47 protein-coding genes (2 of these 47 cut by a window edge) are annotated in these 57671 nt (G+C 71.2%); 22 read left to right on the top strand and 25 right to left on the bottom strand.

The window, feature by feature from the left end:
* The 4 genes from ACN269_RS14095 to mce form a co-directional block, all read right to left on the bottom strand.
* A protein-coding gene (locus ACN269_RS14095; RefSeq protein WP_421472880.1) for a hypothetical protein crosses the window boundary here: on the bottom strand, positions 1 to 1602 show its 5' portion. It extends 570 nt beyond the left edge of the window; the window shows 1602 of its 2172 coding nt (coding positions 1–1602); the start codon lies at positions 1600 to 1602; the stop codon falls past the left edge of the window.
* Between the two features lie 178 nt (positions 1603 to 1780).
* Positions 1781 to 3046: a cell division protein DivIVA gene (locus ACN269_RS14090; protein WP_421472879.1), complete on the bottom strand. Its 1266-nt coding sequence runs from the start codon at positions 3044 to 3046 to the stop codon at positions 1781 to 1783.
* A gap of 286 nt (positions 3047 to 3332) precedes the next feature.
* Entirely contained in the window at positions 3333 to 4688 is a 1356-nt protein-coding gene (gene ccrA / locus ACN269_RS14085; RefSeq protein ID WP_421476333.1) for a crotonyl-CoA carboxylase/reductase, read from the bottom strand.
* Between the two features lie 310 nt (positions 4689 to 4998).
* On the bottom strand, positions 4999 to 5466 hold the full coding sequence (gene mce / locus ACN269_RS14080) for a methylmalonyl-CoA epimerase (RefSeq protein ID WP_421472878.1): 468 nt from the start codon (positions 5464 to 5466) through the stop codon (positions 4999 to 5001).
* A 62-nt stretch (positions 5467 to 5528) separates the two neighbouring features.
* Here mce and ACN269_RS14075 point away from each other — a divergent pair, with 62 nt between their 5' ends.
* The 3 genes from ACN269_RS14075 to ACN269_RS14065 all read left to right on the top strand — a co-directional run bounded on the left by ACN269_RS14075 (position 5529) and on the right by ACN269_RS14065 (position 8458).
* Positions 5529 to 6728, top strand: coding sequence for an acetyl-CoA C-acetyltransferase (locus tag ACN269_RS14075; RefSeq protein WP_421472877.1), 1200 nt, complete (start codon positions 5529 to 5531; stop codon positions 6726 to 6728).
* Positions 6725 to 7708, top strand: coding sequence for a methylmalonyl Co-A mutase-associated GTPase MeaB (gene meaB, locus ACN269_RS14070; protein ID WP_421472876.1), 984 nt, complete (start codon positions 6725 to 6727; stop codon positions 7706 to 7708). Before ACN269_RS14075 ends, meaB begins: the two co-directional genes overlap by 4 nt.
* 348 nt (positions 7709 to 8056) lie before the next feature.
* Positions 8057 to 8458, top strand: coding sequence for an Asp23/Gls24 family envelope stress response protein (locus ACN269_RS14065; protein ID WP_421472875.1), 402 nt, complete (start codon positions 8057 to 8059; stop codon positions 8456 to 8458).
* A gap of 30 nt (positions 8459 to 8488) precedes the next feature.
* Here the strand turns inward: ACN269_RS14065 and ACN269_RS14060 are convergent, their stop codons facing one another.
* Positions 8489 to 8905 carry a GntR family transcriptional regulator gene (locus tag ACN269_RS14060; RefSeq protein ID WP_421472874.1) on the bottom strand — a complete coding sequence of 139 codons (417 nt, stop codon included), beginning with the start codon at positions 8903 to 8905 and terminating at the stop codon, positions 8489 to 8491.
* Positions 8906 to 9107: 202 nt separating this feature from the next.
* On the opposite strand from ACN269_RS14060, the gene ACN269_RS14055 reads away from it, so the two are divergent.
* The 5 genes from ACN269_RS14055 to ACN269_RS14035 all read left to right on the top strand — a co-directional run bounded on the left by ACN269_RS14055 (position 9108) and on the right by ACN269_RS14035 (position 14010).
* The gene (locus ACN269_RS14055) at positions 9108 to 9383 is read left to right on the top strand and encodes a DivIVA domain-containing protein (RefSeq protein WP_421472873.1); all 276 of its coding nucleotides are present in this window, start codon (positions 9108 to 9110) and stop codon (positions 9381 to 9383) included.
* Entirely contained in the window at positions 9383 to 9640 is a 258-nt protein-coding gene (locus ACN269_RS14050) for a hypothetical protein (protein ID WP_421472872.1), read from the top strand. Before ACN269_RS14055 ends, ACN269_RS14050 begins: the two co-directional genes overlap by 1 nt.
* A gap of 93 nt (positions 9641 to 9733) precedes the next feature.
* Entirely contained in the window at positions 9734 to 11422 is a 1689-nt protein-coding gene (locus ACN269_RS14045; protein ID WP_421472871.1) for an acyl-CoA mutase large subunit family protein, read from the top strand.
* 206 nt (positions 11423 to 11628) lie between these two features.
* Positions 11629 to 12552: a tetratricopeptide repeat protein gene (locus ACN269_RS14040; RefSeq protein ID WP_421472870.1), complete on the top strand. Its 924-nt coding sequence runs from the start codon at positions 11629 to 11631 to the stop codon at positions 12550 to 12552.
* 84 nt (positions 12553 to 12636) lie between these two features.
* The gene (locus tag ACN269_RS14035) at positions 12637 to 14010 is read left to right on the top strand and encodes an arginase family protein (protein WP_421472869.1); all 1374 of its coding nucleotides are present in this window, start codon (positions 12637 to 12639) and stop codon (positions 14008 to 14010) included.
* 116 nt (positions 14011 to 14126) lie between these two features.
* Here the strand turns inward: ACN269_RS14035 and ACN269_RS14030 are convergent, their stop codons facing one another.
* A complete protein-coding gene (locus ACN269_RS14030; RefSeq protein ID WP_421472868.1) occupies positions 14127 to 16091 on the bottom strand; it encodes a penicillin-binding transpeptidase domain-containing protein in 1965 nt (654 codons plus the stop codon).
* Positions 16092 to 16377: 286 nt separating this feature from the next.
* Between ACN269_RS14030 and ACN269_RS14025 the strand changes: the two genes are divergently transcribed.
* Positions 16378 to 21459, top strand: coding sequence for an NAD-glutamate dehydrogenase (locus ACN269_RS14025; protein ID WP_421472867.1), 5082 nt, complete (start codon positions 16378 to 16380; stop codon positions 21457 to 21459).
* A 63-nt stretch (positions 21460 to 21522) separates the two neighbouring features.
* Here ACN269_RS14025 and ACN269_RS14020 read toward each other — a convergent pair whose 3' ends face one another.
* Both ACN269_RS14020 and ACN269_RS14015 read right to left on the bottom strand, forming a co-directional pair.
* Positions 21523 to 22212 carry a class F sortase gene (locus ACN269_RS14020; RefSeq protein ID WP_421472866.1) on the bottom strand — a complete coding sequence of 230 codons (690 nt, stop codon included), beginning with the start codon at positions 22210 to 22212 and terminating at the stop codon, positions 21523 to 21525.
* Position 22213: 1 nt separating this feature from the next.
* On the bottom strand, positions 22214 to 23416 hold the full coding sequence (locus ACN269_RS14015) for a hypothetical protein (protein WP_421472865.1): 1203 nt from the start codon (positions 23414 to 23416) through the stop codon (positions 22214 to 22216).
* A gap of 589 nt (positions 23417 to 24005) precedes the next feature.
* Here ACN269_RS14015 and ACN269_RS14010 point away from each other — a divergent pair.
* Entirely contained in the window at positions 24006 to 25814 is a 1809-nt protein-coding gene (locus tag ACN269_RS14010; protein ID WP_421472864.1) for a glycoside hydrolase family 6 protein, read from the top strand.
* 124 nt (positions 25815 to 25938) lie between these two features.
* Here ACN269_RS14010 and ACN269_RS14005 read toward each other — a convergent pair whose 3' ends face one another.
* From ACN269_RS14005 to ACN269_RS13985, 5 genes are all read right to left on the bottom strand, one after another.
* Entirely contained in the window at positions 25939 to 26322 is a 384-nt protein-coding gene (locus tag ACN269_RS14005; protein ID WP_421472863.1) for a hypothetical protein, read from the bottom strand.
* Positions 26323 to 26449: 127 nt separating this feature from the next.
* Positions 26450 to 26743 carry a hypothetical protein gene (locus ACN269_RS14000; RefSeq protein WP_421472862.1) on the bottom strand — a complete coding sequence of 98 codons (294 nt, stop codon included), beginning with the start codon at positions 26741 to 26743 and terminating at the stop codon, positions 26450 to 26452.
* Between the two features lie 15 nt (positions 26744 to 26758).
* Positions 26759 to 28417: a sodium:solute symporter family protein gene (locus ACN269_RS13995; protein WP_421472861.1), complete on the bottom strand. Its 1659-nt coding sequence runs from the start codon at positions 28415 to 28417 to the stop codon at positions 26759 to 26761.
* A 233-nt stretch (positions 28418 to 28650) separates the two neighbouring features.
* On the bottom strand, positions 28651 to 29697 hold the full coding sequence (locus tag ACN269_RS13990; protein WP_421472860.1) for a hypothetical protein: 1047 nt from the start codon (positions 29695 to 29697) through the stop codon (positions 28651 to 28653).
* A gap of 11 nt (positions 29698 to 29708) precedes the next feature.
* A complete protein-coding gene (locus ACN269_RS13985) occupies positions 29709 to 30308 on the bottom strand; it encodes a hypothetical protein (protein WP_421472859.1) in 600 nt (199 codons plus the stop codon).
* 409 nt (positions 30309 to 30717) lie between these two features.
* On the opposite strand from ACN269_RS13985, the gene ACN269_RS13980 reads away from it, so the two are divergent.
* The 7 genes from ACN269_RS13980 (at position 30718) to ACN269_RS13950 (ending at position 39318) form a co-directional block, all read left to right on the top strand.
* Complete coding sequence (locus tag ACN269_RS13980) at positions 30718 to 33165, top strand: nitrate- and nitrite sensing domain-containing protein (protein ID WP_421472858.1); 2448 nt, start codon at positions 30718 to 30720, stop codon at positions 33163 to 33165.
* Positions 33165 to 33587: a roadblock/LC7 domain-containing protein gene (locus ACN269_RS13975; RefSeq protein WP_421472857.1), complete on the top strand. Its 423-nt coding sequence runs from the start codon at positions 33165 to 33167 to the stop codon at positions 33585 to 33587. The genes ACN269_RS13980 and ACN269_RS13975 overlap by 1 nt, the downstream gene beginning before the upstream one ends.
* On the top strand, positions 33577 to 33966 hold the full coding sequence (locus ACN269_RS13970) for a DUF742 domain-containing protein (protein WP_421472856.1): 390 nt from the start codon (positions 33577 to 33579) through the stop codon (positions 33964 to 33966). Before ACN269_RS13975 ends, ACN269_RS13970 begins: the two co-directional genes overlap by 11 nt.
* Positions 33947 to 34549 (top strand): GTP-binding protein, encoded by a 603-nt coding sequence (locus ACN269_RS13965; protein WP_421472855.1) that lies wholly within the window; start codon positions 33947 to 33949, stop codon positions 34547 to 34549. The genes ACN269_RS13970 and ACN269_RS13965 overlap by 20 nt, the downstream gene beginning before the upstream one ends.
* A 113-nt stretch (positions 34550 to 34662) precedes the next feature.
* Positions 34663 to 35700: a lactonase family protein gene (locus ACN269_RS13960; RefSeq protein ID WP_421472854.1), complete on the top strand. Its 1038-nt coding sequence runs from the start codon at positions 34663 to 34665 to the stop codon at positions 35698 to 35700.
* Positions 35701 to 35865: 165 nt separating this feature from the next.
* Positions 35866 to 37620 carry a substrate-binding domain-containing protein gene (locus tag ACN269_RS13955; protein ID WP_421472853.1) on the top strand — a complete coding sequence of 585 codons (1755 nt, stop codon included), beginning with the start codon at positions 35866 to 35868 and terminating at the stop codon, positions 37618 to 37620.
* A 213-nt stretch (positions 37621 to 37833) separates the two neighbouring features.
* Positions 37834 to 39318, top strand: coding sequence for a sugar transferase (locus tag ACN269_RS13950; RefSeq protein ID WP_421472852.1), 1485 nt, complete (start codon positions 37834 to 37836; stop codon positions 39316 to 39318).
* 9 nt (positions 39319 to 39327) lie between these two features.
* On the opposite strand, the gene ACN269_RS13945 is transcribed toward ACN269_RS13950, so the two are convergent.
* Positions 39328 to 40458 (bottom strand): PP2C family protein-serine/threonine phosphatase, encoded by a 1131-nt coding sequence (locus tag ACN269_RS13945; protein ID WP_421472851.1) that lies wholly within the window; start codon positions 40456 to 40458, stop codon positions 39328 to 39330.
* A gap of 96 nt (positions 40459 to 40554) precedes the next feature.
* Between ACN269_RS13945 and ACN269_RS13940 the strand changes: the two genes are divergently transcribed.
* Complete coding sequence (locus tag ACN269_RS13940) at positions 40555 to 41184, top strand: MarR family winged helix-turn-helix transcriptional regulator (RefSeq protein ID WP_421472850.1); 630 nt, start codon at positions 40555 to 40557, stop codon at positions 41182 to 41184.
* Between the two features lie 10 nt (positions 41185 to 41194).
* Here ACN269_RS13940 and ACN269_RS13935 read toward each other — a convergent pair whose 3' ends face one another.
* A complete protein-coding gene (locus ACN269_RS13935) occupies positions 41195 to 42865 on the bottom strand; it encodes a SpoIIE family protein phosphatase (RefSeq protein ID WP_421472849.1) in 1671 nt (556 codons plus the stop codon).
* 127 nt (positions 42866 to 42992) lie between these two features.
* Positions 42993 to 44231: an ROK family protein gene (locus ACN269_RS13930; RefSeq protein ID WP_421472848.1), complete on the bottom strand. Its 1239-nt coding sequence runs from the start codon at positions 44229 to 44231 to the stop codon at positions 42993 to 42995.
* 78 nt (positions 44232 to 44309) lie between these two features.
* Between ACN269_RS13930 and xylA the strand changes: the two genes are divergently transcribed.
* The 3 genes from xylA to ACN269_RS13915 all read left to right on the top strand — a co-directional run bounded on the left by xylA (position 44310) and on the right by ACN269_RS13915 (position 48449).
* Positions 44310 to 45497 carry a xylose isomerase gene (gene xylA / locus ACN269_RS13925; RefSeq protein WP_421472847.1) on the top strand — a complete coding sequence of 396 codons (1188 nt, stop codon included), beginning with the start codon at positions 44310 to 44312 and terminating at the stop codon, positions 45495 to 45497.
* An 8-nt stretch (positions 45498 to 45505) separates the two neighbouring features.
* Positions 45506 to 46924 carry a xylulokinase gene (gene xylB, locus ACN269_RS13920; protein ID WP_421472846.1) on the top strand — a complete coding sequence of 473 codons (1419 nt, stop codon included), beginning with the start codon at positions 45506 to 45508 and terminating at the stop codon, positions 46922 to 46924.
* A 91-nt stretch (positions 46925 to 47015) separates the two neighbouring features.
* A complete protein-coding gene (locus tag ACN269_RS13915; RefSeq protein ID WP_421472845.1) occupies positions 47016 to 48449 on the top strand; it encodes an MFS transporter in 1434 nt (477 codons plus the stop codon).
* 292 nt (positions 48450 to 48741) lie between these two features.
* On the opposite strand, the gene ACN269_RS13910 is transcribed toward ACN269_RS13915, so the two are convergent.
* From ACN269_RS13910 to ACN269_RS13890, 5 genes are all read right to left on the bottom strand, one after another.
* Entirely contained in the window at positions 48742 to 50400 is a 1659-nt protein-coding gene (locus tag ACN269_RS13910) for a glycoside hydrolase family 13 protein (protein ID WP_421476331.1), read from the bottom strand.
* Between the two features lie 33 nt (positions 50401 to 50433).
* Positions 50434 to 51480: a LacI family DNA-binding transcriptional regulator gene (locus tag ACN269_RS13905; RefSeq protein ID WP_421472844.1), complete on the bottom strand. Its 1047-nt coding sequence runs from the start codon at positions 51478 to 51480 to the stop codon at positions 50434 to 50436.
* Positions 51481 to 51548: 68 nt separating this feature from the next.
* A complete protein-coding gene (locus ACN269_RS13900) occupies positions 51549 to 52517 on the bottom strand; it encodes a carbohydrate ABC transporter permease (RefSeq protein WP_421472843.1) in 969 nt (322 codons plus the stop codon).
* Between the two features lies 1 nt (position 52518).
* On the bottom strand, positions 52519 to 53565 hold the full coding sequence (locus ACN269_RS13895; protein ID WP_421472842.1) for a carbohydrate ABC transporter permease: 1047 nt from the start codon (positions 53563 to 53565) through the stop codon (positions 52519 to 52521).
* Positions 53566 to 53635: 70 nt separating this feature from the next.
* Positions 53636 to 54982, bottom strand: a complete 1347-nt coding sequence (locus ACN269_RS13890) for an ABC transporter substrate-binding protein (RefSeq protein WP_421472841.1) — start codon at positions 54980 to 54982, stop codon at positions 53636 to 53638.
* A gap of 250 nt (positions 54983 to 55232) precedes the next feature.
* Here ACN269_RS13890 and ACN269_RS13885 point away from each other — a divergent pair, with 250 nt between their 5' ends.
* The gene (locus ACN269_RS13885) at positions 55233 to 56006 is read left to right on the top strand and encodes a peptidoglycan DD-metalloendopeptidase family protein (RefSeq protein WP_421472840.1); all 774 of its coding nucleotides are present in this window, start codon (positions 55233 to 55235) and stop codon (positions 56004 to 56006) included.
* Between the two features lie 48 nt (positions 56007 to 56054).
* Here the strand turns inward: ACN269_RS13885 and ACN269_RS13880 are convergent, their stop codons facing one another.
* From ACN269_RS13880 to ACN269_RS13865, 4 genes are all read right to left on the bottom strand, one after another.
* Positions 56055 to 56549, bottom strand: a complete 495-nt coding sequence (locus ACN269_RS13880) for a TspO/MBR family protein (protein ID WP_421472839.1) — start codon at positions 56547 to 56549, stop codon at positions 56055 to 56057.
* 154 nt (positions 56550 to 56703) lie between these two features.
* Complete coding sequence (locus ACN269_RS13875) at positions 56704 to 56847, bottom strand: GPGG-motif small membrane protein (protein WP_007464364.1); 144 nt, start codon at positions 56845 to 56847, stop codon at positions 56704 to 56706.
* Positions 56838 to 57614: a metallophosphoesterase family protein gene (locus tag ACN269_RS13870; RefSeq protein ID WP_421472838.1), complete on the bottom strand. Its 777-nt coding sequence runs from the start codon at positions 57612 to 57614 to the stop codon at positions 56838 to 56840. The genes ACN269_RS13875 and ACN269_RS13870 overlap by 10 nt, the downstream gene beginning before the upstream one ends.
* 10 nt (positions 57615 to 57624) lie before the next feature.
* Positions 57625 to 57671 carry the final stretch of a hypothetical protein gene (locus ACN269_RS13865; protein ID WP_421472837.1) on the bottom strand. Its footprint extends 229 nt past the window's final position, so only the last 47 of its 276 coding nucleotides appear in the window; its start codon lies beyond the right edge, outside the window; it ends in the stop codon at positions 57625 to 57627.

Here is a 57671-nt window from a genome sequence, read left to right as displayed (position 1 = left end):
CTCGTCGGACTCCTGCCGGGCCTTCCAGGTCTCCTGCCGCAGGTCGGCGAGCTGCTGCTGGGCCTGCGCGATCTCCAACATCACCTGAGCGAGCTGCTGCCGACCCGCCGCCGCCTCCTGCTGCGTCGCCGCCAGGTGCTGCTGCGTGGTCGCGAGATGCTGCTGGGTGGTGGCCGCGTACTCCTCGAACTGGCGCCGCGAGGCCGCAACGTGCTCGTCGGCCTTGCGGCGCTTGTCGCCCGCCTCGGTCTCGGCGCGGCTCAGCATCTCGGTGGCCTCGGTCTCGGCGCGCTGGCGCAGGGCCGTCGCGTCCGCCTCGGCCGCCTGGCGGATGGCGTCCGCGCCCTGCTCGATCTCGTTCTTGCGGGTGGTGTACTCGGTCTCCAGCTCGTCGCGGCGTGCGGTGTACGCGGTCTCCAGCTCGTCGCGGCGTGCCGTCCAGCCCGACTCCAGCTCCTGCTGGCGGGACTCGTGCTGCTTGTCCAGCTCGCCGCGACGCTTGGCGAACTCCTGCTCGGCGGTGGCCCGTTGCTGGGCCAGCTCCCGATCGGCCGCCTCGCGTCGGGAGTTGACCTCCTGCTCCACGCCGGCCCGCCAGGCGCCGAGCTCCTGCTGCGTCTGCGCCCGGGACTGCTGCACGTACGCCTCGGTCTCGCTGCGCATGCGCTGCACGTACGCCTCGGTCTCCGCCCGGCTGCGCTTGGCCGCCTCGGACGCCTGCGTGGTGAGCCGCTCCGCCTCCTGCTGGGCCTTGGCCCGGGTGGCTCGGCCGGCCATCGACGCGTCGTCGATGATCTGCTTGGCCTCCTGCTGGGCCTTGGCGTGGGTCGCCCGGCCCGCCTCGGTCGCGGTGTCGGTGAGCCGCTTGGCCTCCTGCTGGGCCTTGACGTGCACTTCCTTGGCCGCCTCGCGCAGCTCCGCCGCCTCCTGGCGGGCGGTGGCCAGCGCTTCGCGGGCCTCCTCGCGCAGCTTGGTGGCCTCCTGCTGGGCCCGGGTGTGGATCTCCTTGGCGGCGTCCCGCAGCTGGGTGGCCTCCTGCTGGGCCTTGGCCAGCTCGTCCTGCGCCGCCTTGCGCAGCTTCGCCGACTCGTCCTTGGCCGAGCGCAGGGTCGCGTCCGCCTCCGCGCGGCGGGAGGCGCTGTGTCGCTCCTCCTCCTGGCGTCGGGCGGCGAGAGCGATCTCGAAGTCCTTCAAAGCCCGGGCGGCCTGCTCGCGGGCTTCCTCGATGATGTGCTCGGCGGCGGCCCGGCGGGCGTCGATCTCCTCGTTGGCCGCGGACAGGATCTGTTCGGCCTGCTCCTCGGCGAGGGTGAGGATCGACTCGACCCGGGGACCCAGATGCCGGAAGGAAGCCCGGTCGACCACGTTCATCTGCTTGCGGACCTGGGTCAGATCCCGCTGCAACACCTCGACCTGGCCGGCGAGCTTGTGGATCTGTGTATAGGCCTGTTCCCGTTCGGCGGCGAGAGTCGCGATCTCGTGCTCGGCACGTGCTACGTACCGGTCAACCTGCTTCTTCTCGTACCCCCGCAGAGCGGACTCGAAGCTGGGCTCCGTGGTCACGTCCCCGCCGAGGGCGAACAGTTCCTCGCCGTGCGACATGCCCCCATCCTCACACGCATCGCCCGCGGCTGGGGCGATACGGACGCCGCTTGTGGGACCTACTTCACTCCGTGGCGAGGGCACCACACCGAGGGTTGGGAAACGCACACGGCGCGAGGTCACACCGGTCACCCGGTGTCACCTCGCGCCGTCGATGCCCCGACCTGACGCCCTCGCGTCAGCCGGCGGTCTCCGCGGTGACCCGCTCCTGAGCGCCGTCGGTCTTCTTCGTCTCGGACTTCGCCGCCGCGGCGGGCGGCGACGAGGGAACGCCGGGCACGATGCCGGCGAGCCCGGAGAGCATCTGCCCGAGCTGCGAGGTGACCGCGTCCTTCTGCCGGGTGAGGTCCTCGACCTCGCGGCGGGCGGCCTGGGTGGTCAGCTCGGCCTCGGTGCGGGCCTCGGTGAGCAGACGCTGCGACTCGGCCTTGGCCTCGTTGAGCATCTTGTCGGACTGCGCCTTGGCCTTGTCGACCGTCTCGGCGGCGTTGCGCTCCGACTCGACGCGACGGGCCTCGGCGCGCTGCTCGATCTCCTTGGCCCGCTCCTGGGCGGCGCGGGCGCGCTGCTCGGCCTCGCTGACCATCTTCTGGGTCTGCGCCACCTGGGCGGCGTGCCGCTCGGACTCCTCGCGCTCGGCCTTCTCGCGCCGTTCGGCGAGTTGCAGCTCCAGCGCCTGGAGGTCCTTGTCGCGCTTGTCCCGCGCGTCGGTCAACAGCTTGGTGGCCTCGGCGCGCTTCTCCTCGGCCTCGCGGGCGGCCTTGGCCCGCTGCTGGGTGATCTCCCGCTCGGCGGTGGCGCGCAGGGTGGCCACCTCCCGCTCCACGGTCGACTTCAGCTCGGCCACCTCGTGTGCCGTGACCGTCCGCAGCTGCTTGGTCTCGCGGTCCGCGTCGGCGCGCAGCGTGTCGGCCTCACGGCGGGCCTGCACCCGGACCTCGGCGGCCTCCCGCTCGGCGGCGGTACGCAGGTTGCCCGCCTCGCGCTCGGCGGTGGCCTTCATCGCGGCGGCCTCGGCACGGGCCTTGTCCGTGATCTCCCGCGCCTCGAGGCGGGCGGCGGAGAGGATGCCCTCCGACTCGCGCTTGGCCTCGTTGCGGTGGTCGTTGGCCTGCTCCTCGGCGAGCCGGAGGATCTGCTCGACACGGGTGCCGAGCCCGGAGAGGGTGGGCCGGCTGTTCTCTTCGAGCTGCTTGTTGGTGTCGGCGAGCTTCTGCTCCAGCGCACCCATGCGCTGCTCGGCCTGGCGGAGACGACGCTGGGCGTCGTTCATCCGCTGCTCGGCCTCGGCACGAGCCTGCTCGGACTGGGTCAGCGCGGCGGTCATCCGGCCGATGAAGTCATCGACCTGGTGAGTGTTGTATCCGCGCAGGCCAACGGTGAAATCTGGCTGCGAGTTCGCGTTATCGAAGAACGCGAGAGGGGAGGACTGCTGCTGGGGCATTGGGACATACTGGCAGACGCCCCAGGGTGCTTCGCAAGAGCGGTACGAAGCTTTCGTCTCCTCTTTACATGGTCAACTGCCCTGGCCTCCGGGGCCGGACCAATCGGCGATCTTGGCAGGTCCCGGGCCGGTAGGACGCCACGCAGCGTGACGCGAAAAAGGGCCACGGGGTGTGTCCCGTGGCCCTTTGTTCGACCCGGTTGGGTTCGGGCTAATGGGGGTGGAAGAACAATGGCCGATCACCGCATTGGCCATCGGGTGCTCATCCGTCCGGCCGGTGTCCCGCTCAGTGCCCCCGGAACCGGTTGATCGCCGCCTCGTGCCGGGCCCGCAGCTCCCCGTCTCGGACGCCCAGTCCGTCCGACGGTGCGAGGCAGCGCACGCCGACCTTCCCCTGGTGCGCGTTGCGGTGTACCTCGTACGCCGCCTGACCGGTCTGCTCCAGCGAGTAGGTGCGGGACACCGTCGGATGCACCTTGCCGAGCGCGACCAGCCGGTTGGCCTGCCACGCCTCGTGGTAGTTGGCGAAGTGGCTGCCCACGATCCGCTTGAGGTGCATCCAGAGGTAGCGGTTGTCGTACTGGTGCTGGAAACCGCTCGTGGACGCGCAGGTGACAATGGTGCCACCGCGACGGGCCACGTAGACGCTCGCGCCGAACGTCTCCCGACCGGGGTGCTCGAAGACGATGTCCGGGTCCTCGCCGCCGGTGAGTTCGCGGATCCGCTCACCGAACCGCCGCCACTCGTCCGGGTCCTGGGCCTGGTCGTCCTTCCAGAACCGGAAGCCCTCGGCGGCCCGGTCGATGACCAGCTCCGCGCCCATGCTGCGGCACAGCTCGGCCTTCTCGGGCGAGGAGACGACGCAGACCGGGATCGCGCCACCGTTGAGGGCCATCTGGGTGGCGTACCCGCCGAGGCCACCGGACGCGCCCCAGATCAGCACCACGTCGCCCTGCTTCATGTTGGCGCCGTGGTGGGAGACCAACTGCCGGTACGCGGTCGAGTTGACCAACCCCGGGCTGGCGGCCTCTTCCCAGCTGAGGTGGCGCGGCTTGGGCATGAGCTGGTTGGCCTTGACCACGGCGAGCTCGGCCAGTCCGCCGAAGTTGGTCTCGAAGCCCCAGATCCGCTGCTGCGGGTCGAGCATCGTGTCGTCGTGCCCGGCGGCGTCCTCCAGCTCGACCGAGAGGCAGTGCGCGACGACCTCGTCACCGGCCACCCACCGGGTCACCCCGGGGCCGGTACGCAGCACCACGCCGGCCGCGTCCGAACCGACCACGTGGTACGGCAGGTCGTGCCGGCGGGTCAGCTCGGAGACCCGGCCGTAGCGCTCGAGGAAGCGGAAGGTGGACACCGGCTCGAAGATGCTGGTCCACACCGTGTTGTAGTTGATCGCGCTGGCCATCACGGCGATCAGCGCCTCGCCCGGTCCGAGTTCCGGTGTCGGCACCTCCTGCACGTGCAGCGCCTTGCGGGGGTCCTTGTCCCGGGTGGACATCCCGTCGAACATCCGGGACTCCTCGGCGCGGACGACCACGCCCCGGTAACTCTCCGGTACGGGAAGACCGGCGACGCCGGCCAGTTCCCGATCCGGGTCGTTCGATTCCTCCGCTGCCATGATCGCTTCGAGGATGTCCTGCACGGTGACCTCCGGTTCGTCCCGCACCCGCGCGGGCCCGGGTGCTGCCATCGTCGGCGCCGGTGGGACGCGACCACCATGTCGGCATTCGACACATCCGGCACCGGCCGCGCTCCGATGGGGCGGGACGTTACTGAACGGTAGCTAAACCCGGAAGTCCTCTGTGAAAAACTGCATCCGCCGATGCGTGAAGGTGCCCGACCAGCACGAAAACCACGCACAAACCCCCACCCGCCCCTGCCGATCAAGAGGTTCGCGTCAGATCAGGGCCTCGATCTGACGCGAACCTCTTGATCACCAAGAAGGGTGGGGGTCAGGGGGCGGGTTGGACCAGTTCGACGAGGACGCCGCCGGCATCCTTGGGGTGGACGAAGTTGATCCGGCTGTCCGCCGTGCCGCGTCGGGGCTCGTCGTAGAGCAGTCGCATTCCCCGCTCGCGCAGCGCCGCGCAGGCCACGTCGATGTCCGCCACGGTGTAGGCGACCTGCTGCACGCCCGGCCCGTTGCGATCCAGGAACTTCGCGATCGTCGACTCCGGGCTGAGTGGAGCGAGCAGCTGCACGCAGCCGCCCTCGACGGTCGGCCCGACGGCCAACATCGCTTCCCGTACGCCCTGCTCGGCGTTGGTCTCGACGTGCACACAGCGCATTCCGAAGGTCCGCTGGTAGAAGTCGATCGCGGCATCCAGGTCGGCGACGGCGATGCCGACGTGGTCGATCTTGCGAAGTCCGATGTCTGTGACGTAGTCCGCACCGGGCTCGGCGGGGGAGTTCTCAGTCATGGCGTTAGTCTGGCCGAACTATCGTTCAGGCGTACAGCACGGCACCCCCCTCGGAGGCAGGCATGGCTTCGGTGATCGTCAGCGGCGCGCGTACCCCCATGGGCCGGCTGCTGGGCAACCTCAAGGACCTCCCGGCCACCAAGCTGGGCGGGATCGCCATCAAGGCCGCCCTGGAGCGGGCGGGTGTCAGCCCCGACCAGGTCCAGTACGTGATCATGGGTCAGGTGCTCCAGGCCGGCGCCGGTCAGATCCCGGCCCGCCAGGCGGCGGTCGAGGCCGGCGTACCGATGTCCGTGCCCGCGTTGACCATCAACAAGGTCTGCCTGTCCGGCCTGGACGCGATCGCCCTCGCCGACCAGCTCATCCGGGCCGGCGAGTTCGACATCGTGGTGGCCGGCGGCATGGAGTCGATGACCAACGCCCCGCACCTGCTGATGGGTCAGCGCACCGGCTACAAGTACGGCGACGTGGTGGTCAAGGACCACATGGCGCACGACGGGCTCAGCGACGCCTGGGACTGCTGTTCGATGGGCGAGTCGACCGAGCGGCTCGGCGGCCGGCACGGCATCACCCGCGAGGAGCAGGACGCGTTCGCCGCGACCAGCCACCAGCGGGCCGCCGCCGCGCAGAAGAACGGCCACTTCGCCGAGGAGATCACCCCGGTGCTGATCCCGCAGCGCAAGGGTGACCCGTTGGTGATCAGCGACGACGAGGGCATCCGGCCGGACACCACCGCCGAGTCGCTGGCCAAGCTGCGGCCCGCGTTCACCAAGGACGGCACCATCACCGCCGGCAGCTCCTCGCCGATCTCCGACGGCGCCGCCGCGGTGGTCGTGATGAGCAAGGCCAAGGCCAAGGAGCTGGGCCTGACCTGGCTGGCCGAGGTCGGCGCGCACGGCAACGTGGCCGGCCCGGACAACTCCCTGCACTCGCAGCCGTCCAACGCGATCAACCACGCCCTCAAGAAGGGCGGCCTGAGCATCGAGGACCTGGACCTCATCGAGATCAACGAGGCCTTCGCGCAGGTCGGCATCCAGTCCACGCGTGACCTCGGCATCAGCCCGGACAAGGTCAACGTCAACGGCGGCGCGATCGCCCTGGGGCACCCGATCGGCATGTCCGGCGCGCGTCTCGTACTCACGCTCGCCCTGGAGCTCAAGCGGCGCGGCGGCGGCACCGGCGCGGCGGCGCTCTGCGGCGGCGGTGGTCAGGGCGACGCGCTGATCATCCACGTTCCGGGCAAGGCTGAGTCGAACCAGTGAATCAAGAGGTCGCCACGTCGGTGCGGCGTAGCCGGGACGTACCGCTGCTGGTCGAGCGGGCCCGCACCGGTGACCCCCGGGCGGTGGCCCGACTGATCACCCTGGTGGAGAACGGCGACACGCTGCTGCCGGCGATCGCCGCCGCGCTGGCACCGTACGCCGGTCAGGCCCAGGTGGTCGGGTTGACCGGCTCACCCGGGGTGGGCAAATCGACCACCACCAACGAGCTGGTCCGCGCGCTGCGGGCGCGGGGCCATCGGGTGGGCGTGCTGGCGGTCGATCCGTCCAGCCCGTTCACCGGCGGCGCGATCCTCGGCGACCGGGTGCGGATGCAGGACCACGCCACCGACCCGGGCGTCTACATCCGCTCGATGTCGAGTCGGGGTCACCTCGGCGGGCTGGCGGCGGCGACGCCGCAGGCGGTCCGGGTGCTGGAGGGCGCCGGCTGCGACGTGGTGCTGGTGGAGACCGTCGGCGTCGGGCAGGCCGAGGTGGAGGTCGCCTCGCTGGCCGACACCACGCTGGTGCTGCTCGCCCCGGGCATGGGCGACGCGATCCAGGCCGTCAAGGCCGGCATCCTGGAGATCGCCGACGTGTTCGTGGTCAACAAGGCCGACCGGGACGGCGTCGACGCCACCGTCCGCGACATCCAGGGCATGATCGCGCTGGGCGAGCGCGGGCCGGGGCAGTGGCGACCGCAGGTGGTCCGATCGATCGCGGCCCGGGGCGAGGGCATCGACGACATCGCCGCCGCCCTCGACAAGCACCGCGGTTGGCTGGTCGAACACGGCGAGCTGCGCCGCCGGCAGGAGGCGCGGGCCGCCGCCGAGATCGAGGCCATCGCGCTCGGCACCCTGCGCGCCCGGATCGGTTCCCTACGCGACGGTACGGAGTTGAGCACGCTCGCCACCAAGGTCGCCGAGGGCGCGATCGACCCGTACGCGGCAGCGGACGAACTGCTCGCGCAGCTGGCGAATTGAACAGGAAGGCGGCACCTTCACTGGGAGCGGTGTGCTGGGCTTCTCCCAGCCGATTTCGGCGGCGCGGCCCAGTCGCTGCATCCTGATGGCTGGCAATCTTGGACACTTTCCGTGAACTGAAGACTGAGCTGAAGACGGAAAGTGTCCAAGATCTACCCGTCGGCGTAGCGCAGGCCACCGTGGGCGTCGCCTACGCCCGCACTCATCGAGCACTTGAGATTGGTCGTGCGGGAGTTGGCCGCTCTACATGCGACCGCGGGTCCGCGTCGCTCCGCCCAGGTCGGTACGCTCGCACCCGCCCGACTGTGGTCGGGGCTGGGCGGTGATGCGGCGAGCAGGGGAGCGGGGATGGATCACGAGGCGACGCAGGATCTGGCCGGGGCGTCGGTGCCGGCCGGTGGTACGACGCACGTCTCCGACGAGGTGATCGAGAAGATCGCCGTCGCGGCGGCCCGCGCGGTGCCCGGGGTGGCGGAGTTGGGCGGGGACGTGGCCCGCTTCTTCAACTCGGTGCTCGACCGGGTCGGGCTGGACCAGGTGGGCGACGCCCGGCGAGGTTGCTCGGCCCACGTGACGGGCGACGCGGCGGTGGTCAACCTGGTGCTCGTCATCGACGCCGGTCAGCCGGTGCCGCAGATCACCAGCGAGGTGCGGGCCCGGGTCACCGAGGCGGTCGAGGCGTACGGGCTGCGGGTCGACGAGGTCAACATCCGGGTGGACGACGTGGCGATGGGCGGCCCGGCCGCCTGACCGCGCGTCGAGACAGCGACGACCCGGCCGTCAGTCCTCGACCGGCCGGGTCAACTCGACCTCGTCGCCGGGGAGCACCTTCACCTCGCCCGTCGGGTCGTGCACCTCAAGTACCGGCACCCCCTCGTCAAGCTGCATGGAGCGGCGCTCGGTGCTGGTGGGCATCCGGGCGATGACCCGCGCGCCGGCAACCAACTCGACTGGCGTTCGCTGTGGGACCGCACGGACGCGGGTTCCGGCGGGACGGCTGGTGGTGACCAATCCCTCGGAACGCAGCAGCGAGATCGCCATGCGGACAGCGTCGCGGCCGATCTGGTGTTCCTGACTCAACCGCGTCTCGCTGCCGACGTTCGACCCCGCAGGCAAGGTGCCCGTCTCGATCTTCTCCCGGAGCAGGTCCGCGAGCTGGATGTAGACCGGCGTGTGCGATCGGGGATCGATGGTCATGCCACCAGCCTTTATGCCGTCATCGCCGGTATCCATCAAGGCCTTAATGGAATGATGCATTGTTGCTACGTTGCCTCTTTGCTATATTCGTCCGTAGCGCCACGTGCTCGTGAGGTGACAGGGAGATTCGGCCCCGATCGGGTGCGTGCTCGGTGGATCCACCCCTCCACTCTCCGGCGACCATGAGAGGCAGGTGATTGTCGTGCGTTTGAGCCTTCGGTGGAGCGGGCGGCCCGCCCCTTCCGACCAGTCGACCCAACTCCCGCTTCTGCCGTGGCAGGTGCGGGAGCGGCGGTTCCGGGCGTCGCGGTTCGCCCGTCCCGGCCTCGATCCGGACGAGGTGTACGCGTTCCTCGACCGGGTCGCCGTCGACCTGTCCGCCATCCATCACGCCCTGCGGGAGAGCCGTCAGGAGGCCGCCCGGAGCAGGGAGATGCTGCGGCGGGCGCGGCCGGGCGACGCGGGTAGGTGCCGCTGATGGGGGCCCGCGAGCGGTTCGTCATCCACCTGCCGGTGGTCGCTGCCGATCTGGGCGGCGCGGTGCGCCTGGCTCGGGTGGTGGCGCGCTGGGCGGGCGTACTCGCCCACGCCGACCCGGGGGAGACCACCGTTTCGGCGGAGGACGCCCAGTGCGTACGCCATCGGGTCTTCTGTGACCTGCGGCTCGACGGCGGCCGGCGCTGCCTGCTGCGGGCCGACCACGACGGCCCGTGCTCCCGGCGGTTGGTCCGGTGACGGTTACCCGCCGGTACGGCGCTACTTAGCGATCGTTCAGGCGAGGGCTCTACACTCGAATTCCAGTCCCGGAACCGAGGAGGAGCCCTGCGCATGGACGCCGACGAGATCGCCGCCGGACGGGCACGCTGGCAGGCCCGGTACGACTCCGCGCGCAAGCGGGACGCCGACTTCACCACCCTCTCCGGGATGCCGGTCGACCCGGTCTACGGGCCGCCCGAGGGGGCCTCCTACCCGGGCTTCGAGCGCATCGGCTGGCCGGGCGAGTACCCGTACACCCGGGGTCTGTACCCCACCGGCTACCGCGGTCGGACCTGGACGATCCGGCAGTTCGCCGGCTTCGGCAACGCCCAGCAGACCAACGAGCGCTACAAGATGATCCTGGGCGCCGGCGGTGGCGGCCTCTCGGTCGCGTTCGACATGCCGACGCTGATGGGCCGCGACTCGGACGACCCGCAGTCGCTCGGCGAGGTCGGGCACTGCGGCGTCGCCATCGACACCGCCACCGACATGGAGGCGCTCTTCGACGGCATCGACCTGGCCGGCGTCACCACCTCGATGACGATCTCCGGCCCGGCCGTGCCGGTGTTCTGCATGTACCTGGTCGCCGCCGAGCGGCAGGGCGCCGACCTGTCCACGCTGGACGGCACCCTGCAGACCGACATCTTCAAGGAGTACATCGCGCAGAAGGAGTGGCTGTTCGACCCCGAGCCGCACCTGCGCCTGATCGGCGACCTGATGGAGTACTGCGCGGCCGAGATCCCGCGCTACAAGCCGCTGTCGGTCTCCGGCTACCACATCCGCGAGGCCGGCTCGACCGCCGCGCAGGAGCTGGCGTACACCCTGGCCGACGGCTTCGGCTACGTGGAGCTGGGTCTCTCGCGCGGGCTCGACGTGAACGTGTTCGCGCCCGGACTGAGCTTCTTCTTCGACTCGCACGTCGACTTCTTCGAGGAGATCGCCAAGTTCCGCGCCGCCCGCCGGATCTGGGCCCGCTGGCTCCGCGAGGTCTACGGCGCGACCAGTGAGAAGGCGCTGTGGCTGCGCTTTCACACGCAGACCGCCGGGGTGTCGCTGACCGCGCAGCAGCCGGTCAACAACGTCGTACGGACGGCCGTGGAGGCGCTCGCCGCGGTGCTCGGTGGCACGAACTCGCTGCACACAAACGCCCTGGACGAGACCCTCGCGCTGCCCACCGACGAGTCCGCCGAAATCGCCCTGCGCACGCAGCAGGTGCTGATGGAGGAGACCGGCGTGGTCAACGTGGCCGACCCGCTCGGCGGCTCCTGGTACGTCGAGACGCTGACCGACAAGATCGAGGCCGAGGCGGAGGAGATCTTCGCCCGCATCCGCCAGCTCGGCGGGGAGGGGCCGCACCAGATCGGTCCGATGACCTCGGGCATCCTGCGCGGCATCGAGGACGGCTGGTTCACCGGCCACATCGCCGAGTCGGCGTTCGTCTACCAGCAGGCCCTGGAGAAGGGCGACAAGAAGATCGTCGGGGTCAACTGCCACACCGGCACGGTCGCCAAGGAGCTGGAGATCCTGCGCATCTCGCACGAGGTGGAGCTGGAGCAGCGCCGGGTGCTCGCCGAGCGCAAGAGCGCCCGGGACGAGACCGCGGTCCGCGCGGCGGTGACCCGGATGGTCGAGGTCAGCCGCACCGATCAGAACATGATCCCGGCCATGCTCGACGCCGTCCGCGCCGAGGCCACCCTGGGCGAGATCTGCGACGCCCTGCGAGCCGAGTGGGGCACCTACCGCGAACCCGCCCGCTTCTAGCCCCCACCCCCGGCCCCCACCCCCGTCGATCTTGCGGTTTGTGTCGCGGCATAAGGCGCAAAAGTGATGTAGCGGCAACCGAAAGCGCAAGATCGGCGGGGTTGGGTGCGGGGGGTCGTTCGGGGTTGTCGGATGGGCGTGAGAGTTGCGACGTTGGAGTTGTGGGTGAGCCGGGAATGCGGGCCCACGTGCGAGACTAGGTAACCATGAGCGACCCACGGATCACCTCGTCGATCTTCACCCGCGGCGCGGTCGACCTCAGCACGCTGCGTGGCCCCGCACCTGCCAGTACCCGCCCCGGCGCACCCCCGCAGGGCGGCCCGTCCGCCGGCACGCCGGGCGCACCGACCGCCGACGGCAACGCCTCCATCGTCGACGTCACCGAAGCGACAATCCAGTCCGCGGTGCTCGAGCAGTCGATGGCCATGCCCGTCGTCGTCTTCTTCGGCGCGGCCGGCTTCCCCGAGAGCGACGAGTTCGCCCCGGTGCTCGAACGGCTGGCCGCCGAGGGCGGCGGCACCTGGCTGTTGGCCCGGGTCGACGTGCAGGAAAACCCGCGGATCGCCCAGATGTTCCGGGTCCAGGGCATCCCGACGGTCTACGCGGTCGTCGGCGGTCAGCCGATCGACGCCTTCTCCGGTGTGGTGCCCGAGGCCCAGCTCCGCCAGTGGATCCAGGCCGTGCTCAAGGCCGGCGGTGTGACCGTCGCCGAGCCGGAGGACCCGCGTCTCGACGAGGCGGACGACGCGCTCATGAGCGGCGACCTGGACGCCGCCGAGCAGGCGTACCGCAAGATCCTCGCCGACGCCCCCGCGGACGCCGCGGCTACGGCGGGTCTCGCCCAGGTCGGCGTGGCCCGCCGGGTGGCGGGCGCCGACCCGGCCACCGCGCTGGCCGCCGCCGAGAGCGCCCCCGACGACGTCGCGGCCCAACTGCTGGCCGCCGACGTCGAGGTGCTCAGCGGGCTGGCCGAGCAGGCGTACGCCCGCCTCGTCGGCCTGGTCCGACGCACCGCCGGCGAGGACCGCGAGACGGTCCGCCAGCACCTGGTGTCGCTCTTCTCCATCGCCGGCCCGGACGATCCGGCGGTCGCCTCGGCCCGTAGGGCACTGGCCAGCGCCCTGTTCTGAGTCCGCAGCACGACAGTGAGTGCGTAGTACGCCCGCGCGGGCCGGCGCTTCGCCGGCCCGCCCGACCACCGGGGACGGGAGCTCATGATGCGCCGGATCGCCGTCCTCGACGCGCCGACAAACCTCGGCCTTCGACCGCCGACGTCCACCTCCGTGCCAGGCTGCGCCAAGGCGCCCGGCGCGCTGCGCGACCACGACCTGCTGGCCCGGCTGCGGGCCCGGGACGCCGGGTGCCTCACCCCGCCGCGGTACGACCCCGGTGACTGGCGGCCCGGGGACGGCGTGTGCCACGCCCGGGAGATCGCCGACTACTCGCTCGCGCTCGCCGAGCGGATCGGCTCCATCATCGACCGGGGCGAGTTCCCGGTGGTGCTGGGTGGCGACTGTTCCGTGCTGCTCGGTTCCGCGCTCGCCATGCACCGCCTCGGTGAGGCGGTCGGCGGGCGGATCGGACTGGTCTTCGTCGACGGGCACTCCGACTTCCGGCACCCCGGCAACGCCTCCTACGTCGGCGCGGCCGCCGGGGAGGACCTGGCCCTGGTCACCGGGCGCGGGCAGGCCGACCTGGCGGCGTTGGAGGGGCGCCGGCCCTACTTCCGGGACATCGACGTGGTGGTGCTCGGTATCCGGGCGCAGGACGAGTACCGTCTCGACCTCCAGGCCGCCGGCATCACCACCCGCCCGGTCCCCGCGCTGCGTGCCGAGGGTGCCGCCCGGACCGCCCAGTGGGCACACGAGCAGCTCGCCGACTGTGCGGGCTACTGGGTGCACATCGACGTCGACGTTCTCGACCCCGCGGTGATGCCGGCCGTCGACGCCCCCGACCCGGGCGGCATCGCCTTCGCCGAGCTGGAGATCCTGCTCGCCGGCCTGGTCGACACGCCACACTGCCTCGGCGTCGAGTTGACCGTCTTCGACCCCGACTACGACCCGGACGGCTCGTACGCCGCCGAGATCGTCAACACCGTGGTCGCCGGTCTGGCTCCCGTCAGCGCCCCGGAGGCGATGCCACCGCGGCTGCTGTCGTCCCGGCCCACGCCCGCCGCGCGTCGGGCCACCGAGCGGACGACCGCCGCCCGGTCCGACCGTGCCGAGCGCCACGACGGGCCCGCCGGGCTTGATGGTGCCGCGGGCGCGCAGGGGTCTGCCGGCTTCGAGGGCGTTGTGCGCACGGTCGCAGACACCGCCCGGATCGGTGAGTTCGACGACGAGGGCCTCGGCTCCTCCCGGATTCCGGTGTCGAGGAGTGAGGTGGCCGACGAGGTCGCGGCCGAGGCCGAGCCACCCGAGATCCGCGACCGGTCCCCGTCCGAGCCGTCGGGCCTCGCGGCGCAGATCGCGGCCACGGTCGAGCGCGAACCGGTCGGTCCGCCCGCCTCGGCCGGCCCGGGTCTGCTGCGGCGTCCCTCCCCGCCGGCCCCGAACTCACCCGAAGGGCCCCAGGCCGACACCGCCTGAGCCAGTCGCGAGCGCCCCCACCGTGATCGACTCGGTATCAGCGAAACCGGGGTGTCCGGACAGCATGGACACCCCGGTTTCAGCGAAACGGAGTGGATCAAGACCGTGATCGTCGGTCAGGGGGTGGGGAGGGCGCGGAGGAAGCGTTCGGCGATCGGGACGGCCGAGGCGGTGCTGGCACCGCCGTTCTCCACGAAGACGGCGAACGCGACGTCACCCCGCCAGCCCACGAACCAGGCGTGCGTGTGGGCCGGGTTGTCGTCGAACTCGGCGGTGCCGGTCTTGCCGTACACCTCGCCGCCCGGAACGTCCTTCAGCGCGCTGGCGGTGCCCGCGGTGACCACCTCGCGCATCATCGTGCGCAGCGCCGTGACGGACTCGGGCTTGAGCTGCTCGCCAGGTGGGGCCGGCTTGGCCGGGGCCGGGTCGACAAGCAGTTTCGGCTGCTCGAAGCGGCCCCGGGCGACGGCCGCCGTGGCACCGGCCATGGCCAGCGGGCTGACCAGCGTGGTGCCCTGGCCGAACGACGCGGCGGCCTGCTCGGCCGGGCTGCCGCCGGTGGACACCTTGCCGGTGAAGACATCCACGCCGAGGTCCCACTGCCCCTCCAGCCCCACCGAGCGGCCGGCCGCGGCCAGCCCGTCGCCGCCGAGCTTCGGCGCCAGCGACGCGAAGGCCGTGTTGCAGGACTTCGCGAAGTCGGTGCGGAACGGCACCGAGCCCAACTCGAAATTGTTCGAGTTCTTGAAGGACCGGCCATCGACGGTGAAGGTCTTCTTGCACTCCACCGGGCCGTCCAGAGTGACCGCGCCCCGGTCCAGCAGGCCCAGCGCGCTCACCATCTTGAAGGTGGAGCCCGGCGGTACCTGTGCGGTGAACGCCAGGTTCTCACCGGCCGGGCCGGGACCGTTCGCGGCGGCGAGTACCGCGCCGTCGCTGACCCGTACCGCGACCAGCGCGGAGCGGCGCGGCTCCGCGCGCAGTGCCCCGTCGGCGGCGTTCTGGGCGGCCACGTCCAGGGTGGTCTTCAGCGCCTGGCCGGGCTGGGGTTCGCGGTGGAACAACTCGGTGCCGGTGGGCGCGAGTTTGCCGTCCTCGGTGGGCCGCTCGACCACGACGGTCAGCCCGGGGGCGCCGCGCAACCGCTCGTCGTACCGGCCCTGCAGGCCGCCGTGCCCGACGAGGTCGCCGGCGACGTACCTGTCGGGGTGGGCGGCGAGGTCGTCGGCCTGCGCCTGGTCGACCGTGCCGAGCAGCGCGCGAGCGAACTCCCGGGTCGGTGCGAGGTCGAGCTTGTCGGAGATGAACTTGGTGCCGGGCAGGTCGTAGATGCGAGGTTTGATCTGCTTGTACGCGTCCTCGCGCAGGGTCACCACCTCGACGAACGCGCCCGGATCAGCCTCGGCGACCCGCTTGGGGAGGTCGGCCAGGTCGACGCCGGGGACCAGCGCCGGACGGATCGCCCTGAAGGCGGCGTCGAGGTCCTTGACCAGCTTCCCGATGTCGGTGACCTGGTTGGGCTGCACGCCCACCCGCACGATCGGGCGCGGCGACACGATCGGCGTGCCCGCCGCGTCCAGCACACCGGCACGGGGGCCGGCGTCGCGGCGCAGCGCCAGCCGGTCGCCCCTGGTGAGCTGCTCGTGGAGAACCCGCGGCTCCCACATGACCCGCCACTGGTCGTCGTCGCCCCGGACGAGCCGCAGCTCCCGGTCGTACGTCCAGTGGGTCTGGCCCGGCAGCGACCAGTCCACCCGGATGGTGGTGGTCGCGATGTTCTTGGTGATCTTCGGCTCGCCCTGCCGGGTCAGAGCGGGCGGGGTGGTCGCCAGCTCGCCGGACAGCTCCTTGATCTCCTTGCTCACCTCGGCCGCCGGTGTCTTCGCGCCGGTCGAGTCGACCATGGCGACCGCGTGCAGGTCGCCGCTGCGCCAGCCGGCGAGGAAAGCGTCGGCGCTGCGCTCCGGCCCGTCGTCTGCGGAGCACGCCGCCAGCACACCGGCGGTGAGCAGGGACGCGGTGAGCGCGGCCACCCGACGCGTGCGGTTCGACCGGTTTGGGCGGGGGTAGGACAAGGTCATGAAGCGGTCCCTCCGATCTCGTGCTGCTCTGCACGGTAGTACGCGAACGCTGTCCCCAACGTCCCGCGAAGCCCTCTACGTGCGGAAAGACGGACCGGGCCGGTGTGATGAACATCGCGCGGCGGGGTATCCCGCAACCGGCCAACCTCGGACCCGCAACGGGTGAAAGGACGAAGTCCCGATCCGGACGTCCCGCCAGTGGTCCGCCGACGGAGGCGGTAAACGGCAGGCCTAGGCTGGGCGGCAGAGTGACCCACAACGCGGTGGGTCGAGGGGAGTGGCACCGATGGACCGGCGTCCGGCGATCAAACCGGAACCCGATCTCCGACCGGATGACTCCGGGCGGGATGACGACAGCTTCGATTCGGCGACCGACGGGGACGGCTACGGCCGGCTCGACACCGGCGTCACGGGGCTGACCGGGTCGAGCATCGACACCATCTACGATCTGGGTCTGCCGACCGAGGCGTTGACCGACGACGTGGAGGACGCCGAGCTCGACGAACCCGTACCCAACGCGGAGCGGCTGGTGGCCCAGGCCGTCGCGCTCGCCGGGGACGACCATGACGCGGCGACCCTGGTCGGTCGTTTCTGGCGGTTCGCCCCGGACGAGGAGCTGGTCGGCTTCACGGCGGAGGAGATGCTCGACGCGGCCCGGGCGCACCGGGACCTCGCGCAGCAGCGGGTGCCCGGCGAGTTGAAGCTGCGCATCCACGAGCCACACGCCGACCAGCACCACACCGTCGTCGAGATCGTCACCGACGACATGCCGTTCCTGGTCGACTCGGTGACCGCGCTGCTCAACTCGTACCACCTGGACGTACACCTGCTGGTGCACCCGCTGGTGGTGGTCCGGCGCGAGCCGCTGGGTCACCTCACCGAGGTTTCGGCGGACGTGGAGCCGGACGACGCGATCGCCGGTGACATCGTCGAGAGCTGGATGCGGATCGAGATCGACCCGGTCCGGGACGCGGCCGAGCGGGACCGGTTGCGGCGCGAGCTGCAACGGGTGCTCACCGACGTACGGGAGGCCGTGGAGGACTGGCCGAAGATGCGTCAGCGGGCCCTCGCGCTCGCCGACGAGCTGGCCTCGGCCCGCACCTCCGACAATCGCCCGCCCGTGCCGGAGAAGGACATCACCGACTCGGTGGAGCTGCTGCGCTGGCTCGCGCACGACCACTTCACGTTCCTCGGCTACCGCGAGTACCGCCTGGTCGACGCCCCCGACGGAAACCCCGCGGACCCGGTGGACGGCAAGGCTCTCGAAGCGGTGCTCGGCACCGGGCTGGGCATCCTGCGCTCGGACTCCCCGGACGCCCGGTCGCTGGCCTCGATGACGCCCGAGGCGCACGAGAAGGTGCTGGAGAAGCGCCTCCTCATCATCACCAAGGCCAACTCGCGGGCCACCGTGCACCGATCGGCGTACCTGGACTACATCGGCTTCAAGATCTTCAACGAGGCCGGCGAGGTCATCGGGGAGCGGCGGTTCCTGGGGCTGTTCTCCACCGCCGCGTACCGGACCAGCGTCCGGGAGTTGCCGGTGGTGCGACGCAAGGTCGCCGAGGTGCTCGACCGTTCCGGTCTGAGCCGGCGCAGCCACTCCGGCAAGGACCTGCTCCAGATCCTGGAGACCTACCCGCGCGACGAGCTGTTCCAGATCAAGACTGACGACCTGTACCACGCCGTGATCGGCGTGCTGCGGATGGCGGGTCGCCGGCAACTGCGGGTGTTCCTGCGCCGCGACGCGTACGGGCGGTTCATCTCCTGCCTGATCTACCTGCCCCGCGACCGGTTCACCACGCAGAACCGGCTGCGCATGCAGGACATCCTGCTGCGCGAGCTGAACGGCGTCGGAGTGGACTACACGACCCGGGTCACCGAGTCGATGCTCGCCCGGATCCACTTCATCGTCCGTACCGACCCGACCCGGCCGCCCGGCGAGATCGACGCCGACCTGTTGGCCGAGGAACTGGCCGACGCGACCCGTCTCTGGGACGACGACTACCGGCTGGTGCTGGAGCGCAAGCTCGGCGACGAGCAGGCCAAGCACCTGTTCACCCGGTACGCCGACGCGTTCCCGGAGGGCTACAAGGACGGACACACGCCGTACGAGGCGATGAAGGACCTGGCCAAGCTTGAGTTGCTGGAGGAGCCCGGCCAGCTCGAGATGCACCTGTTCCGCAAGCAGCTCGCGCCCCGGGCGGGCACCCGCGTGCCGGGCGCCGAGGTGCCCGACGACATGAACGTACGGTTCAAGGTCTACCGGTACGGCGAGCCGATGATGCTCTCCGCCGTGCTGCCCGTGCTGCACTCGCTCGGCGTACGGGTGGTCGACGAGCACCCGTACGAGGTGGACCGGATCGACGGTCGGGTCTACCTGTACGACTTCGGCCTGATGCTGCCCGAGGGGCACCACGAGCTGGCCGAGGTCCGCCCGCACGTGGAGAACGCGTTCGCGGCGGCCTGGCGTGGCGAGGCCGAGGTGGACCGGTTCAACGAGTTGGTGCTGCGCGCCGGACTCACCTGGCGGCAGGTGGTGGTGCTGCGGGCGTACGCGAAGTACCTGCGGCAGGCCGGCACGGTCTTCTCGCAGGACTACATGGAGCAGACCTTCATCGCGTACCCGAAGCTCGCCACCCTGTTGGTGGAGCTGTTCGAGACCCGGTTCGCGCCTGGTGAGCTGAGCGCCGAGCAGCGGCAGCAGCGCAGCGGCGAGCTGGTGGAGACGATCCGGGGCGCGCTGGACGACGTGGCCAGCCTCGACCAGGACCGGATCCTGCGCTCGTACCTGACGTTGATCGAGGCGACCCTGCGTACCAGCTTCTATCAGAAGCCGGTCGGCGGACGACCGAAGGCGTACGTGGCGTTCAAGCTGGACCCGCAGGCCATTCCGGACCTGCCGGCGCCCCGACCGAAGTTCGAGATCTTCGTGTACTCGCCCCGGTTCGAGGGCGTGCACCTGCGGTTCGGGCCGGTGGCCCGGGGCGGGTTGCGCTGGTCCGACCGTCGGGAGGACTTCCGGACCGAGGTGCTGGGCCTGGTCAAGGCGCAGATGGTGAAGAACACGGTGATCGTGCCGGTGGGCGCCAAGGGCGGCTTCGTGCTGAAGCAGAAGCCGGGGGACCGGGACGAGGCGGTCGCCTGCTACCAGGAGTTCGTCGGCGCGATGCTCGACGTCACCGACAACATCGTCAGCGGGCAGATCGTGCCGCCGGACGACGTGGTCCGGCACGACGGCGACGACCCGTACCTGGTGGTCGCGGCGGACAAGGGCACGGCGACGTTCTCGGACATCGCCAACGAGATCTCGCTGGCGCACAACTTCTGGATGGGCGACGCGTTCGCCTCCGGCGGTTCGGCCGGGTACGACCACAAGAAGATGGGCATCACCGCCCGGGGCGCCTGGGAGTCCGTGAAGCGGCACTTCCGCGAGTTGGGTGTGGACACCCAGACCCAGGACTTCACGGTGGTGGGCGTCGGCGACATGTCCGGCGACGTGTTCGGCAACGGGATGCTGCTCTCCGAGCACATCCGGCTGGTGGCCGCGTTCGACCACCGGCACATCTTCCTGGACCCGGACCCGGACGCCGCCACCTCGTACGCGGAGCGGCGGCGGCTGTTCGAGCTGCCCCGCTCCTCGTGGGAGGACTACAACCCGGAGCTGATCTCGGCCGGGGGTGGCATCTTCCCGCGTACCGCGAAGTCGATTCCGATCACGCCGCAGGTCCGGGCGGCGATCGGCCTCGACGACGACGTCACGCAGTTGTCGCCGCAGGAGCTGATGAAGGCCATCGTCACCGCCCCGGTGGACCTGTTCTGGAACGGCGGCATCGGCACGTACGTCAAGGCCTCCAGCCAGACCAACGCCGAGGTGGGCGACAAGTCCAACGACGCGATCCGGGTGGACGGGCGCAGCCTGCGCTGCCGGGTGGCGGGCGAGGGCGGCAACCTGGGCTGGACCCAGCTCGGCCGGATCGAGTACGCGTTGACCGGTGGACGGATCTACACCGACTTCATCGACAACGCGGCCGGTGTGGACACCTCCGACCACGAGGTGAACATCAAGATCCTGCTGAACACCGCGGTGGCCGACGGCGAGCTGACCACGGCCGAGCGGGACGAGCTGCTGGCCGGGATGACGGACGAGGTCGCCGAGCTGGTGCTGCGCGACAACTACGACCAGGCTCGGGCGATCAACAACGCCCAGGCGCAGGCGGCGTCGCTGCTCCCGGTGCACCGTCGGATGATCAACGAGCTGGAGCGGTCCGGCGCGTTGGACCGGTCGCTGGAGGCGCTGCCGCCGGACGAGGAACTGGCGGTCCGCAGCGAGTCCGGGCTGACCGCGCCGGAGTTCGCCGTGCTGCTCGCGTACGTGAAGATCGTCCTTGAGCGGGAGATCCTCACCGACGGGTTGGCGGACGAGGAGTGGACGAGCGACGTGCTTGTCAACTACTTCCCGACGCCGATGCGGGAGCGGTTCGCCGACCGGATGGGCCGGCACCGGCTGCGCCGCGACATCGTCACCACCGTGCTGGTCAACGAGGCGATCAACCGGGGCGGCATCTCGTTCGTCTTCCGGGTGGTCGAGGAGACCGCCGCCAGCGCCGCCGACGTGATCCGGGCGTACGTGGTGGTCCGCGAGGTGTTCGGGCTGCGTGACCTCTGGGACGCGGTGGAGGCGCTGGACAACAAGGTCTCGCCGGAGTTGCAGACCAGCGTCTACCTGGACACCCGCCGGCTGCTCGACCGGGCCGTGCGCTGGCTGGTCACCAACCGGCGCTCGCCGATCGACGTGCCCGCCGAGATCGCCCGCCTGCGGGACGGCGTGGCTCGCCTGCTGCCCGGCATGGAGGAGCTGTTCTACGGCAGCGAGCGGCAGGGCATCGTGGCGCACATCGACTCGATGACCGAGCGTGGGCTGCCCCGCGAGCTGGCCGAGCAGGCGACCCGCCTGATGTACAGCTTCGGCCTGCTGGACGTGGTGGAGACGGCGACCCGCAGCGGACGGGACGTCGGCGAGGTGGCCTCGGTCTACTTCGTGCTCTCCGACCTGTTCCGGGTGGACTCGCTACTGTCGAAGATCTCCCTGCTGCCGCGGGAGGACCGTTGGCAGACCCTCGCGCGGATGGCGTTGCGCTACGACCTGTACGCCGCGCTGGCCGCGCTCACCGCCGAGGTGCTCGACTCCACCGGAGACGAGTTGCCGCCGCACGAGCGGGTGCAGCAGTGGGAGCAGTCGAACGCCACGTCGATCCACCGTGCCCAGCGGGCGATGGGCGAATTCGACGAGTCGCGGGCGGATCTCGCCGCACTGTCGGTGCTGCTGCGCCAGATCCGCACCCTGGTGCGGACCTCCGCCGCGGCCTGAGTCCGTACGCGGTCCGGCCGGTCGGTGACCCCGACCGGCCGGACCGCTTTCGAGTACGCCCGCTCAGGTCGTCAAGCTGGCGAAGACGACGATGTTGTCGGTGTAGCTGCGTACGGTCTCGTCGAACTGCCCGCCGCACGTCACCACCCGCAGGCCGGGCCGGTCGTTCGGCCCGTACACCAGCTCGGTGGGGAAGGCCGTCTTCGGGTACGACTTCACCGAGTCGACCCGGAACGTCGCCGGCTGGCCATCCGCCCGCCGCACGGTGATCGTGTCACCGGGCACGAGTGAACCGAGGTCGAAGAAGACGGCCGGGCCGAGCTTCGCCGAGTCCACGTGCCCGACGATGACCGCGTTGCCGGTCTCACCGGGGCTGGTGCCCGGCTCGTACCAACCAGCCTGGTCGGCCTGCTCCAGCGGGGGGACCTGGACGGTGCCGTCCGGGTTGGTGCCCAGCGGCATGATCGTCGCGTCGACGCCGATCCGGGGGATCTCGATGGTGGTCGGAGCGGACCGGGTCAGCGCGGTCGGCGCGGCTTCCCGGTCGGCGGGTGGGATGTCGCTGTCGGGGACCGCCGACCCGGTGACCTCGGGGCCGGCCTGGGCCAGCGGCTGCGGGGGTCGGGGAGCGGGCGTGGTCTGCAACGAGGCGCCGATCATCCCGGCGCCGATCATGGCGAGGGTGACGACGACGGCCGCGCCGACGGCACGCCACGGTCTCCCGTGACGGCCGCCGGCCCGTGTCGCCGTCACGTCAGGCGAGCGAACCATCGGTCCGCCGACGACGCATCAGCACGATCCCGCCGAGCGCGGCAGCGCCGAGCAGGCTCGCGCCGCCGGTGGCCAGGCTACGGTCGGTGCCGGTGCTGACGCCGCCGTCACCACCGTCGACCCCGCCGTGGGGCAGGACGACCAGTTCGCCCTCGCCGCACGAGCCCTTGAGCTCGTAGCGACCCGGCTTGGCGTCCTTGTCGACCTTGGCCTCGCCGTAGTAGACGAACTCGCGCTCGTCGTCCCAGCCACGCTCGTCCCGGCCGTGGTCCGAGCCGTAGTCGCGGTCCTCGGACTCGTGGCCCTTGGACTCCCAGCCCTTGTCGGAGCCGTATTCGTCGTCGGAGCCGTAGTCGCGGCCTTCGGACTCGTGGCCCTTGGACTCCCAGCCCTTGTCGGAGCCGTATTCGTCGTCGGAGCCGTAGTCGCGGCCTTCGGACTCGTGGCCCTTGGACTCCCAGCCCTTGTCGGAGCCGTATTCGTCGTCCGAGCCGTACTCGCGGTCCTTGGACTCCCAGTCCTTCTTGTCTTCGTCCTTGGAGTCCCAGTCCTTCTTGTCTTCGTCCTTGGAGTCCCAGTCCTTCTTGTCTTCGTCCTTGGAGTCCCAGTCCTTCTTGCCTTCGTCCTGGGCGTCCTGGCCGTGCTCCTCGCCCTTCCAGTCCTTGCTGTCCTCGTCCTCGTAGGCGTCGGCGGCAGCGCCACCGCCCTGACCGCCGGGCTGGGCGTCGCCGTGCTCGCCCTTGTCCTTGCCCTCGTCGTCCTTGCCTTCGTGGTCCTTGCCCTTGTCGTCCTTGCCTTCGTGGTCCTTGCCCTTGTCGTCCTTGCCGTGCTCGTCCTTGCCCTTGTCGTCGTCCTTGCCGTGCTCGTCCTTGCCCTTATCGTCGTGGTCGTAGGAGTCCTCCTCCTCGCCCCACTCGCCGCGGTCCTCGCCCCGGTCGTCCCGCGCCGGCTTGAGCTTGACCTTGCCGGTGACCTTGGACCACACGTACGCGTGCTCCTGCCGATCCGGGCAGATCTCGAGGAGCTTGACCTCGTCGCCGGCCTTCACGACGTGCGGCTTGGCGTAGACCTTGCCGTCCTCGTCGTGGTGACCGTCAGCGAACGCGATCCCCGGCGCGAACACCAGGAGGGACGCGCCCCCGAGGGCGGCGCCCGCAACGACCTTCCCGAGCATCTTCTTAGCCATGACCTGCGTCACTCCATCCCTGTTGTCCTGAGCTCGGCGACAACCGAGCTAAGACCGACGTTAGACCTTTTCACGACTTATGAAGTGAAAGATTCGCGTTTTGACCTTTGCTGCTGGTAAGAGGCGAAGGAGTGATACGCGGCTTTCTCTGCCGGCCGTGCCGCCTCGGGCGCTCACCACCCGGCCGGGTGGCGAGCGGCATTCCGGGCCCGCCGCGCGGTACCAGCCGTGCTCGACCGGTAACGGACGGCTGGTGCCGCCCGCGTCGCTCGGGGGTATCGTCCGAGTCGAGGGCGGTCGCGCATCGAGGCATTGCCATGGAAGCGCTCCCATGCAAGAATCGGCGCACGCGGTTCGGGGGAGCCACACCGCGCAGGCAGGCGTCGAGGGCATCCGGTTCACCGGGCGACAGCCGGCCACCGATCGGTCGGCCATGTGCCGGCCAATCACCACCAACCACCACCACCGCCCGTCCGGGTCGGGCACCCCAAAAAATCCCGTGGCGCCGGAGGCCGTCTGTGCAGGACGCCCGCCGGGCCGTCTCGCCGGGCCGTACGTGGGCCCGGTCTCGCCCAAGGAGATCAGTGGCATGAATGTGTGGAGAAGGCTGTCCGGCCCCCGCCGGACCCTCGCGCTCGCCGGCGCGGGCGTTCTGGTCGCCGGCGGGCTGGTGACGATCCCGGTCACCGCGGCGCAGGCCGCGACGCAGTGCGACATCGCGTACACGACCAATGACTGGCAGGGCGGCTTCACCGCCAACATCACCATCAAGAACCTCGGCGACCCGGTCAACGGTTGGACGCTGGGCTGGACCTTCCCCAACTCCAGCCAGCGCGTTCAGCAGGGCTGGTCGGCCACGTACACCCAGTCCGGCAGCCAGGTCACGGCCCGCAGCATGTCCTACAACGGCACCCTCGCCACCGGTGCGTCGACGACCCTCGGGTTCAACGGCGCGTGGAGCGGCAGCAACCCCAAGCCGACGTCGTTCACCCTGAACGGCGTGGTCTGCAACGGTGGCACCGGTAACCCGACCACCCCGCCGCCCACCACGCCTCCGCCGACGACGCCTCCGCCCACCACGCCGCCTCCCACGACCCCGCCGCCCACCACCGGGCCGCCGCCGACCACCCCGCCCCCCGGCGTGAAGGTCGACAACCCGTACGCCGGTGTGCCCGGCTACGTGAACCCGGAGTGGAAGGCCAAGGCGGACGCCGAGCCCGGCGGCAGCCGCGTGTCGAACAACCCCACCGCCGTCTGGCTGGACCGGATCGCCGCGATCAACGGCACGCCGAACAGCAGCTCCAACGGCGCCTTCGGGGTGAAGGACCACCTGGACGAGGCGCTGCGCCAGGGTGCCGGCTACATCCAGTTCGTCATCTACAACCTGCCCGGCCGCGACTGCTCGGCGCTCGCCTCCAACGGCGAGTTGGGCCCGGACGAGCTGCCCCGCTACAAGTCCGAGTACATCGACCCGATCGCCGCGATCCAGAGCGACTCGAAGTACCGGAACATCCGGATCATCAACATCATCGAGATCGACTCGCTGCCGAACCTGGTGACCAACACCTCCGGCCAGGCCGGCGGCACGGTCATGTGTGACACGGTCAAGGCCAACGGTGCCTACGTGAACGGTGTCGGCTACGCCCTCGCCAAGCTGGGCGCGATCGGCAACGTCTACAACTACATCGACGCCGGGCACCACGGCTGGCTCGGTTGGGACAGCAACTTCGGCCCGTCCGCCGAGATCCTGAAGACCGCCGCCGTCGCCTCCGGCAGCACGGTCAACAACGTGCACGGCTTCATCACCAACACCGCGAACTACTCGGCGCTGACCGAGCCGTACTTCAAGGTCACCGACAACGTCAACGGCCAGACGGTGCGGCAGTCCAAGTGGATCGACTGGAACTACTACGTCGACGAGCTGTCCTTCGCCCAGGCGTTCCGGACCAAGCTGGTGTCGCTGGGCTTCAACTCCAACATCGGCATGCTGATCGACACGTCCCGTAACGGCTGGGGCGGCGCCAACCGGCCCACCGGCCCGGGCGCGACGACCAGCGTCGACACGTACGTCAACGGTGGTCGCGTCGACCGCCGGTACCACGCCGGCAACTGGTGCAACCAGGCCGGTGCGGGTCTCGGCGAGCGGCCGCGGGCGAACCCGGCGACGGGCATCGACGCCTACGTCTGGGTGAAGCCCCCGGGTGAGTCGGACGGCTCCAGCTCGGAGATCCCGAACAACGAGGGCAAGGGCTTCGACCGGATGTGCGACCCGACCTACGGTGGCAACGCCCGCAACGGCAACAACCCGACCGGTGCCCTGGGCAACGCTCCGATCTCCGGCGCGTGGTTCTCGGCCCAGTTCCGGGAGCTGATGCAGAACGCCTACCCGGCGCTCTGATCGGGCGGCTCACGCGCCAACCCGCCCCCGGCAGTAGGTGAGGCACTGCCGGAGGCAGGTTTCCCCGGGGTCCCCGGTCCGACCAGCACGGTCGGACCGGGGACCCCCCTTTTCGCGGCTCAGGTCAGGGCACCGTGCGTTCGATCGCCGCGCGGCCGTGTTCGGCCAGGTCGCGGCGGGCCTTCTCCAGGTTCTCCGGAGTGAGGTCCTGCCCACGGGCCATCACCAGGTCCTCCGGTTCCCAGGGCTGCTCGGCACCGGTACGGATGTTGTCGCCGCCCGCGCCGGTGCCCGTCCCGGTCGCACCGGTCCCGGCACCGTACGGGTCGCCGATCAGGTCGTCGGTGTCCGGGGCGAGATCCGGCTGCCGCCCGCGAGGCTCGGTGAAAGTCGGCGTGTCGCGGTCGGGGCCGCCCCCGGTCCGCAGCTCCGGGACGGTGCTGTCGTCGTCCACCGCAGCGGCCGTTTGCGGGCTCTCCTCCAGCGGTCGGCGGTCGCGATCGGTCATGGTGCTGCCTCCTGTGTCCGACACGGTGCCTGATCCCCCTCGCGTACCCCGTGCGCGGGTGCCCATGCGCGACGCCGGCGCCATCCGGGTGGACGGCGCCGACGGCGGACCAGGGCTCAGGGTCGGGCTACTCGTTCGCGGGGGGCGCCTCCGCCGGCCGCAGCCACTGCCAGATCAGCATGACCAGTCCGAAGGCGAGCATGGCCAGGCCGGCCCACAGGTTGATCCGGACACCCTCGGCCTTGTCGATCTCGGCCCGGCTGTCGAAGATGCCGATCAACGTCACGATGATCCCGTACGCCACGAAGAGCCCACCGATCACCCGACGGATGTCGAACAGTCGGGCGGCGGCGGAGCGCCGCTGCTCGGCCTGCGTCTCGTCGATCAGCGGGTCCTGCGCCGGCTGTCCGTCGTTGCTCATCTGCCGACTCCTTTCCTAGAAGACCGGGATGTAGAAGAGGGCGGCGAGCGCGACGGCGATCACGCCGAGCAGTACGGGGGAGCGGTACCAGACGGCGTCCCCGGCGAGCACGTCGCCCTTCAGGTCGACGCCACCCAGCCCGTAGACCAGTCCGCGCAGCTCCTCGTCGCGCTTGGGCGCGGTGAGCGGAGTGAGGACGGCGGCGACCACCGCCACGGTGACGAACGCGATGCCGGCGCCCCAGAAGCTCTCCTCCAGGTCGGAGTTGAAGTCGATCACGCCGCCCTTGTAGAGCAGGTACGTCGCCAGCGACGCCAGGGTGCCGAGCAGCAGCGACCAGAAGCCCGCGAGGGCGCTCATCCGCTTCCAGAACATGCCGATGATGAAGGTGGCGAACAGCGGTGCGTTGAACAGGGAGAAGAGCGCCTGGATGTAGTTCATGATGTTGCTGAACCCGGACGCGATGAATGCCGTTCCGATGCCGATCACCACGGCCCCGACGGTCGCCCACCGGCCGATCCGCAGGTAGTACTCGTCGGATCGGCCCCGGCGGACGTACGCCTGCCAGATGTCGTAGGTGAAGACGGTGTTGAAACCACTCACGTTGGCCGCCATGCCGGCCATGAACGACGCGAGCAGGCCGGTGACCGCCACCCCGAGCACACCGTTGGGCAGCAGGTCCCGCATCAGCAGCGGGATGGCGTTGTTGTACTGCAGGTCGCCGCTCTCCGCGCCGAGCCCCTTCACCGTCACCAGGGCCACCAGACCCGGGATGATCGTCACCAGGGGGATGAACAGCTTCGGGTACGCGGCGATGATCGGCGTCCGCCGGGCAGCGCTCATGTTCTTGGCGGACAGGGCGCGCTGCACCTCGGCGAAGTTCGTCGTCCAGTAGCCGAACGAGAGCACGAAGCCGAGACCGAAGACGATGCCGATCCACTGCGCGCCGAGCGGGTTGGCGGTGCTGCCGGTGTCCTGCCAGGTGTGCAGGCCCGCCTCGCCGAGCGGGGAGTCACGGACCGCGTCCATCAGCCCACTCACGCCGCCGACCTTGACCAGACCGATCACGGTGACCGGGATGAGGCCGGCCAGGATGACGAAGAACTGGAGCACCTCGTTGTAGATGGCCCCGGAGAGACCACCGATGGTGATGTACGCCAGCACGATCGCCGCGCCCACCACGATCGCCGTCCAGAGCGGCCAGCCGAGCAGCGCCTGCATGACCAGGGCCAGCGCGTAGAGGTTCACCCCGGCGATCAGCACCTGGGCGATTGCGAAGCTGAGCGCGTTCAGCAGGTGGGTCGGCCGGTTGAAGCGCAACCGCAGGTACTCGGGGACGCTGCGGACCTTGGAGCCGTAGTAGAAGGGCATCATCACGATGCCCAGGAAGACCATCGCCGGCACCGCGCCGATCCAGTAGTAGTGGACCGTCATGGCGCCGTACTGGGCGCCGTTGGCCGCCATTCCGATGATCTCCAGCGCCCCGAGGTTCGCCGAGACGAAGGCGAGGCCGGTCACCCAGGCGGGCAGGGAGCGACCGGAGAGGAAGAAGTCCACGCTGGTCCGGATCGCCCGGCGGGCGGCGAAGCCGACCCCGAGGACGGTGACGAAGTACAGCGCGAGGATCAGGTAGTCCAGCCCGTTCATGTTGAGCCGGAGGCCGCCGCCGTCCATCTCGTCACCCCTCGTCCGACGTTGGCACCGGATTCGATGCGCGCGCCCTATTACCCCGTGGACGGGCTTTCACGCCTGCCTGTCCGATCCGTGGAGTTCCGGCCCGCACGGGCGGTCTTCCGTGGCGTACCCGTCGCCAGTTCTTGGGAAGAGGTCCGGGGCAGCCGGGCGGGCGCGGACACGAAACGGGGCGCCCGGCCGGTGTCGGCCGAGCGCCCCTGTGGTCCGGTGGGTCAACGACCGAGGACGCGGTCCAGGAAGTCCCGGTAGTTGCGGACCGCCATCCGCAGTTGCTCGGTGTCCGCCGAGCCGGCGTCCTGCCAGCCGCCCAGCGTGTTCTTCTGCGCCGCGAGCGCCGAGGCGAGTGCCTGGATGGCCTCCTCGACCAGGGCCTGCGCCTCGCCCGCCGCGGCGTGCGGATCGTCGACGAACCGTAGTTGCACGTCCCGCCAGCGGTCCCGGAAACCCTGTGCGGTGTCCCCGTCCAGGAGCGTGGCCGCGTCGGTGGCGACGGTCGAACCGGCGGGTCGCGAGGTGCCGGCCGACTCCAGGGAGGTGCCCTCGGTGGCGACCGGCTCGCCGTCCGCGTCCGGGTCGACCAACTCCGGTGACGCGCTGCCGTAGCCGGCCGCGCCCGCCGTGGCCGCGTCCGGATCGCCGGCCCAGTCGGTCAGGTCGCTCCGGCGTTCCGGTGCGCCCTCCGTGCTCCCCGGCGCGACGACGGTTCGTGCGGTGTCGGCCCGGTCACGTCGGTCGTCGATGTCCAGGTCGGCTGCCCCTTCGGCGTCGGGTGTCGGGTCGGCATCGGTCTCCGCGACGCCGTCGCGGCGGTGCAGTTCGGCGGTGGGGTCGGCGCGCAGGCCCTCCCGCTCGCCGTCCTCGGCGCCGTCACCCGGCGCGGCGGTCCGCTCGGCCCGTGGGTCGGGCTGGTCCTGCGGGCGCGGGCTGGCCAGGGCGGACGCGGCCACCGCGTCGGCGACCGTGGTGGCGCCGAAAGTGGTCGGCAGCGGACCCGGCTCGTGGAAGCCACCCTCGTCGTCGGCCCGGTGGTGCCGGACGCCGGGATCGGTGCCGTTGGCCCGCTCGTGGTCGCCGGTCGGGGTGTCGTCGGCGCTCCGCTCGTCATCGACGGTCGGGTCGTCGAAGGTGCCCCGGTCGTCCAGGGCGTCCTCGGGTACGTCCGAGTGGGCGGCCCGGTCGCGGGTCGGCGGGACCGGCACCGGCGCGGACCGGACGGCCTCCGGGTGGTCGTTGCTCACCTGCTGCTCTTCGTGGCGCATCGGTGGCCTCCTCAGCGGCTCGTGGCGTCGTGCGGAGTGTCCGGGTGGGAACGCTGTTCGGGCGTGCGCTGACCGACGGGCTCCTCGCCGAGCAGGTCGGCGAAGAGGGCCCGGTAGTGCACGACCGCCTGACGCAGCTCCTCGGTGGTCGCCTCACCCCGCGAGTTGCGCAGGTGGATCTCGTGCGCGTCCCGGTAGTTGGTCAGGGTGCGGGCGTGCTCGACGGAGAGGTGGGCGATCTGGTCGGAGAAGTCACCGGTCGGGTAGCCCTGCTCCTCGATGAGCCGGGTGACCAGTTCGTCCGCGTCGCCCACGGTCTCACCCGGCGAGTCGATGAAGCGGATCTGGAGCTCCTCCCAGGCGGCGGCGTACCGCGCCCGCGACTCTGGGCTGAGCGGGGTGAGCGTGAGCTCGGCGTGCCGGCGCTCCCGGTCGCGTAGCTCACGCTCCGCAGCGGACCGGCTCTCCTGCTCCTGCACCACCCGGTCGTACTCCGGTCCGAACCGGCTGCGCAGCGCGCGGCGGCGACCGATCGTCCGGACGGCCACGGCGATCGCCGCGATGATCACCAGCACGACGAGCACGATGACGACTATCTGCGTGGGCGACATGGGCTCCTCCTTCGTCGTCTGGTATTCCCTCCGCGTACTGATCGCCAATCCCGATCCGGGGGACTTTCCTCGCCGATCGCGGTTCGCCGGGTCGGTAGCTGACAGAAAACTGACTCATTCCAGATAGTCCGCGTGGGTGGACTGGTCCCCGTCGTACGACATCGCCGGCATCGTCTGATCCGTTCCGGCCCTGTACCAGCGGCCGGAGGAGCACGGCGGCGGGACGCCCGGCCTGCGAGCGGAGGAGCGCTGCGCAGGAGGGACGGCGGTAGTGCAACCGGGCATGATTACGTATCCTGCCCAAGGCGCGCGCGCCGGTGCCCGGCCCGACGACCGGGTACGCGACCGGCGAGCGCGCTGCCCGGCGGTGCCGGCGCCCCTCCTGCCACCCCTTCACGGGCGAGGTCTGATGAGAACCCGCGACTGGCCCATCCGTTCGAAGCTGACCGCATTGGTCGTCGCGCCGGTGACCGCGCTCCTCGCGCTGTGGATCTTCGCGACGACGTTGACCTTCGGTCCCGCCCTGAACCTGCTCTCCGCGCGCACCCTCCTCTACGACCTGGGCCGCCCCGGCGAGACGGTGGTCACCGAGCTGCAACGCGAGCGTCGCCTCTCGGTGGTGCAGCTCGCCGGCGACACCGAACTGCCCGCGTTGGCCGAGCAGCGCCTGCGTACCGACCGGGCGGTCGCCGAGCTGCGTCGCCGCGTCGACGGGGAGGCGTTGCGCGACGCCGCCGACGACCTGCTGGAGGACCGCGTCAACCGGCTCGTCACCGCCCTGGCGGCGCTGCCGACCGGGCGGGACTTCATCGACGACGGGATGATGGACCGCGCGGGGGCGATCGGCCTCTACAGCGGCATGGTCTCGGCCGCTTTCCAGGCGTTCTCCGCCATGGCCAGCCTGAGCGACCCCGGCATCAACCGGCAGGCGCTGGCCCTCACCACGCTGGGCCGATCCCGCGAGCTGCTGGGCCAGACCGACGCGATGCTGGCCGGGGTGCTGACCGCCGGGAAGTTCGCCAATGGGGAGCACGCGCTGCTCGTACAGACCATCGGCAACCAGCGCTGGCTCACCGAGAGCGCGGTGGCCGACCTGCCCGAGGCCGGGCGCACCGCGTACCAGCGGCTCACCGAGACTCCCGATTTCACCAGCCTGCGCGCCATGCAGGACGCGCTGATCGGCGCCAACCGGTCCGGTCGGCCACCGGTCGACGCCGCCGTGTGGCAGGCCAGCCACGACGCCGTACAACAGCAGTTGCGCGACTTCGAGTTGGCCGAGGCCGACGACCTCACCGACCGTTCGGTGCCGATGGCGGTCGGGATCCTGGTCCGTCTCGCCGCCGCCGGGGTGCTCGGTCTCGTCGCCGTGGTGGTCTCGGTGCTGGTGGCGCTGCGGGTCGGCCGCACCCTGGTCCGGCGGCTCAGCGGAGTCCGTACCGCCGCCCTCGAACTGGCCGAGCACCGGCTACCCGACGTGGTGGCGCGGCTGCGTCGCGGCGAGCACGTCGACGTCGCCCGGGAGGCGCCACCCCTGGAGTACGGCCACGACGAGATCGGCGAGGTCGGGCGGGCCTTCACCGAGGTGCAGCGCACCGCCGTCCAGGCGGCCGTGGACGAGGTCACCCTGCGCCGAGGGCTCAACGAGGTGTTCCTCAACATCGCCCGCCGCAGCCAGGGCCTGGTGCACCGGCAGTTGCACCTGCTGGACCGGATGGAGCGACGCGCCGAGGACCCGGACGAGCTGGCCGAGCTGTTCCAGGTGGACCATCTGGCCACCCGACTCCGCCGGCACGCCGAGGACCTGGTCATCCTGGCCGGCTCCGCGCCGGGCCGGGGGTGGCGCAACCCGGTCGCGATGGTCGACCTGGTCCGCGGGGCGATCAGTGAGGTCGAGGCGTACGACCGGGTGGACATCACCGTCGTACAGCCGGCCGGTGTGCTGGGCCGGGCGGTGGGCGACATCATCCACCTGCTCGCCGAGCTGGTCGAGAACGCCACCGCCTTCTCCCCGCCGGACACCCGGGTGACCATCACCGGGGAGCAGTTCGCCGACGGGTACGTCCTGTCGGTCACCGATCAGGGGCTGGGCATGTCCGCCACCGCGCTGGAGAATGCCAACACCCGCCTGACCAGCTCGCCCGAGTTCGATCCGGCGCAGAGCGCCCGCCTCGGTCTGTTCGTGGTGGCCCGGCTGGCGGCGCGGCACTCCGTACGCGTAAGCCTGCGGTCCCCCGAGGACGGCGGCGTCACCGCCGTGGTGCTGATCCCCACCGACCTGGTGACCGCCGAGCCGCCGGCCGGCCCCGACCCGGCCGCGCTCGCCGCCGCGCCCGGTGACCGGCGGCTGACCCGGCCCGTACGCCGGACGACGGCACCCCGGTCGCGCGCCGGTCGTACCACCTCGGCCCCGGCCGTCACCACTGACCCGCCCACCCTCGACCTGCGCACGGGCCCGGCGCCCGATGTGCCGGCCGCGACGGACGAGCCGCCATCCAACGGGACGGCGGACGACCTGGAGGGGCTGCCCCGGCGGGTACGGCGACGGACCCCCAACGCCCTGCCCCGGCCCACCGCCGCCGACATGCCGTCGCCCCGCTCGCCGGAGGAGGTACGCCGGGTGATGGCGTCCCTGCAGGCCGGTACCGCCCGCGGCCGGGCATCCGTGGTCACCCCGCCGGCCCCGACCCGCGCATCCACGCCTCCGCCCTCCGCAGCACCGGCGATCCCGGCCGCTGCGCCGACGGCGGTCCCGGCTCAGCGACCCGCGACGGCCGCCGAGACCGGGTCCGCTGCCGATTCGGGATCCTCCGCGCCCCCGAAGGCCTTCGAACCGACAGCGACTGAGAGGGACGCCTAGTGCGGGAAACGACGAAGCAGAGCGCCAGCCTCGATTGGCTGCTCGACGACCTGGTGCAGCGGGTGCCGGCCGCCCGGGAGGCGGTCGTGCTCTCTGCCGACGGACTGCTGCTCGGTTCCTCGGCCGAGTTGGAACGCGCCGACGCCGAGCACCTCTGCGCGCTCGCCGCCGGCTTCTCCAGCCTGGCTCGGGGCGCGAGTCACCACGTGGACGGTGGTCCGGTCCGGCAGACCGTGGTGGAGATGGAGTCGGCGTACCTCTTCGTCACCACCGCCGGCCAGGGTGCCTGCCTGGCCGTGGTGAGTGACGCGGACGCGGACATCGGGCTGGTCGCGTACGAGATGGCGATGCTGGTCATCCGTGTGGGGGAGAACCTGACCGCGTCGGCCCGACCATCCGCGGACGCCGGTGATGCGGACTGAGCCGCCCGGCCCCCAGCACGAGTGGCTGGACGGCGACGCGGGCCCGGTGGTCCGCCCGTACACGCTCACCGGCGGCCGGGTGCGCTCCGCCGCCGGTGGCTTCGACCTGGTCGCGTTCGTGCTGGCCGCCGCGGACCTCGACCCGGCGGCTCAGCCGCAGTTGCCGCCGGAGCACCGGCGGCTGGTCGCCCTGGCCGGTCGCCCGGTGTCGGTGGCCGAGCTGGCAACCGAGCTGGACCTCGCGGTCGGGGTGATCCGGGTGCTGCTCGGCGACCTCCTCGCGCAGGGCCTGGTCGCGGTGCACGAGCCGCCGGCCAGCCGCGATCTTCCCAACGACGACATCCTCAAGGCGGTGGTCAGTGGACTCCGTGCGCTATGACCATGCGGGCTCAGCCGTCACCGTCCCGCTGGCACTGAAGATTCTCATCGCGGGGGGCTTCGGCGCCGGCAAGACGACGCTGGTGAGCGCGTTGAGCGAGGTCCGGCCGTTGCAGACCGAGGAGGTGCTGACCGACGCCGGCATCGGCACCGACGACCTCTCGGGGGTGGAGGGCAAGACGACCACCACCGTGGCGATGGACTTCGGCCGGATCACCATCAACGACGACCTCCAGGTGTACCTGTTCGGCACCCCCGGCCAGGACCGGTTCTGGTTCCTCTGGGACGAGCTGGCCTTCGGCGCGCTCGGCGCGGTGGTCCTCGCCGACACCCGGCGGTTGGCCGACTGCTTCCCCTCGATCGACTACTTCGAGCAGCGTGGCATCCCGTTCGTGGTGGGCGTCAACTGTTTCGAGGACACCCGTCGCTTCGACCTGGAGACCGTACGCCGAGCGCTCGACCTGGACCCGGACGTGCCGATGGTGCTCTGCGACGCCCGGGACCGACAGTCCGGCAAGCTGGTGTTGATCTCCCTGGTCGAGCACGTGGCCCGACAGCGCGGCGAGCCGGTGCCGGCCTCCTGAGCCGCCGCCGCGTGCCCTGCGGACCGCGCTGGCGTCGAAAAGCCGGTTAGCCGGCCGGCTGCGTGGGCAGCTCTGGTTGGATCTACCCCAGAATGTCAGCGAAGGAGTGCAGCGTGACTGGTCAGGGCGAGGTCGTCCACATCGGGGGTTATACCGCGCAGAGCGGCGGGCGGGCGGACGGCATCGTGGCCGCGCGCCGCGACCCGGCCACCGGGGCACTGACTCCGCTCGGCACGGTGGCGGTCACGCCGTCGCCGTCGTTCCTCGCGCGGCACCCCACGCGCCCGGTGCTCTACGCGGTCAACGAGTTGACCGACGGTCTGGTCAGCGCCTGGCAGGTCGGGCCGGACGGCGCGTTGGACCCGCTCGGCAGCTTCTCGACCGGCGGTGCCGAGCCCTGCCACCTGGCGGTGCTGCCGGACGGTGGGCACCTGGTGGCGGCCAACTACGGCAGCGGAAGCGTCGCGGTCTTCCCGCTGGACGAGCAGGGCGTGCCCGGTGAACGCACCGATCTCGTGGTCCACGAGGGCCACGGCGCCGACCCGGAACGCCAGGAGCGGGCGCACGCCCACATGGTGTCGCCCGGCCGTGACCGCGAACCCCTGCTGGCGGTGGACCTCGGCACCGACTCCGTCTACCGGTACGACCTGGACGACGCGAGCGGGCGGCTGGTGCCGCGCGGTCCGCGGCTGCGCACCGCGCCGGGCGTCGGGCCCCGGCACCTGGCCCGTCACCCCGACGGCCGGCGCTGCTACCTGGTCGGCGAGTTGGACGGCACGGTCACCGCGTACGAGCTGACCGGGGACGGGTCGCTGCACCAGCGTGGCCGGGTCGACGCGAGCGGGCGGACCGGTCACGTCCAGCCCTCGGAGGTCGCTGTCGCCCCGGACGGGCGTTTCCTCTACGTCGCGAACCGCGGTATCGGCACCATCGCCGTCTTCGACCTGACCGGTGAGCTGCCCGCGCTGGTGTCCGAGGTGGACACCGGCGGGGAGTGGCCGCGACACTTCGCCCTGATCGGCGAGCATCTCTACGTCGCCGACGAGCGGGCGGACATGGTGCGGGTGTTCCGACGTGATCCGAGCACGGGCGTACCGACTCCGGTGGGCGAGCCCGTACCGCTGGCGAGCCCGACGTGCGTCCTGCCGTGAGTGGACGAAATGACGGAAGCAAATGCGAGAGCACGGCGGGTTTGGCAACGCCGTGGGGCCGATTCATCACTCTCTGTTGCTAAATGGTGATCAACTGTTTCTCCTGCGTAACTTTAGTCCGAACGGATGTGGCAGAGACGGCACCTAATACGCAAGATGGTCAGCGTGTCTGCAGGCCGCCATCGAATGCGTTCGAAACTTCATCTAGCCGCCGCCGCTGCAACGGTGACGGTTCTCGTCGTCACCACCGGCGTCTGGTTCGGTTATAAGGAGTTGATTCAGCCAAGCTGTTCAGGGGAGATCCGACTCGCCGTGGCGGTCGCCTCTGAGCTCGCGCCCGCGGTGGACGCCGCCGCCTCCCAGTGGGTCAAGGACGGCGCCGCGGTCGGCCCCACCTGCATCCGGGTCGATGTCTCGGCATCCGACCCGGTCGACGTGGCCGCCGTGGTGGCCGCGAAGCATGGCGCCGTACTCGCCGGCGTCGGCCAGGCCAGCGGCACGGCCGTCACCCCCGACGTCTGGGTGCCGGACTCCTCGACCTGGCTGCTGCGTCTCAAGAAGGACGCCACGGCGTTCGCGCCGACCAACGGCGCCTCCATCGCGCGCAGCCCCGTCGTGGTGGCGATGCCCGAGCCGGTGGCGATGCGGCTGGGCTGGCCCAACGCCAAGTTCACCTGGGCCGATCTGCTCAAGCAGGTCAACAGCAGCAAGCCGTTGCGTACCGGAATCGTCGAGCCGACCCGGGACGCGGCCGGGCTCTCCGGCCTGCTCTCGCTGACCACGGCCGCCAGTGGCGCGGGCGGCGACGCTCAGCGCAACACGGTGGGCGCGCTGCGGGCGCTGGCCACGGGTCGCTCCTCGCTCCGCAACGACCTCCTGGCCCGCTTCCCGACCGCCACGGACCCGACCTCCATCGCGAGCGCTCTCGGTGCGGCGGCGCTGTCCGAGGAAGACGTGATCGCGTACAACAAGAAGAAGCCTCCGGTGCCGCTCGCCGCGCTCTACATGGAGCCGGCGCCGATGCCGCTGGACTACCCGTACGCGGTGCTGCCCGGTATCGAGCCGACCAAGGCGGCGGCGGCGAAGGTGCTGTACGAGCTGCTCACCGCGCCGAAGTTCCGGGACCGCCTGGCGGCGCAGTCGCTACGCGGGCCGGACGGCAACTGGGGTGCCGGCTTCAACGCCCCGCAGGGCGCGCCGAGCCCGGCCGGTGGCGCGTCGACCGCCCCGGCGGCCGGCGGCACCGCGGCCGGCGGCCTGGACCCGGCCGCGATACAGCGTGTCGTGTCCAGTTGGTCGATCGCCACCCAGTCCGGCCGGATGCTCGCCGTCATCGACGTCTCCGGCTCGATGAAGGACGAGGTGCCCAGCGCCAACAACCGCAGCCGGGAGGAGGTCACCGTCGACGCGGCCCGGCGCGGCCTCGGGCTCTTCGACGACACCTGGTCCATCGGTCTGTGGACCTTCTCCACCAAGCTGGTCGGCAACCGTGACTACCGGGAACTCGTGCCGATCGGACCGCTCTCCGGCCAGCGGGCCCAGTTGGAGGGTGCGCTCGCCACCATCAAGCCGTCGGACGGTGACACCGGCCTGTACGACACGATGCTGGCCGCGTACCAGGCGGTGCAGGAGGACTGGCAGCCGGGCCGGGTCAACTCGATCGTGCTGTTCACCGACGGCAAGAACGAGGACGACAACGGCATCAACCAGCAGCAGCTGCTCGCCAAGCTCAAGCAGATCGCCGATCCGGAGCGGCCGGTGCAGGTCATCATGATCGGTATCGGCGAGGGCGTCAGCAAGGCCGAACTGGAGTCGATCACGAAGGTGACCGGCGGGGACGTCTTCGTCACGAAGGACCCGAGCGAGATCGGCAGCATCTTCCTCACCGCCATCGCGCGTCGTCCCCCAGCCCCGCGCTGACCCGTCGCTGAGCAAAACGAACCCGCCGTACCGCTGAGCCGGTACGGCGGGTTTCTTTTGTGGCCACGGGATTGAGGAAAAGTGACGGCAATACGTCGGAAGCAATCGGCAGTCATAGTTGTCAGGGCAGGATGTCGACGTGTTCCGGCAATGTCGGTCCGCCTACGGTCCGACCCGTCGGCCGGGGCCGTCCTGAGCAGAGTGGGAGGGCCGGTGACGACCGCGACACTGTTGACCCCCGCCGACACCCCGGCGACGCCGCAGGACCGTCCGAGCGGGCTGGTGGCCCGTGCTGACGAACGGTCCTACATCCGGGTCCTGGTGGTGCTGGACACCACCGTCCTCATCATCGCGCTGCTCGTCGGATACGTCGGCAGGTTCGGTGACGAGGAGCCGGTCGGCTCCAAGATCCCGTACGTCCTGGTGGCCCCCGGCCTGGTCCTGGCCTGGCTGATCTCCCTCAAGGCGCTCGGCTGCTACGACGACCGGGTCGTCGGCTACGGGGCGGACGAGTACCGGCGGGTCAGCTCGGCGAGCCTGCGACTGGCCGGCGCCATCGCCATCGCCGGCTACATCGCCGACGTCGGCGTCTCCCGAGGGTTCCTCGGCATCTCCTTCGCGGTCGGCACCATCGGGTTGGAGGTGACCCGGTTCGCGGCGCGCAAACGGCTGCACCGGGCCCGCTCGAAGGGCGCCGGCTGGTCCCGCCGGGTGCTCGTCGTCGGCGACACCGCGCACGTCCTGGAACTGGTGCACACCCTGCGTCGCGAGCCGTACGCCGGCTACCAGGTGGTCGGCGCGTGCATCCCCGACGCGCTGCTCGCGCCGGTGGCGCAGCGACTCGGCGACGTACCGGTGGTGGGATCGTTCCGGGGCATCCCGGAGGCCGCGACCGCGATCGGCGCGGACACCGTGGCGGTGACCGCCTCCGGTGAGCTGACCGCGGCCCGACTGCGTCGACTCGGCTGGCAGTTGGAGGGGACCGGCGTCGACCTCGTCGTGGCCCCCGCGCTCACCGACGTGGCGGGCCCGCGGATCCACACCCGCCCGGTCGCCGGGCTGCCCCTGATCCACGTCGAGGCGCCCGAGTTCCGCGGCGCGCGCAAGCTGGTCAAGGGTTTCGTCGACCGGTCGATGTCGTCGGTCGCTCTGGCGTTGCTCCTGCCGCTGATCGCGGTCATCGCGTTGGCCATCAAGATGGACAGCCGGGGGCCGGTGTTGTTCCGCCAGGTCCGGGTGGGGCGGGGCGGGCAGGAGTTCGGGGTGTTCAAGTTCCGGACGATGGTGGTCAACGCCGACGCGTTGCTCGCCGAGCTGGCGGCCCGGAACGAGACCGACGGCCTGATGTTCAAGATGCGCGACGACCCTCGGGTGACGCGGGTCGGCCGGCTGCTGCGCAAGTGGTCGCTGGACGAGCTGCCGCAGCTGGTCAACGTCCTGCTGGGCCAGATGAGCCTCGTCGGGCCGCGTCCGCCGCTCCCGTCCGAGGTGGCCCGCTACGACGGCGACGTGGCCCGGCGACTGCTGGTCAAGCCCGGCATGACCGGCCTGTGGCAGGTCAGCGGCCGGTCCGACCTCAGTTGGGAGGACGGCATCCGACTCGATCTCTACTACGTGGAGAACTGGTCGCTCGCCGCCGACCTCACCATCCTCTGGAAGACCGCCGGCGCGGTGCTGAACAGTCGCGGCGCGTACTGACCGCGACGCTCAGGGCTGGGGCCCGGTCCAGTCCAGGCAGACCACCACGGCGTCGTCGACGAGGTCGCCGGCCACGAACGCGCGCAGGTCACCGAGGAGCGACCGGACGGCGTCCAGCGGCTCCATCGGGCCGGTCCGCCGCAGGAACCGTTCCAGTGCCGTCTCGCCGTAGCGGACGTTCTGCCCGGTGGCCTCCACGACGCCGTCGCTGACGACGAACAACCGGTCACCGCGTTCCAGCGTGAACGTCTGCTCGTGGTAGTCGGTCGCCTCGAACATGCCGAGTGGGAACTGCGCCTCCAGCGGCTGCTCGGTGACCTCGCCCCGGCGCAGGAGCACGAGCCGTGGCGAGCCCGCGTCCACCACGGTCATCGTTCCGGAGCGCAGGTCCAGCTCCATCAGCAGCACGGAGAGGTGCCGCTTGCCCCGGTACTCGTCGTAGATGGCCTGGTCGGCGAGGGCGGCCTGATCGCCCAGGCCGAGGCCGGCCCGGCGGGCGTTGCGCAGCGCGTGGGTGGCCAGCGACGTGAGCAGCGATGCCGCGACACCCTCACCGCTGCCGTTGACCGTGGAGAGCCAGAGCCGTTCCCCGTCGTCGGACCAGTCGAAGCTGTCACCACGCACGGCGTACGCCGGTTCGAGCTGGCCGGCCAGGCTGAACGAGGGGCGGACCCGGCTCCGGCCGGGCAGCAGGTCCCACTGCATCTCGGCGGCCAGGGTGAGCCGCTGGCTGCGTCGGGCCACGCTGTAGACGTCGGTGCCGGGGGAGACGGCGGCCACCTCGTGTGCCAGCGCGGTGCAGACGTCGGCCAGCGCGGCGAGCACCGCCGGGTCGTCGACCACCGGCGCCAGACGCAGCACGCCCCGACGTTCACCGCGCATGGTGACCGGGAACCAGGCCACGCCGTCGACCAGGACGGGCGACTGGTGGTCGAAGGCACGCCAGGCGGGGTGGCCGGCGCCTCGGAGTGAATCACCCTCGGTGAGGGGCAGCAGCTCCGCGAGGCGGTAGTCGACCTGGTACAGCTCTGCCTCGGAAATCCCGTACGCCTCGTCGAGAACCTTGCGAACGCCACCCACGAGACGGTCGGCCGGTGTCTCGTTCAGGGTGCGGCGTGCCCGATTGACCGGTTCGCTCATCAGGCCTCCTTCATCCAAGCTCGACCACCAGTGGGTTCGGAGTAGTCTCGGGCCACCATGGCCGAACACAACGGTCCACCGGACCCTGCGACGAGTATGGCTGCCGCATTGGACGCGGCGGCGGGTGCCCTGCTGGGCGTCTGGGATTCCGCCCGTGAGGCGACCGCCAGCCGGGTTTCCGGTGCCCAACTACGGGCGGTGATGGTGGTCGAGCAGTACGACGGGATCAACCTACGCCGGCTCGCCACCCGGCTGGACATGTTGTTGAGTTCCGCCAGCCGCCTGTGCGACAGGTTGGTCGCGGCCGGCATGCTCGAGCGTGAGCCGGGGCGCTTCGACCGGCGGGAAATCTCCCTGCACCTCACCCCGGAGGCCCGGCGGCTCCTCGCGGAGCTACGCAACGACCGCCAGGCGCGGCTGGCCGCCGTGTTGGCGGCGATGAGCCCGGCGGGTCGCGCCGCGCTGGTGAGCGGGGTGCGGGAGTTCGACGAGACCGCCCGCCGGCAGCAGGCGCGGAGCACACCGGATGACGGGGACTCCCCGCGCGGGCGGGAGGAATGGCCGCAGGATCCGGACCGGCCCGACGGCCCGACGCGCAGGTCGCCGGAGCAGCCGGACCGCCCCACCCGAGAGGTGTGGCAGAGCGGGGCGGCGAGACCGGAGCGGACGGTGAGCGCGCCCCGCGACTGGCCCGCCGGTGAGCCACCGGTGGCGCGGACCGCCTGACGGTCGGGGCTCAGTCCGGCGTCGACGCGTACACCGCCAACATGGCGATGTCGTCGGCGGCCTGCCCGCCCACCCACTCGTCGACCACCTGGAGCAGCCTGTCGACAAGGGCCGCCGGAGGCAGACCGGCCGCCGCGGCGAGTGCGCCGCGCAGCCGGCGCTCGCCGAACTTCTCCGCCCGGGCCGGGCCGCCGCCCGCCTCGGTCACCCCGTCGGTGTACGCGAGGAGCAGATCGCCCGGATCGAGGTGCACCCGCACCTCGGTGAACCGGGCGTCGGTCAGCGCGCCGACCGGCATACCGCCGACCGGGACGTTGGTGACGGAGCCCGTGGCGGTGACCAGCAGTGGCGCGGGGTGGCCGCCGCCGGCGATCCGGAGATCCACCCCCGTCGGCCCGTGCTCCAGCCACCCGAGCAGCAGGGTGGTGAGCTGGCTGCGCCGTGTCGCGTCGGGGGCGTCGAACAGGGTGCGGTTGAGCAGGTGGATCAGTTCCAGGGGGCGCTGCTCGACGAGTCGTAGCGTCTGTAGCGACTGCCGGACCCGCCCGGTCAGCACGGCCGCGCCGACGCCCTTGCCGGAGACGTCGCCCAGCGCGAAGAGCGCGCCCCGCGGGTGCGGGAACACCTCGTAGAAGTCCCCGCCGATGCGCAGCGTGTCGCCTGCGGCCCGGTAGCCGCCGGCCAGGCGTACGCCGGGCACCGTCGGCAGCTCCGGCGGGAGCAGGCTGGTCTGCAGCACCCGGGCCAGGTGGGCCTGCTCGCCGTACAGCTCGGCGGCGGCCAGCGCCGCGCCGGCCCGCGCGGCGAATTCGCGGGCCAGCTCGCGGTCGCGAGAGTCGAAGTCGGCCCGCCCGGCGCGGCGGACGAGCAGCAGGGCGCCGGCCGGGCCGCCGGGGCCGCGCATCGGACTGACCAGTGCCGCGCCGGGCCGGCCGAAGCTGGGCGGAAGCAGGGCGGTCAGCCCGGCGACGTCGGCGTCCGGCCAAGGGGTCGGCTCGCTGAGGTCGCCGTCGAGCGCCGCACCGAGATCGGGGACGAGGTCGGTCAGCTCCGCGTCGGCAATCCCGGTCATCGGGGCCGGCTCGTCGTCGGCGTACCGCGTGAAGCGGGGGTGCGGCTCGGCCGGCGCGGGCGGGCGGAGCAGCGCCACGGCGGCATCGGCCAGGTACGGCACGGCGAGGGTCACGGTGGTACGGAGTGTCTGGTCCCGGTGCAGCGACAGCCCGAGCCGGCTGCCGGCCTGGGCGAGGAAGGCGGTGCGGGAGCGCTCGGCCAGCAGGGCGTCGGTGCGGGCGTGCTCCTCGGTGACGTCGCGGACGTACCAGGCGTACCGGTCGTCGGCGAGCTGTCGTCGGACGCCGCGCAGGTGGCGGCCGTGGTGCTCGGCCTCGAACGCGTCGGTGCCGTCGCGGACGGCCCGGGCCAGCGCCGCCATCGCGCACCCGGACAGCTCGACGCCTGCGACGATCTCCGGGAGCAGCTCGACCGCCCGGGCGTTGACCAGGGTCACCCGGCCGGTTGCGTCGGTCGTCAGCACCGCCTCGGCCAGCCCGTCGAGCAGCTCACGGGCCAGCGGCGGGTCGGCGGGCAGCCCCGCGCCGTGATGGCGGGTCGGACGGCGCGACGGATGCCCCTCGCCGCCGACCGGACCAGCCGAGCTGCCCCGTTGGGTCGTAGTCACCGCCCGATGCCGGCCCGCGTCCGACGACCTGTACGCATGCTGCTCCGGGCTCCTCGCCTGCCGATCGTTGCTTGACGGCAAGCGTACCGAGCCGTACCGACGCACGCCCAGACCGCGTCGCCCGGGGTCAGCCGGCGCGGTTCAGCCAGCCGGCGGGACGGGCGACGATCCGTCGTACCACCGATCCGGCCGCGCCCACGGCGGCGGCCTCCGGCCCGAGGGTCGACGGGCGGACCGTGACCGGCGACCAGGCGGCGGTGAGCACCCGGGCCTTGATCTCGGCGAGCACCGGCGGGCAGAGCCAGGGGGCGAGCGGGGCGTACCCGCCGCCGAGTACCACGGTGTCCAGGTCCAGCAGGTTCACCACACTGGCGACCGCCACCCCGAGAGCCGTGCCGGCGTCGTGCAGGGCGCGCAGCGCGGCCGGCTCCCCGGCCTCGGCCAACTCGGCCAGGCGGGCCGTCGCGGTGTCCGCGGGCAGCTCCGCCCGCACCAGTCCGGCGCCGGCCACGATCGCCTCCTGACCGGCGTACTGCTCCAGGCAGCCGCGCCCGCCACAGCGGCAGGGTCGCCCCTGCGGGTGTACCGGCAGGTGCCCGATCTCACCGCTCCAGCCGCGTACGCCCCGGAACAGCGCGCCGTCCAGGACGATCCCCGCGCCGATGCCGACCTCGCCGGAGATGTGCAGGAAACTGGCCGGGCCAGGCGGTCGGGAGTGCAGCTCGCCGAGCGCGGCAAGGTTGGCCTCGTTGTCCACCACCAGGGCCGGTACGTCCGGTATCCGATCGGTGAGCGGTGGGTGCGCGCCCAGCAGCTCGGGCACCGGCACGTCCCGCCAGCCGAGGTTCGGTGCGAGTCGGACCTGCCCGGAGTCGTCGATCAGCCCGGGTACGGCGAGCGCGGCCCCGGCGAGCGTGAGGCCCTGCCGGGCCGCGTCGGCGCGGGCCTGCCCGGCGAGGTCGACGAGGCGGGCCAGGGCGTCCTCGGGCGCGACCGGGCGCAGGTCGGCCCGGTGCACGGTGCGGTGGCGGACCTGTCCGGCGAGGTCGACGACGCACACCGTCAGATAGTCGACGTTGACCTCGAGCCCGAGACCGGCCGGGCCCTGGTCGGCCAGGACCAGTCCGCGGGCCGGGCGGCCGGCCCCGGCCCGGGGGGCCGGCTCGGCCTCGCTGACCAGTTGGCCCGCGAGCAGGTCCTCGACGACCGCGGAGACGGTGGCCCGGGTCAGGCCGGTGGCCGTGGCCAGGTCGGCCCGGGACGGGGGGCGGTCGGCGGCGGCGATCCGGCCGAGGACCAGGGCGAGGTTGAGCTCGCGCAGGCTGCCCTGGCGGGCCGCGCCGGCCGGTGCGTGGGTGGGGCTCACCCCTTGACACTGCCATAGGACGGGCAAATAATTCAATCGCTGAACAAATACCTGACACCACCATCCCGGAGGTCACCCATGGCACCCCGTCCCACCCCCGCCGACAAGTTCTCCTTCGGGCTCTGGACCGTGGGCTGGCAGGCCCGCGACCCGTTCGGCGACGCCACCCGCCCCGAGCTGGACGCCGTCGAGGCGGTGCACCGGCTCGCCGAGCTCGGCGCGTACGGCATCACCTTCCACGACGACGACCTGATCCCGTTCGGCGCGGACGCCGCCAGCCGGGACCAGCACATCGCGCGGTTCCGCAAGGCCCTCGACGAGACCGGCCTGGTGGTGCCCATGGTCACCACCAACCTCTTCACCCACCCGATCTTCAAGGACGGCGGCTTCACCAGCAACGACCGCGACGTCCGCCGCTTCGCGCTGCGCAAGGTGCTGCGCCAGGTCGACCTGGCCGCCGAGCTGGGCGCGAGCACCTTCGTCATGTGGGGTGGTCGCGAGGGCTCCGAGTACGACCTCGCCAAGGACGTCCAGGCCGCCCTGGACCGCTACCGCGAGGCCGTCAACCTGCTCACCCAGTACTCCATCGACAAGGGCTACAACCTGCGCTTCGCCCTGGAGCCCAAGCCCAACGAGCCGCGCGGTGACATCCTGCTGCCCACCATCGGCCACGCGCTCGGCTTCATCTCCCAGCTGGAGCACCCGGAGCTGGTCGGCCTCAACCCGGAGGTCGGGCACGAGCAGATGGCCGGGCTGAACTACGCCCACGGCATCGCCCAGGCGCTCTGGCAGGGCAAGCTGTTCCACCTGGACCTCAACGGCCAGCGTGGCATCAAGTACGACCAGGACCTGGTCTTCGGTCACGGTGACCTGATGAACGCGTTCGCGCTGGTGGACCTCCTGGAGAACGGCGGCCCGAACGGCGGGCCGACCTACGACGGGCCCCGGCACTTCGACTACAAGCCGTCGCGCACCGAGGACATGGACGGGGTGTGGGCGTCGGCCGCGGCCAACATGAGCACGTACCTGCTGCTCAAGGAGCGCGCCGCGGCGTTCCGCGCCGACCCGGAGGTCGTCGAGGCGCTGGCCGCCAGCAAGGTCGGCGAGCTGAGCACGCCGACGCTCAACGACGGTGAGGGCTACGAGGAGTTCCTGGCCGACCGTTCCGCGTTCGAGGACGTCGACGTGGACGCCGTGGCCGCCCGGGGCTTCGCCTTCGTCCGGCTCAACCAACTCGCCGTCGAGCACCTGCTCGGCGCCCGCTGAGGCCCGCCATGCCGCTGGTCGCGGGCGTTGACTCGTCCACTCAGTCCTGCAAGGTGGTCATCCGGGACGCGGAGACCGGCGCCCTGCTCCGGCAGGGCCGGGCGCCGCACCCGGACGGCACCGAGGTCGACCCGGAGGCCTGGTGGCAGGCGCTGCGTAGCGCCGTCGACGAGGCCGGTGGGCTGGTCGACGTCGCGGCGGTCTCGGTCGCCGGCCAGCAGCACGGCATGGTCTGCCTCGACGAGGGCGGTCAGGTGGTCCGCCCGGCCCTGCTGTGGAACGACACCCGGTCCGCCGACGCCGCCGCCGACCTCGTCGAGGAGGCCGGCGGCGGCGCGGCGGGGCGTCGCTTCTGGGCCGACGCCACCGGCAGCGTGCCGGTGGCGAGCTTCACCATCACGAAGCTGCGGTGGCTGGCCCGGCACGAGCCGGAGCAGGCCGACCGGGTGGCCGCCGTGTGCCTGCCGCACGACTGGCTGACCTGGCGGCTGGCCGGCGCGCCCGGCCTGTCCGCGCTGCGGACCGACCGGGGGGACGCCAGTGGCACCGGCTACTGGTCCCCGGCCACCGGCACCTACCGTCCGGACCTGCTGGAACGGGCGTTCGGCCGGCAGCTCGTGGTGCCCGAGGTGCTGGGCCCGGCCGAGTCGGCCGGTCGGCTGACCAAGGAGTGGGGTGACGCCCTGCTGGGGGCGGGCACGGGCGACAACGCTGCCGCCGCGTTCGGCGTCGGCGCGGGGCCTGGCGACGTGGTCGTCTCGATCGGCACCTCCGGCACCGTCTTCAGCGTGGCCGACGTCCCGGCCGCCGACGACAGCGGTGCCGTGGCCGGCTTCGCCGACGCGTCCGGTCGCTTCCTGCCGCTGGTGTGCACGCTCAACGCCGCCCGCGTGCTGGACGCCGCCGCCGCGATGCTCGGCGTCAGCCTGGACGAGCTCGCCGAGCTGGCCCTCTCCGCGCCCGCCGGCGCGGACGGGCTGGTCATGGTGCCCTACCTGGAGGGTGAACGGACGCCCAACCTGCCGCTGGCCACCGGTTCCGTGCACGGCCTGACCCTGCGCACCTCGACTCCCGCGCACCTGGCCCGGGCCGCCGTGGAGGGCATGCTCTGCGCCCTCGCCGACGGCCTGGACGCGCTGACCGCGCAGGGGGCCACCGTCCGCCGGGTCATCCTGGTCGGCGGTGGGGCACGGTCGGCCGCCGTCCGCCGTATCGCGCCGCAGGTCTTCGGCTGCCCGGTCGTCGTCCCACCCGCCGGGGAGTACGTCGCCGACGGGGCCGCCCGCCAGGCCGCCTGGGTCGCCCTGGGCGGGCCGACGCCACCTCAGTGGGACGTCAAGGGCACCGAGGAGTACGCGGCGGAGCCCGTCCCCGCCGTCCGTGACCAGTACGCCGCGGCTCGGCCACTGGTGCTCGACCGGCGCTGAGCGTCAGGTCGACCGGGTGGGCGTCGGTCAACGGTGATCGACGCCCACCCGCGTGCCGACCTGCCCCGCCGGGTCTGATTGGCTGCGGGTCATGACGGTGACCAGTGGCGGGCGGGAGCAACGCGCGCGCGGCCGGGGCGGTGGCCCGGCGCACCGGCTGTACAGCGTCGTGGTGTTCGTGGTGCTCGCCTCGTTGGACAACGTGGCGATCGGACTGGTCCCACCGCTGTACGGGCCGATCGCCCGGACGTTCGACACCTCGACCGGACTGCTGGGCCTGGTCACCGCCGTCACCTTCCTGGTCAGCGCGGTGGCCGCGGTCGGCTGGGCGTACGTCGGGGACCGCAGCAACCGTAAGCCGCTGCTCATGGTGGGCACCCTGATCTGGGCGGCGGGCACCGGCGGCAGCGCCCTCGCCGGTGGGTACCTCACGTTCCTGGCCGCCCAGTTCGTCGCGGCGGTCGGCCTCGGCGCGGTCGGCTCGGTGGGCTTCTCGGTGGTCACCGATTTGATCTCACCGGCCCGCCGTGGCTTGGTGATGAGCTTCTGGGGGCTCTCGCAGGGCGTCGGTACGCTCGCCGGCACGCTCGTCGGTGGGCTGCTCGGTGCGACCGACTGGCGGCGGCCGTTCCTGCTGCTGACCGGGGTGGGGCTGACCGCCACCCTGGCGTACCTGTTCACGTACGACATCCGCCGCGGCCAGAGCCAACCGGAACTGGTGGACGCCCTGGACTCCGGTGCCGAGTACGACTACCGGATCAGCCGGGCCGACCTGCCGCGCATCCTGGACCGGCGGACCAACCGGTGGTTGATCCTGCAGGGGTTGACCGCGCAGGTCGCCTTCGGCTCACTGGTGTGGCTGCCGAGGCTCTTCGCCGAGCGGGCCGAGGCCCAGGGCTACTCGGAGTCGACCGCCGTGGTGGTCGGCAGCGTCTTCGCCACCCTGTTCCAACTCGGCGGGGTCCTCTCCATCGTGGGTGGCCTCGTCGGCGACGCGGCGCAGCGGCGTACCCCCCGGGGCCGGGCGGTGGTCGCCGCGGTCGGCATCCTCGCCGCGCTCCCGTTCTACCTGGTGTTGTTCTTCGTCCCGGTGACCATCGACGTGCCGGACGGCGGGAGCGGCGGCGCGGTCGTCGGCGCGGTGTTGTCCAGCGTGTTCACCGAGCCGTCGGTGGGGTTGAGCCTGCTCACCGCCGTGGTGGCGCTCGCGTTGACCTCGGCCAACTCGCCGAACTGGTTCGCGCTGATCGCCGACGTGAACCCGCCGGAGCACCGGGGGACCGTCTACAGCCTCGGCAACCTGGTCAACGGCGTCGGCCGGGCGGCCGGCAACGGGCTGGTCTGGGGGGCGTTCCAGGGGCTGCGGGCGGCGTTCCCGCCGCCGCTGAACTTCGCCGTCGGGCTGGCCGTGTTCCAACTCTTCTTCATCCCCACCGGCGTCATGTACTGGCTCGCCTCCCGCAGCTCACCGACCGACATCGACAATGTCCACAACCTGCTGCACACCCGAGCCGACCGCCTCTGAGGCCGCCGCCGCTGGCCCGCGCCGGCTCGCGGGCTGGGTCGGCCGGAGGGCCTGGACCTGCTCCTCACCCGGTCGTCGGGCCACCCCCGGGTCCGGGCGGTACCCGCGTCACCTTTGCTCTGCTTCAACCCAGGCAACACAAAAGGCCGCCGACTGTCGCCTGGGTTGAAGCAGAGCAAAGGGCCTGATGCACACACCCGGTCCCACACACCTGGTCCCCCCGCGGCCGCCCCACCGAACCGGCGCGCGAAGCGGTGGGTCGGTGGGGCGGTGCAGCGGTCGATCGAGAAGGTCAGCCCCGCAGCCAGACCGTCACGTCGGTCGGGATCGCGCCCTGGTCGGTCAGGGGGGCGCTGGTGGCCAGCACCTCGGCGTTGGCCGGGATCGGTAGCGGGGCGTCGCCGAAGTTGGTCAGCACGGTCACGTCGCCGTTGCGGAACACCAGGGTGTCGTCACCGGAGGAGAGCCACTCGAGGGCGCCCCGGCCGAGGCCGTGGGCGCGGCGCAGCCGCAGCGCCGTGCGGTACAGCTCGTACGTCGAGCCGGGCACGTCGCGCTGCCGGTCCAGCGCGTACTCGGCCCAGGACGGCGGCTGCGGCAGCCAACTGGCGTCGGTGGGCCCGAAGCCGTACGACGGGGCGTCGGCCTCCCACGGGATCGGCACCCGGCAGCCGTCACGGCCCCGCTGGGTGTGCCCGCTGCGCGCCCAGGTCGGGTCCTGGCGGGCCTCGTCCGGCATGGTGGTGTGCTCGGGCAGGCCCAACTCCTCGCCCTGGTAGAGGTACGCGGAGCCGGGCAGGGCGAGCATCAGCAGGGTGGCCGCCCGAGCCCGACGCAGACCGAGCGCGGCGTCCGGCTGCGGGTCACCGATGCCGATGCCGTTGGGCCGGCCGCCACCGACCGCCAGGCCGAGCCGGGAGGCGTGCCGCACCACGTCGTGGTTGGACAGCACCCAGGTCGTCGGCGCGCCCACCGAGTCGGTCGCCTCCAGGGACCGGGTGATCACCGCGTACTGGGCCGGCGCGGTCCACGCGGCGAGCAGGTACTCGAAGTTGAACGCCTGGTGCATCTCGTCCGGGCGGACGTAGCGGGCCAGCCGCTCGGCCGGCTCGACCCACGCCTCGGCGACCAGCACCCGTTCACCGGGGTAGCTGTCCAGGACCTGCCGCCACTGCCGGTAGATGTCGTGCACGCCCTCCTGGTCCCACATCGGCGGTCGCGGCTTGTCGATCTCGTTGCCGGAGAGGATCTCCTGGGGCTCCTGCCAGTCGGGCAGGTTGGCCTGCTTGATGAGGCCGTGCGCCACGTCGACCCGGAAACCGTCCACCCCCCGGTCGAGCCAGAACCGCAGCACGTCCAGGAACTCCTCGTGCACCTCCGGGTTGTCCCAGTTGAGGTCCGGCTGGCCGGTGTCGAACAGGTGCAGGTACCACTGGCCGGGCTGGCCGTCCGGGTCGACCGTGCGGGTCCACGCCGGACCGCCGAACACGCTCTGCCAGTCGTTCGGCGGCTGGTCCCCGGCCGGACCCAGGCCGTCCCGGAAGACGTACCGGGACCGCTGGGCACTGCCCGGGGCGGCGGCCAGGGCCTCCTGGAACCAGCGGTGCGCCGAGGAGGTGTGGTTGGGCACCAGGTCGACGATCACCCGAAGGCCGCGCGAGCGGGCCTCGGCGATCAGCTCGTCCGCGTCGGCGAGGGTGCCGAACAGCGGGTCGACGTTCCGGTAGTCGGCCACGTCGTAGCCCGCGTCCGCCTGCGGCGACGGATAGAACGGGGACAGCCACACCGCGTCCACCCCCAGCTCGACCAGGTGGTCGAGGCGGGCGGTGATGCCCGGCAGGTCACCGATCCCGTCGCCGTTCGAGTCGGCGTACGAGCGCGGGTAGATCTGGTAGATGGCGGCCTCGGTCCACCAGCCGGTGGCGGTCTGCTGCGTCGGGTCGGTGTTCAGGGTCGTCTCCCGTGTCGTGCCGTGGTTGATGTTTCAGTGTGCCCGGGGCGGTGCGGTGGACTCCCGGACGACCAGCCGAGTGGGCAGGATCACCGGCGAGTCGCCCGCGGGGGTCCGTTGACCGACGATCGGGCCCAGAGTGCGGGCCCCGAGCGGGTCGAGCAGTATCCGGGCGGCCAGCCGGCCCTGCTCCGCGGCCGGCTGGGCCACGGTGCTCAGGCCCAGCACTCCGGCGAGGTCGTGGTCGTCGATGCCGACCACGCTGACGTCCTGCGGTACGCGCAGCCCGGCATCGCGCAGCGCGGTCATCGCGCCCATCGCCATCTCGTCGCACGCCGCGACGATCGCCGTGGGCGGCTCACCGCGGGCCAGTAGTTCGGCGGTGGCCCGGTTGCCACCGTCGATGGTGAACGACGACTCGACGTCGAGGCTCGGATCGGGTCGGAGGCCGGCGGCCCGCAGTTCGGCCTGGTAGCCCCGGCGTCGGTCGAGGTGGGTGGTGTAGGCCAGCTCGTCGTCGGGGTCGCCGGAGATGTGCGCGATCCGACGGTGGCCGAGGTCGAGCAGGTGCCGGGTGGCCATCCGCGCGGCGGCCACGTCGTCGATGCGGACGCAGGGCCAGTTGGGGACCCGGCTCCCCGAGCTGATGGTCACCCCGGACAGCTCCAGGGTGGCCAGCGCGGTCAGGTCGGCCGGGCGCAGCGGCGTGGCGACCAGCATGATGGCGTCCACCCGCTTGTGCAGGTTGGCGGTACGCAGCACGCGCTGGCGGATCTGCTCCCGACCGCCGAGGTTGTAGAGCAGCAGGTCGTAGCCGGACTGGTGGAGGTACTCCTCGACGGCCTCGACGACGGTGCTGAAGAACCAGCGGGTGATCCGGGGGACGACCACCGCTACCGTGCCGGTGCGACCACCGGCGAGCCGGGAGGCGCTCGGCGAGACCGCGTAGTCGAGCTGCTCGGCGGCGGCCAGCACGCGGCGTCGGGTGGCGGCCGAGACCGTCGGCAGCCCGCGCAGTGCGCGCGAGACGGTGGCCGTGGAGACTCCGGCCAGCCGGGCGACATCATCTATCTTCGTCACGGTTCCCCCGCTCGGTGCCCGTCGCCCGCCGCCGCCCGTCAGGGGCCGGGCGACGGCGGGCAAGCGGGTCAGCCCTTGACGCTGCCGGCGAGTAGACCTCGCACGAAGAAGCGCTGCAGGGACAGGAATACGACGAGCGGTACGACGATCGAGACGAACGCGCCAGCGGTGAGCCGCTGCCACTCGTTGCCCCGGGTGCCGGCCATCTCGGCCAACCGGACCGTGAGCGGCGCGGTCTCGTTGCCGCCACCGGCGAAGATCAGCGCGACCAGCAGGTCGTTCCAGACCCAGAGGAACTGGAAGATGCCGAACGCGGCCAGCGCCGGGGTGATCAGCGGCAGCACGATGGTGCGGAAGATCTTCGGGTGCGTGGCCCCGTCGACCCGGGCCGCCTCCATCAGGTCTCCGGGGAGCTGCGAGATGAAGTTGTGCAACAGGAAGACCGCGAACGGAAGCGCGAAACAGGTGTGCGCGAACCACACCTGGGCGAACTTCTGTTCGTCGACCAGGTCCCACGCCGGCATCAGGGTGACGCCGCCGAGGGTGACGCCCGTGGAGAAGAACTTCAGCAGCGGTACCAGGGCCATCTGCAGCGGGACGATCTGCAACGCGAAGATCGCGATGTAGAGCCAGTCACGCCCACGGAAGTTGATCCACGCCAGCGCGTACGCGGCCAGGGAGGCGAAGGCCAGCGGGAAGAGCACCGAGGGGATGGTGATCGCCAGCGAGTTGATGAAGTAGCTGGCGAGCTGCCCCGACGACGCGGACCGCCCGAAGAGGACCTGTTCGTAGTTCTCGAAGGTGAACTGCGGGTTGGTGAACGCCGTCCACCAGCCGGTCGTCTTGATCTCGTCCTCCGGTCGGAGCGAGGAGACGAGTAGGCCGAAGGTCGGGATCGTCCAGACCACCGCGATGACGATCGACACGAGTGTCGCGGTGCGGCTGTTCAACCGCTTGCGAACCCGGCCCGCGGTGCTGGACGGGGTGCCGGCGGTGTTCTGGGTGCCGACGGCGACGGGGGGCGTTGCGGTTGTCATCTCAGCCCTCCCGCTGACGACGGAGGTTGCGGATCTGGTAGATCACGACCGGGATGACCAGGATGAAGAGGAAGACCGCGAGCGCGGAGCCCTGCCCGTTCTGGCCGTACCGGAACGCCTGGTTGTACATCTCGCTGGCGATCACGCTGGTGTCGTAGTTGCCGTTGGTGGAGGTCCGGACGATGTCGAAGACCTTGAGGGTGGCGATCGTGAGCGTCACCACCACGACGATCAGCGCCGGCCGGATGCTCGGCATGGTGATCTGCCAGAACATCTGCCACGGGCTGACGCCGTCGAGCCGGGCGGCTTCGACGATGTCGCCGGGGATGGCCTTGATCGCGGCGGAAAGCACCACCATGGCGAAGCCGGCCTGGATCCAGACCATGATGACGATCAGCAGCAGCGTGTTCAGGGGTGATTCGAGCAGCCACTGCTTCGGCTCACCGCCGAGGCTGACGACGATCTGGTTGAGCAGGCCGATCTGGTCGCCGTCGCCGCGGTACGCGTAGACGAACTTCCAGATGATGCTCGCGCCGACGAACGAGATGGCCATCGGCAGGAAGATCAGTGACTTGGCGATCGCCTCGAAGCGGGCCTTGTCCACGAGTACGGCGTAGATGAGGCCGAACGCGGTGGCCACCAGCGGGACCAGGAGCACCCAGACCAGGGTGTTGATCAGGACCCGGACCATGGAGGTGTCGGAGAACATCCAGCCGTAGTTGCGCAGCCCCACCCATTCGGTGCTGCTCCCGTTCATCAGCGAGAGCAGCATGGTGCGGATGGCCGGTACGACGAGACCGATGGTGAGCAGCAGCAGTGTGGGCAGCAGGAAGAAGAGCGCGAAGAGCCCTTCCCGCTGCCTGGGCCGCCGGGTCAGCGGCGTGCCGCTGACGGAGGCGGCGACGAGCTGGGCCTCCCGCCGCCGGGCGAACCAGGCCGGCACCACGTCGAGCAGCAGGAGCAGACCGCCCACCACCACGACGAAGGCGACCAGCCCGTACATCAGCATGAGGAGCTTCGGCTGCTCTTCGGCGAAGTCGAACTCCATCAACCCTCCCTCTCGGGTCCGGATCGGCCGGTGGCCCGGCTCGCGTGCGCGAACCGGGCCACCGCCGTGATCACTTCGGCCAGCTGCTCTCGATGCCCTGGAGCACCGGGGCGGTCTGCTTGCCGTTCAGCCAGTCGATCATGCCCTTCCAGAACGTTCCCGCGCCGACGGCGGCCGGCATCAGGTCGGATCCGTCGAAGCGGAAGGTGCCCGTCTTGTCCTGCAGGATCTGGACGGACAGCTTGTCGATCGGGCTGGCCACGTTGGCGATGTCCAGCTTGTTGTTCGCCGTGACCCAGTTGCCGAGCTTCGCGCGGCTGTTCACGTACTCGGCGGAGGCGAGGTAGGTCTGCACCGCCTGCACCTCGGGACGGTCGGCGTACGCGACGACGAACTCGCCAGCGCCGAGGACAGGCTTGCCCTTGGCCGGGTCGATGGCCGGGAAGTAGAACGCGAACGCGTCACCGTCCGCGGCCACCTTGGTGCCCTCGGGGAACTGGTTGGCGTAGAAGGACGCCTGCCGGTGCATCGCGCACTTGCCGGTGGTCACCGGCAGACCCGCCTCCTGGAAGGCGGTGGTGGTGATGCTCTTGACGCCGCCGAAGCCGCCGTTGACGTACTTCTCGTTCTTCAGGATGCTGCCGGCGCGGTCGACCGCGTCGACGATCCTCGGGTCGTTGAACGGGATGGCGTGGGTGGTCCACTGGTCGTAGACCTCGGGGCCCTGCGTCCGCAGGATCACGTCCTCGATCCAGTCGGTGGCCGGCCAGCCGGTGGCGTCACCGGACTCGACGCCCACGCACCACGGCTTCATGCCGCTCGCGGCGATCTTGTCGCTGAGCGAGATGAGCTGATCCCAGGTAGTCGGAACCTCCCAGCCCTTCTCCTTGAAGGTCTTGGGGGAGTACCAGACGAAGGACTTGACGTTCGCGCCGAGGGGCACGCCGTAGAGCGTCCCGTTGACGGTGCCGTACTTCAGCCAGTCGGCCGGCATGTTCTGCTCGGCCATGGCCTTGGTGTCGGCGCCGAGGGACTTCAGCTTGCCGGCGTCCGCGAACCGCTTCACGAGGCCCGGCTGCGGCACGAAGGCGATGTCGGGGGCGTTGCCGCCGTCGACCCGGACGGGGAGCTGCGCCTCGAACTCGCCGCTGCCCTCGTAGGCGATCTCGATGCCGGTGCAGTCGGTGAACTGCGACCAGGAACGCTCGAGCAGGTCGGCCTCGGCGTCACGGATGGACGCGTAGATCGAGACCTTCTTGCCGTCATTGCCCTGGTACTTCTCGTACGGGGCGCATTCGGCGGATCCCGCCTTGTCGCTCTTCTTGTCATTGCCGGTACCGCAAGCGGTGGCGCTGAACGCCAGCCCGAGTACACCGGCGATCACGAAGGCCTGGCGTGGTCTGGTAAAGACCGCCATGCCGTCCTCCTTCCTAGCCGGCGTGGTCTCCGCTGGTGACCCTCGCCGGTCCGATTGGGCGTGCACACATGTAAGCGCTTGCATCAGGTCTGGTCCACCCCCTGTCAGACACGAGCGAGTAACAATCCCGAAACCTCGTGTCCGCCGCCCGGGTGCTTTCCCAGGCGCAGGTCCGGGCTCTTTCGAAGATTGGCGATATCTGTCAGGCTGATGGCACTTCATCGAAGGTTTTGAACATAGGAGGAGCTGCATGCGTAAGCGGTGGATCAGCCTGTTGGTGACCGGCCTGCTCGTCGGAGGGGCCGTCGCGCCCGCGAGCCCGGCGCTGGCCGCGCCGACCTTCAAGGTGCCGTTCCCGTGCGGTCAGTCCTGGTCGGGGCAGACCCGGTCGGACCACAGCCCGGCGTACGCCATCGACTTCAACCGCACCGACGACCAGGGCGACCCGGTGGTGGCGAGCGCGCCCGGCACGGTCGACCGGGTCACCGACCTCGGCGGCACCAGTTACGGCAAGTACGTCCGAATCGACCACGGTGGCGGTTACACGACCTACTACGCCCACCTCAGCGGCTTCAACGTCTCGGTCGGGCAGACCGTCGGGTACGGCAAGGTGATCGGCTGGGTCGGCAGCACCGGCGGATCCACCGGCCCGCACCTGCACTACGAGCAGCGCCTCAACGGCAACGACATCCAGGCCCGGTTCAACGGCACCCTGGCCCTCTACTGGGGGACCAAGACCTACACCAGCGGCAACGGTTGCTCGTCGGGCAGCGGCAACGGCACGGTCGACACGAGCGGCACGCCGCTGACCGTCCGCTCCGGCCCCGGCACGGGGTACGCCTCGGTGGGCACCGTCGCCGACGGCACCCGGGTGACCATCTCCTGCCAGACCAGTGGCACCACCGTCACCGGCACCTACGGCACCAGCTCGATCTGGGACCGTATCGGCAGCGGCCGTTACATCGCCGACGCGTACGTCTACACCGGCTACGACGGCTACATCCCGAACGTGCCCCGCTGCTGACCTCTGCTGGTCTCCGGCGGGGTGACCCGCCGGAGACCAGTCGGGTGGTCAGGCGTTGAGCCGCCAGATCGACAGGTTCAGCGCGGCGGCGAAGGTGACCCACGCCCAGTACGGCAGCAGCAGCGCCGCCGCGACCCGGGACACCCGGGCGAAGAGCACCACGGTGAGGCCGATCGCCAGCCACATCACCACGATCTCGGCGAACGCCAGCCCGTACTGGCCCGCGCCGAAGAACAGCGGGGTCCAGATGGCGTTGAGCACGAGTTGGGCGGACCACGCCCACAGGGCGGGGGAGAAGCCGACCCGACGCCAGGCCAGCCAGCCGGCGACCGCGATCAGCGCGTAGAGGACGGTCCAGACCGGGCCGAAGAGCCACGACGGCGGCGCCCAGTCCGGCTGACGCAGGCTCGCGTACTCGTCGGAGGTGCCCTGCACGCCGAGCCCGCCGATCGCCGCCGCGACGAAGACGGCCGCCGCGAAGGCGGCGAGCGCCCAGCGCGACCGCCGGCCGGACCTGGGCCGTACCTCGCGGGATGTCTCCATGGTCGAGATATTTCCGGTACCGGGCCCGGTCAAACCCCAGAAGAAAGCGCCGGGGCCGCTGCGGCCGGTGCTTCTGTCGGGAGGACGAAGCTCCGGTCGCGGCGACCCCGACGGGTCCCGGTGTCCGATATGAGGATTTTATGAGGTGCGAGCGTCAATTGAAGATGCTGACACCACCCGGGCCGACCAGCAGCCCGACGACGATGAGGACGATGCCCCACAGGATCTGCCGGCGGAACAGCGCGAGGATGCCGGCGACCACGAGTACGACTGCGAGAATCCAGAGAATCAGCTCCATGACCTCTGAATACCCGACCCTCCGATCGGGGAAACCTGGTCCGTGTCGAGTTGATCCCCGACATGAAAGACGCTGTACGCCTGCTTGATGACCGGGTGCGCCACGTTGCGGACGCGTACCCCTCCGGGGGTCATGCCGCGCTCGGTGCCGGCGTGCGCGTGCCCGTGCAGGGCCAGGGCGGTCGGCGCCGAGTCGATCGCCTGCCCCAACTGGTACGACCCCAGGAACGGGTAGATCTCCAGCGGCTCGCCGACCAGCGTGTCCGGGACCGGGGCGTAGTGCGTGAGCGCGACCAGCATGTCGCACTCCAGCGAGCGCAGGGCCTCTCCCAGGCGGTCCGCGCTCTCGTTGGTGGTCCGGACGAACGACTTCATCTCCGGCTCGCCGAAGTCGCTCGCGCACCGACCGGCGAACCCCCCGCCGAAGCCCTTGACCCCGGCGATGCCGAGCCGGCCGCCCGCGCAGTCCAGGACGACGCCGTTGCCCTCCAGCACGGTGATGCCCGCGTCCTCGAGCACCTTCACCACCTGTGGCACCTGGTCACACTGGTGGTCGTGGTTGCCCAGCACGGTGACCACCGGTACGGCCAGCCCGCCGAACTCCTGCGCCACGCAGCGCGCCTCGGCCTCGGTGCCGTGCCGGGTCAGGTCGCCGGCCAGCAGCAGCACGTCGGCGCACTCCGGCAGCTCCTCCAGCGCCGGGCGGAACCGGCCGACCACGTCCTCGTCCAGATGCACGTCGCCCACGGCGGCGATCCGGATCACCATGAAACCTCCCTCAGGGCAGTTGCTCGATCTCCGTGGGCGCCTGGACGCGGATCACCC

It is taken from the genome of Micromonospora sp. WMMD736, assembly GCF_049179015.1.
GTDB lineage: Bacteria > Actinomycetota > Actinomycetes > Mycobacteriales > Micromonosporaceae > Micromonospora.
The sequence above is the reverse complement of the archived record's forward strand: the minus strand, read 5'-3'. Positions and strand labels throughout refer to the sequence as shown.

What these genes read in the sequence shown, in the direction of transcription:
- ACN269_RS14090 (WP_421472879.1), bottom strand. Translation starts at nt 3,046, where the DNA reads ATGCCCCAGCAGCAGTCCTCCCCTCTCGCGTTCTTCGATAACGCGAAC.
- mce (WP_421472878.1), bottom strand. Translation starts at nt 5,466, where the DNA reads ATGACTGAGAACTCCCCCGCCGAGCCCGGTGCGGACTACGTCACAGAC.
- ACN269_RS14075 (WP_421472877.1), top strand. Translation starts at nt 5,529, where the DNA reads ATGGCTTCGGTGATCGTCAGCGGCGCGCGTACCCCCATGGGCCGGCTG.
- ACN269_RS14065 (WP_421472875.1), top strand. Translation starts at nt 8,057, where the DNA reads ATGGATCACGAGGCGACGCAGGATCTGGCCGGGGCGTCGGTGCCGGCC.
- ACN269_RS14060 (WP_421472874.1), bottom strand. Translation starts at nt 8,905, where the DNA reads ATGACCATCGATCCCCGATCGCACACGCCGGTCTACATCCAGCTCGCG.
- ACN269_RS14050 (WP_421472872.1), top strand. Translation starts at nt 9,383, where the DNA reads ATGGGGGCCCGCGAGCGGTTCGTCATCCACCTGCCGGTGGTCGCTGCC.
- ACN269_RS14045 (WP_421472871.1), top strand. Translation starts at nt 9,734, where the DNA reads ATGGACGCCGACGAGATCGCCGCCGGACGGGCACGCTGGCAGGCCCGG.
- ACN269_RS14040 (WP_421472870.1), top strand. Translation starts at nt 11,629, where the DNA reads ATGAGCGACCCACGGATCACCTCGTCGATCTTCACCCGCGGCGCGGTC.
- ACN269_RS14035 (WP_421472869.1), top strand. Translation starts at nt 12,637, where the DNA reads ATGATGCGCCGGATCGCCGTCCTCGACGCGCCGACAAACCTCGGCCTT.
- ACN269_RS14030 (WP_421472868.1), bottom strand. Translation starts at nt 16,091, where the DNA reads ATGACCTTGTCCTACCCCCGCCCAAACCGGTCGAACCGCACGCGTCGG.
- ACN269_RS14025 (WP_421472867.1), top strand. Translation starts at nt 16,378, where the DNA reads ATGGACCGGCGTCCGGCGATCAAACCGGAACCCGATCTCCGACCGGAT.
- ACN269_RS14015 (WP_421472865.1), bottom strand. Translation starts at nt 23,416, where the DNA reads ATGGCTAAGAAGATGCTCGGGAAGGTCGTTGCGGGCGCCGCCCTCGGG.
- ACN269_RS14010 (WP_421472864.1), top strand. Translation starts at nt 24,006, where the DNA reads ATGAATGTGTGGAGAAGGCTGTCCGGCCCCCGCCGGACCCTCGCGCTC.
- ACN269_RS14005 (WP_421472863.1), bottom strand. Translation starts at nt 26,322, where the DNA reads ATGACCGATCGCGACCGCCGACCGCTGGAGGAGAGCCCGCAAACGGCC.
- ACN269_RS14000 (WP_421472862.1), bottom strand. Translation starts at nt 26,743, where the DNA reads ATGAGCAACGACGGACAGCCGGCGCAGGACCCGCTGATCGACGAGACG.
- ACN269_RS13995 (WP_421472861.1), bottom strand. Translation starts at nt 28,417, where the DNA reads ATGGACGGCGGCGGCCTCCGGCTCAACATGAACGGGCTGGACTACCTG.
- ACN269_RS13990 (WP_421472860.1), bottom strand. Translation starts at nt 29,697, where the DNA reads ATGCGCCACGAAGAGCAGCAGGTGAGCAACGACCACCCGGAGGCCGTC.
- ACN269_RS13985 (WP_421472859.1), bottom strand. Translation starts at nt 30,308, where the DNA reads ATGTCGCCCACGCAGATAGTCGTCATCGTGCTCGTCGTGCTGGTGATC.
- ACN269_RS13980 (WP_421472858.1), top strand. Translation starts at nt 30,718, where the DNA reads ATGAGAACCCGCGACTGGCCCATCCGTTCGAAGCTGACCGCATTGGTC.
- ACN269_RS13970 (WP_421472856.1), top strand. Translation starts at nt 33,577, where the DNA reads ATGCGGACTGAGCCGCCCGGCCCCCAGCACGAGTGGCTGGACGGCGAC.
- ACN269_RS13945 (WP_421472851.1), bottom strand. Translation starts at nt 40,458, where the DNA reads ATGAGCGAACCGGTCAATCGGGCACGCCGCACCCTGAACGAGACACCG.
- ACN269_RS13940 (WP_421472850.1), top strand. Translation starts at nt 40,555, where the DNA reads ATGGCTGCCGCATTGGACGCGGCGGCGGGTGCCCTGCTGGGCGTCTGG.
- xylA (WP_421472847.1), top strand. Translation starts at nt 44,310, where the DNA reads ATGGCACCCCGTCCCACCCCCGCCGACAAGTTCTCCTTCGGGCTCTGG.
- xylB (WP_421472846.1), top strand. Translation starts at nt 45,506, where the DNA reads ATGCCGCTGGTCGCGGGCGTTGACTCGTCCACTCAGTCCTGCAAGGTG.
- ACN269_RS13915 (WP_421472845.1), top strand. Translation starts at nt 47,016, where the DNA reads ATGACGGTGACCAGTGGCGGGCGGGAGCAACGCGCGCGCGGCCGGGGC.
- ACN269_RS13900 (WP_421472843.1), bottom strand. Translation starts at nt 52,517, where the DNA reads ATGACAACCGCAACGCCCCCCGTCGCCGTCGGCACCCAGAACACCGCC.
- ACN269_RS13895 (WP_421472842.1), bottom strand. Translation starts at nt 53,565, where the DNA reads ATGGAGTTCGACTTCGCCGAAGAGCAGCCGAAGCTCCTCATGCTGATG.
- ACN269_RS13890 (WP_421472841.1), bottom strand. Translation starts at nt 54,982, where the DNA reads ATGGCGGTCTTTACCAGACCACGCCAGGCCTTCGTGATCGCCGGTGTA.
- ACN269_RS13885 (WP_421472840.1), top strand. Translation starts at nt 55,233, where the DNA reads ATGCGTAAGCGGTGGATCAGCCTGTTGGTGACCGGCCTGCTCGTCGGA.
- ACN269_RS13880 (WP_421472839.1), bottom strand. Translation starts at nt 56,549, where the DNA reads ATGGAGACATCCCGCGAGGTACGGCCCAGGTCCGGCCGGCGGTCGCGC.
- ACN269_RS13875 (WP_007464364.1), bottom strand. Translation starts at nt 56,847, where the DNA reads ATGGAGCTGATTCTCTGGATTCTCGCAGTCGTACTCGTGGTCGCCGGC.
- ACN269_RS13870 (WP_421472838.1), bottom strand. Translation starts at nt 57,614, where the DNA reads ATGGTGATCCGGATCGCCGCCGTGGGCGACGTGCATCTGGACGAGGAC.